Source organism: Nonomuraea sp. NPDC049504 (assembly GCF_040676845.1).
GTDB classification, from domain to species: Bacteria; Actinomycetota; Actinomycetes; order Streptosporangiales; family Streptosporangiaceae; genus Nonomuraea; species Nonomuraea salmonea.
The window spans coordinates 1-55,761 of sequence record NZ_JBFAPT010000033.1 but is presented as its reverse complement, the minus strand read 5'-3'; the positions used below and the strand labels follow the sequence as shown (position 1 = coordinate 55,761).

At 72.3% G+C, this 55,761-nt stretch carries 55 protein-coding genes (1 of these 55 only partly in view); 20 read left to right on the top strand and 35 right to left on the bottom strand.

Features of this window, described 5'->3' with window-relative positions:
* Positions 1-511, top strand: the 3' end of a protein-coding gene (locus AB0K28_RS43265; protein ID WP_364382112.1) for a tetratricopeptide repeat protein. The gene continues 2,162 nt to the left of window position 1, outside the view; only the last 511 of its 2,673 coding nucleotides appear in the window; the start codon falls outside the window, past its left edge; the stop codon is at positions 509-511.
* A gap of 36 nt (positions 512-547) precedes the next feature.
* Here AB0K28_RS43265 and AB0K28_RS43260 read toward each other — a convergent pair whose 3' ends face one another.
* Positions 548-1,213: a hypothetical protein gene (locus AB0K28_RS43260; RefSeq protein WP_364382109.1), complete on the bottom strand. Its 666-nt coding sequence runs from the start codon at positions 1,211-1,213 to the stop codon at positions 548-550.
* 184 nt (positions 1,214-1,397) lie between these two features.
* Here AB0K28_RS43260 and AB0K28_RS43255 point away from each other — a divergent pair, with 184 nt between their 5' ends.
* Positions 1,398-1,712 (top strand): hypothetical protein, encoded by a 315-nt coding sequence (locus tag AB0K28_RS43255; protein ID WP_364382106.1) that lies wholly within the window; start codon positions 1,398-1,400, stop codon positions 1,710-1,712.
* A 30-nt stretch (positions 1,713-1,742) separates the two neighbouring features.
* Here AB0K28_RS43255 and AB0K28_RS43250 read toward each other — a convergent pair whose 3' ends face one another.
* From AB0K28_RS43250 to AB0K28_RS43235, 4 genes are all read right to left on the bottom strand, one after another.
* Positions 1,743-2,291 carry a hypothetical protein gene (locus tag AB0K28_RS43250; protein ID WP_364382103.1) on the bottom strand — a complete coding sequence of 183 codons (549 nt, stop codon included), beginning with the start codon at positions 2,289-2,291 and terminating at the stop codon, positions 1,743-1,745.
* Entirely contained in the window at positions 2,288-3,367 is a 1,080-nt protein-coding gene (locus tag AB0K28_RS43245; RefSeq protein ID WP_364382100.1) for a molybdopterin dinucleotide binding domain-containing protein, read from the bottom strand. The genes AB0K28_RS43250 and AB0K28_RS43245 overlap by 4 nt, the downstream gene beginning before the upstream one ends.
* 70 nt (positions 3,368-3,437) lie before the next feature.
* The gene (locus tag AB0K28_RS43240; protein ID WP_345385126.1) at positions 3,438-3,758 is read right to left on the bottom strand and encodes a hypothetical protein; all 321 of its coding nucleotides are present in this window, start codon (positions 3,756-3,758) and stop codon (positions 3,438-3,440) included.
* An 18-nt stretch (positions 3,759-3,776) separates the two neighbouring features.
* The gene (locus AB0K28_RS43235) at positions 3,777-4,373 is read right to left on the bottom strand and encodes an NAD(P)H-binding protein (RefSeq protein ID WP_345385127.1); all 597 of its coding nucleotides are present in this window, start codon (positions 4,371-4,373) and stop codon (positions 3,777-3,779) included.
* Between the two features lie 102 nt (positions 4,374-4,475).
* On the opposite strand from AB0K28_RS43235, the gene AB0K28_RS43230 reads away from it, so the two are divergent.
* The 3 genes from AB0K28_RS43230 to AB0K28_RS43220 all read left to right on the top strand — a co-directional run bounded on the left by AB0K28_RS43230 (position 4,476) and on the right by AB0K28_RS43220 (position 7,590).
* A complete protein-coding gene (locus AB0K28_RS43230; protein ID WP_364382096.1) occupies positions 4,476-4,856 on the top strand; it encodes an SgcJ/EcaC family oxidoreductase in 381 nt (126 codons plus the stop codon).
* An 85-nt stretch (positions 4,857-4,941) separates the two neighbouring features.
* The gene (locus AB0K28_RS43225; RefSeq protein WP_345385129.1) at positions 4,942-5,949 is read left to right on the top strand and encodes an aldo/keto reductase; all 1,008 of its coding nucleotides are present in this window, start codon (positions 4,942-4,944) and stop codon (positions 5,947-5,949) included.
* Positions 5,950-6,249: 300 nt separating this feature from the next.
* Entirely contained in the window at positions 6,250-7,590 is a 1,341-nt protein-coding gene (locus AB0K28_RS43220; protein WP_364382092.1) for a cytochrome P450, read from the top strand.
* Between the two features lie 104 nt (positions 7,591-7,694).
* Here the strand turns inward: AB0K28_RS43220 and AB0K28_RS43215 are convergent, their stop codons facing one another.
* The 3 genes from AB0K28_RS43215 to AB0K28_RS43205 all read right to left on the bottom strand — a co-directional run bounded on the left by AB0K28_RS43215 (position 7,695) and on the right by AB0K28_RS43205 (position 10,115).
* Positions 7,695-8,003, bottom strand: coding sequence for a hypothetical protein (locus AB0K28_RS43215; protein WP_364382089.1), 309 nt, complete (start codon positions 8,001-8,003; stop codon positions 7,695-7,697).
* Between the two features lie 51 nt (positions 8,004-8,054).
* On the bottom strand, positions 8,055-9,173 hold the full coding sequence (locus tag AB0K28_RS43210; protein ID WP_345385132.1) for a hypothetical protein: 1,119 nt from the start codon (positions 9,171-9,173) through the stop codon (positions 8,055-8,057).
* A gap of 162 nt (positions 9,174-9,335) precedes the next feature.
* Entirely contained in the window at positions 9,336-10,115 is a 780-nt protein-coding gene (locus tag AB0K28_RS43205; protein ID WP_345385133.1) for a DeoR/GlpR family DNA-binding transcription regulator, read from the bottom strand.
* A 135-nt stretch (positions 10,116-10,250) separates the two neighbouring features.
* On the opposite strand from AB0K28_RS43205, the gene AB0K28_RS43200 reads away from it, so the two are divergent.
* From AB0K28_RS43200 to AB0K28_RS43180, 5 genes are all read left to right on the top strand, one after another.
* Positions 10,251-11,228 carry a sugar ABC transporter permease gene (locus AB0K28_RS43200; protein WP_364382084.1) on the top strand — a complete coding sequence of 326 codons (978 nt, stop codon included), beginning with the start codon at positions 10,251-10,253 and terminating at the stop codon, positions 11,226-11,228.
* Entirely contained in the window at positions 11,228-12,103 is an 876-nt protein-coding gene (locus AB0K28_RS43195) for a carbohydrate ABC transporter permease (RefSeq protein ID WP_364382081.1), read from the top strand. The genes AB0K28_RS43200 and AB0K28_RS43195 overlap by 1 nt, the downstream gene beginning before the upstream one ends.
* Positions 12,104-12,131: 28 nt before the next feature.
* A complete protein-coding gene (locus AB0K28_RS43190) occupies positions 12,132-13,469 on the top strand; it encodes an ABC transporter substrate-binding protein (protein WP_345385135.1) in 1,338 nt (445 codons plus the stop codon).
* A gap of 83 nt (positions 13,470-13,552) precedes the next feature.
* Complete coding sequence (locus AB0K28_RS43185) at positions 13,553-14,278, top strand: glycerophosphodiester phosphodiesterase family protein (RefSeq protein WP_345385136.1); 726 nt, start codon at positions 13,553-13,555, stop codon at positions 14,276-14,278.
* Between the two features lie 2 nt (positions 14,279-14,280).
* Positions 14,281-14,949, top strand: coding sequence for an HAD family phosphatase (locus tag AB0K28_RS43180; protein ID WP_364382186.1), 669 nt, complete (start codon positions 14,281-14,283; stop codon positions 14,947-14,949).
* A 249-nt stretch (positions 14,950-15,198) separates the two neighbouring features.
* Here the strand turns inward: AB0K28_RS43180 and AB0K28_RS43175 are convergent, their stop codons facing one another.
* Positions 15,199-15,900, bottom strand: a complete 702-nt coding sequence (locus AB0K28_RS43175) for an alpha/beta hydrolase (RefSeq protein ID WP_364382077.1) — start codon at positions 15,898-15,900, stop codon at positions 15,199-15,201.
* 140 nt (positions 15,901-16,040) lie between these two features.
* On the opposite strand from AB0K28_RS43175, the gene AB0K28_RS43170 reads away from it, so the two are divergent.
* Positions 16,041-16,841: a helix-turn-helix transcriptional regulator gene (locus AB0K28_RS43170; protein WP_364382074.1), complete on the top strand. Its 801-nt coding sequence runs from the start codon at positions 16,041-16,043 to the stop codon at positions 16,839-16,841.
* A 53-nt stretch (positions 16,842-16,894) separates the two neighbouring features.
* Here the strand turns inward: AB0K28_RS43170 and AB0K28_RS43165 are convergent, their stop codons facing one another.
* Positions 16,895-17,623 (bottom strand): GNAT family N-acetyltransferase, encoded by a 729-nt coding sequence (locus AB0K28_RS43165; RefSeq protein WP_364382071.1) that lies wholly within the window; start codon positions 17,621-17,623, stop codon positions 16,895-16,897.
* On the opposite strand from AB0K28_RS43165, the gene AB0K28_RS43160 reads away from it, so the two are divergent.
* On the top strand, positions 17,622-17,930 hold the full coding sequence (locus AB0K28_RS43160; protein WP_364382068.1) for a hypothetical protein: 309 nt from the start codon (positions 17,622-17,624) through the stop codon (positions 17,928-17,930). The genes AB0K28_RS43165 and AB0K28_RS43160 overlap by 2 nt on opposite strands.
* A gap of 50 nt (positions 17,931-17,980) precedes the next feature.
* Here the strand turns inward: AB0K28_RS43160 and AB0K28_RS43155 are convergent, their stop codons facing one another.
* The 3 genes from AB0K28_RS43155 to AB0K28_RS43145 form a co-directional block, all read right to left on the bottom strand.
* Complete coding sequence (locus tag AB0K28_RS43155; RefSeq protein WP_364382065.1) at positions 17,981-19,315, bottom strand: lanthionine synthetase LanC family protein; 1,335 nt, start codon at positions 19,313-19,315, stop codon at positions 17,981-17,983.
* Positions 19,316-19,480: 165 nt separating this feature from the next.
* A complete protein-coding gene (locus AB0K28_RS43150; RefSeq protein WP_364382062.1) occupies positions 19,481-19,849 on the bottom strand; it encodes a hypothetical protein in 369 nt (122 codons plus the stop codon).
* A 936-nt stretch (positions 19,850-20,785) separates the two neighbouring features.
* Positions 20,786-21,712 (bottom strand): NADP-dependent oxidoreductase, encoded by a 927-nt coding sequence (locus AB0K28_RS43145; RefSeq protein ID WP_364382059.1) that lies wholly within the window; start codon positions 21,710-21,712, stop codon positions 20,786-20,788.
* 80 nt (positions 21,713-21,792) lie between these two features.
* Between AB0K28_RS43145 and AB0K28_RS43140 the strand changes: the two genes are divergently transcribed.
* Both AB0K28_RS43140 and AB0K28_RS43135 read left to right on the top strand, forming a co-directional pair.
* The gene (locus AB0K28_RS43140) at positions 21,793-22,161 is read left to right on the top strand and encodes a helix-turn-helix domain-containing protein (protein WP_345385147.1); all 369 of its coding nucleotides are present in this window, start codon (positions 21,793-21,795) and stop codon (positions 22,159-22,161) included.
* Positions 22,162-22,261: 100 nt separating this feature from the next.
* Positions 22,262-25,372 (top strand): BTAD domain-containing putative transcriptional regulator, encoded by a 3,111-nt coding sequence (locus tag AB0K28_RS43135; RefSeq protein ID WP_364382056.1) that lies wholly within the window; start codon positions 22,262-22,264, stop codon positions 25,370-25,372.
* An 87-nt stretch (positions 25,373-25,459) separates the two neighbouring features.
* On the opposite strand, the gene AB0K28_RS43130 is transcribed toward AB0K28_RS43135, so the two are convergent.
* The 4 genes from AB0K28_RS43130 to AB0K28_RS43115 all read right to left on the bottom strand — a co-directional run bounded on the left by AB0K28_RS43130 (position 25,460) and on the right by AB0K28_RS43115 (position 28,325).
* Complete coding sequence (locus AB0K28_RS43130) at positions 25,460-26,179, bottom strand: universal stress protein (RefSeq protein WP_364382053.1); 720 nt, start codon at positions 26,177-26,179, stop codon at positions 25,460-25,462.
* A gap of 17 nt (positions 26,180-26,196) precedes the next feature.
* On the bottom strand, positions 26,197-26,853 hold the full coding sequence (locus AB0K28_RS43125; protein WP_364382050.1) for a CBS domain-containing protein: 657 nt from the start codon (positions 26,851-26,853) through the stop codon (positions 26,197-26,199).
* A gap of 15 nt (positions 26,854-26,868) precedes the next feature.
* The gene (locus tag AB0K28_RS43120) at positions 26,869-27,339 is read right to left on the bottom strand and encodes a CBS domain-containing protein (protein ID WP_364382047.1); all 471 of its coding nucleotides are present in this window, start codon (positions 27,337-27,339) and stop codon (positions 26,869-26,871) included.
* Between the two features lie 89 nt (positions 27,340-27,428).
* Positions 27,429-28,325, bottom strand: coding sequence for a universal stress protein (locus tag AB0K28_RS43115; RefSeq protein WP_364382044.1), 897 nt, complete (start codon positions 28,323-28,325; stop codon positions 27,429-27,431).
* 141 nt (positions 28,326-28,466) lie between these two features.
* On the opposite strand from AB0K28_RS43115, the gene AB0K28_RS43110 reads away from it, so the two are divergent.
* Entirely contained in the window at positions 28,467-29,363 is an 897-nt protein-coding gene (locus AB0K28_RS43110) for a universal stress protein (protein ID WP_364382041.1), read from the top strand.
* Positions 29,364-29,436: 73 nt separating this feature from the next.
* Positions 29,437-30,267, top strand: coding sequence for a universal stress protein (locus AB0K28_RS43105; protein ID WP_364382038.1), 831 nt, complete (start codon positions 29,437-29,439; stop codon positions 30,265-30,267).
* On the opposite strand, the gene AB0K28_RS43100 is transcribed toward AB0K28_RS43105, so the two are convergent.
* Together AB0K28_RS43100 and AB0K28_RS43095 are read right to left on the bottom strand one after the other, a co-directional pair.
* Positions 30,264-31,127, bottom strand: coding sequence for a universal stress protein (locus AB0K28_RS43100; RefSeq protein WP_364382035.1), 864 nt, complete (start codon positions 31,125-31,127; stop codon positions 30,264-30,266). The two genes, AB0K28_RS43105 and AB0K28_RS43100, sit on opposite strands and share 4 nt — an antisense overlap.
* A 96-nt stretch (positions 31,128-31,223) precedes the next feature.
* Complete coding sequence (locus AB0K28_RS43095) at positions 31,224-31,757, bottom strand: WHG domain-containing protein (protein ID WP_345385156.1); 534 nt, start codon at positions 31,755-31,757, stop codon at positions 31,224-31,226.
* A gap of 95 nt (positions 31,758-31,852) precedes the next feature.
* Between AB0K28_RS43095 and AB0K28_RS43090 the strand changes: the two genes are divergently transcribed.
* Positions 31,853-32,560 (top strand): MBL fold metallo-hydrolase, encoded by a 708-nt coding sequence (locus tag AB0K28_RS43090; protein WP_364382031.1) that lies wholly within the window; start codon positions 31,853-31,855, stop codon positions 32,558-32,560.
* Positions 32,561-32,622: 62 nt separating this feature from the next.
* On the opposite strand, the gene AB0K28_RS43085 is transcribed toward AB0K28_RS43090, so the two are convergent.
* From AB0K28_RS43085 to AB0K28_RS43065, 5 genes are all read right to left on the bottom strand, one after another.
* A complete protein-coding gene (locus AB0K28_RS43085; RefSeq protein WP_364382028.1) occupies positions 32,623-36,495 on the bottom strand; it encodes a beta-ketoacyl synthase N-terminal-like domain-containing protein in 3,873 nt (1,290 codons plus the stop codon).
* A gap of 23 nt (positions 36,496-36,518) precedes the next feature.
* Positions 36,519-37,562: a ketoacyl-ACP synthase III family protein gene (locus AB0K28_RS43080; RefSeq protein WP_364382025.1), complete on the bottom strand. Its 1,044-nt coding sequence runs from the start codon at positions 37,560-37,562 to the stop codon at positions 36,519-36,521.
* A 12-nt stretch (positions 37,563-37,574) separates the two neighbouring features.
* Positions 37,575-37,826: a phosphopantetheine-binding protein gene (locus AB0K28_RS43075; RefSeq protein WP_364382022.1), complete on the bottom strand. Its 252-nt coding sequence runs from the start codon at positions 37,824-37,826 to the stop codon at positions 37,575-37,577.
* Positions 37,823-38,875 (bottom strand): ketoacyl-ACP synthase III family protein, encoded by a 1,053-nt coding sequence (locus AB0K28_RS43070; RefSeq protein ID WP_364382019.1) that lies wholly within the window; start codon positions 38,873-38,875, stop codon positions 37,823-37,825. The genes AB0K28_RS43075 and AB0K28_RS43070 overlap by 4 nt, the downstream gene beginning before the upstream one ends.
* A gap of 336 nt (positions 38,876-39,211) precedes the next feature.
* Positions 39,212-40,534, bottom strand: coding sequence for a cellulose binding domain-containing protein (locus AB0K28_RS43065; protein WP_364382016.1), 1,323 nt, complete (start codon positions 40,532-40,534; stop codon positions 39,212-39,214).
* Positions 40,535-40,886: 352 nt separating this feature from the next.
* On the opposite strand from AB0K28_RS43065, the gene AB0K28_RS43060 reads away from it, so the two are divergent.
* The gene (locus AB0K28_RS43060; protein ID WP_355426658.1) at positions 40,887-41,108 is read left to right on the top strand and encodes a hypothetical protein; all 222 of its coding nucleotides are present in this window, start codon (positions 40,887-40,889) and stop codon (positions 41,106-41,108) included.
* A gap of 58 nt (positions 41,109-41,166) precedes the next feature.
* Here AB0K28_RS43060 and AB0K28_RS43055 read toward each other — a convergent pair whose 3' ends face one another.
* From AB0K28_RS43055 to AB0K28_RS43010, 10 genes are all read right to left on the bottom strand, one after another.
* On the bottom strand, positions 41,167-42,114 hold the full coding sequence (locus AB0K28_RS43055) for a U32 family peptidase (protein ID WP_345385162.1): 948 nt from the start codon (positions 42,112-42,114) through the stop codon (positions 41,167-41,169).
* Entirely contained in the window at positions 42,111-42,311 is a 201-nt protein-coding gene (locus AB0K28_RS43050; RefSeq protein WP_364382012.1) for a hypothetical protein, read from the bottom strand. Before AB0K28_RS43050 ends, AB0K28_RS43055 begins: the two co-directional genes overlap by 4 nt.
* A complete protein-coding gene (locus AB0K28_RS43045) occupies positions 42,308-43,084 on the bottom strand; it encodes an FCD domain-containing protein (protein WP_364382009.1) in 777 nt (258 codons plus the stop codon). Before AB0K28_RS43045 ends, AB0K28_RS43050 begins: the two co-directional genes overlap by 4 nt.
* A 278-nt stretch (positions 43,085-43,362) precedes the next feature.
* Positions 43,363-43,998, bottom strand: a complete 636-nt coding sequence (locus tag AB0K28_RS43040; protein WP_345385164.1) for a hypothetical protein — start codon at positions 43,996-43,998, stop codon at positions 43,363-43,365.
* Between the two features lie 102 nt (positions 43,999-44,100).
* On the bottom strand, positions 44,101-45,087 hold the full coding sequence (locus AB0K28_RS43035) for a hypothetical protein (protein ID WP_364382006.1): 987 nt from the start codon (positions 45,085-45,087) through the stop codon (positions 44,101-44,103).
* Positions 45,062-45,637 (bottom strand): sigma-70 family RNA polymerase sigma factor, encoded by a 576-nt coding sequence (locus tag AB0K28_RS43030; protein WP_364382003.1) that lies wholly within the window; start codon positions 45,635-45,637, stop codon positions 45,062-45,064. The genes AB0K28_RS43035 and AB0K28_RS43030 overlap by 26 nt, the downstream gene beginning before the upstream one ends.
* Positions 45,634-45,861, bottom strand: coding sequence for a hypothetical protein (locus AB0K28_RS43025; protein WP_364382000.1), 228 nt, complete (start codon positions 45,859-45,861; stop codon positions 45,634-45,636). The genes AB0K28_RS43030 and AB0K28_RS43025 overlap by 4 nt, the downstream gene beginning before the upstream one ends.
* A 174-nt stretch (positions 45,862-46,035) precedes the next feature.
* Positions 46,036-47,013: a hypothetical protein gene (locus AB0K28_RS43020; RefSeq protein ID WP_364381997.1), complete on the bottom strand. Its 978-nt coding sequence runs from the start codon at positions 47,011-47,013 to the stop codon at positions 46,036-46,038.
* Between the two features lie 152 nt (positions 47,014-47,165).
* Positions 47,166-49,763, bottom strand: coding sequence for a rifamycin-inactivating phosphotransferase (gene rph, locus AB0K28_RS43015; RefSeq protein ID WP_364381994.1), 2,598 nt, complete (start codon positions 49,761-49,763; stop codon positions 47,166-47,168).
* 127 nt (positions 49,764-49,890) lie between these two features.
* Complete coding sequence (locus AB0K28_RS43010; RefSeq protein WP_364381991.1) at positions 49,891-52,911, bottom strand: BTAD domain-containing putative transcriptional regulator; 3,021 nt, start codon at positions 52,909-52,911, stop codon at positions 49,891-49,893.
* Between the two features lie 390 nt (positions 52,912-53,301).
* Between AB0K28_RS43010 and AB0K28_RS43005 the strand changes: the two genes are divergently transcribed.
* On the top strand, positions 53,302-54,051 hold the full coding sequence (locus tag AB0K28_RS43005) for an antibiotic biosynthesis monooxygenase (protein ID WP_364381988.1): 750 nt from the start codon (positions 53,302-53,304) through the stop codon (positions 54,049-54,051).
* Positions 54,052-54,070: 19 nt separating this feature from the next.
* Positions 54,071-55,240, top strand: coding sequence for a low temperature requirement protein A (locus AB0K28_RS43000; RefSeq protein WP_364381985.1), 1,170 nt, complete (start codon positions 54,071-54,073; stop codon positions 55,238-55,240).
* 73 nt (positions 55,241-55,313) lie between these two features.
* Here AB0K28_RS43000 and AB0K28_RS42995 read toward each other — a convergent pair.
* Positions 55,314-55,761: hypothetical protein (locus AB0K28_RS42995; RefSeq protein WP_364381982.1), on the bottom strand; the 448-nt coding region annotated here is incomplete at its 5' end.

Here is a 55,761-nt window from a genome sequence, read left to right as displayed (position 1 = left end):
GGCGGTGCGGGACGCGCTTAAGTTCGGCGATCCGGCGACCTTGCTCCTGGCTCGGACGAGCCTCTGCTACGCGTACTTGTTTGGGGACGACGCGGACGATGCCGCAGCTACCCGGCAGATCGATAGCGCGGCACGGTACCGGCGACCAGGTGGTCCGCTCATCGTCCCGGCGCTGCAAGCGCTGGTCGCGCCGGGCGGCGACGACGCCCGCACTCGGTTCGAGCAAATCTTCAAGGAGACGGACAAGCGCATCGAGCGTGATGAGGACGACATCACGGCCTGGAACTATCGTGGGTTCGCTATGTGCGGTCTGGGTCACCGTTTCGGCGTGGAGGAGGCCCGCGAGACGTTCGGTACGGCACGCGAGAAGACGCTCCGGCCTGCGCCGAACCGGGTCGGCCTCATCGTCCCCATGCTCGAACTGCTTGACCGCCGGAGCACGGCACCGGGTCGCCTGCAATCGGTCATCCGGGACCTCCGCACGGCCGGTGCCCGTCCTGCCGACGCGTGAGCCCCGGACCGCTCCTCGCGGGCGGTGGCGGTTTTCTCAGCCGGACGCTCCTCGAGAGCCACGGGCGGTGTCCCCTGTCCGCTCTGCATCCGCACGCAACCAGCCCTCCGCCTGCGCGCGAACGATCGCCTCGATGCGCGTCGAGACGCCCATCTCCTGGTAAAGCGTCTGCAACATCCGGAACATCGCGCGCTCGGAGTATCCGGACCGCTTGGCGAGTTGGGCGACCGTCGATCCCGCGGCCAGTTGTCGAAGCCACGACAGTCGCCGCGCACTGAGGAACTCCGGAACCGCGTCGGCCGAGCGCGGTCCTGAGCTGAGCGCACTCGCCACCGCCGCGGGCATCACCGCCTGCCCATCGGCCGTCGCCTCGACAGTACGGCGCAGGGCTCCCGGCGTCACCTCGCGCTCGAGCACCGATCGCGCGCCGGTACGCACCGCTCTGGCCCCGATCTCTCCTGGATCGTCCTCGCCGATGACCGCGATCACGGCGTGCGTACCTCCCTCGTCGCATAGCCGTTCGAGGAGGTCCCAGTCAGGCTCTCGGACGAGCGTCAGCAGGACCAATTGCCGCCTCCCGCGTCGCACCCATGCCAGCACGTCTGCGGGAGTCTCGACGTCGTGGCCCGCGGCGGACAACACAGTGGCGACCCCCTGCCGGAACATGGGCAGGGGGTCGACAACCGCGACCTGGACGGCCATCGCAGACAGGAGTCCCTTCTGGATCGCTAGAGCCTAAACACCACGATCGCCGAGCGCCCACCCGGAGGTGCCGCTCTGGCGGACCCCCGCCGCTTATAGGACAGGTTCGTGCCCATAACCGTTCATAGACCTGCGGCGCGGGCGCTTCCTAGCGTCGAGGAAGATTCCTGCGAAGGAGGTCGTCATGGGCAGTCCCGCCGGACCAGCGCATTACGTCCTGGTGACCAGCACCGAGCCAAAGCAACTGTGGGACGGGGAGCGTGACCTGGTCGGCAAGCTTCCACCGGAGCTTCAGAGAGCGATTACTGGAGCCGTCAGGGATTTCATCGAGTTGCGCCAAATGTCGTCGTCAGACATTTCGGCGGAGTACGTGCTCAAGAAACTTCGTAACGGGCAATTCTGGGCCCGGATCCTTACGGCTGGCGAACACCTCCTCCTTGATCTGATCGAAACGATCATCAGACAGGAAACACGACGGGATCCCCCCAGGCAGGCTTAGCGACGCTCCTCCGTGCTCGTGGGCGTCCGCTCAGCGGATGGCGCGCATGATGATGGTGGAGCCAGGTTCCTCCTCCTCCTCCTCCGGGGAGGGGCGGGCGAGGGCGTCGAAGAGAACGCCGTCCAGCTGGGCCACCAGCGTGCGGGCCGCGCGCCCCGCGTCAGGGACGCCGCCCGCGCCCAGGCCCTCCTCGGCCATCCGGGCGAACCGCTCACTGGCGGCGTCCAGCTCGGCGCGCAGGAGGGCGCCGTCTCCTGCGTCGGGGGGAGCTGCATGCGGGCGCGGGTGCGGGTCCTGGCCGGGCCGAGCCAGTGCTTGATCGGGCCGGTCAGGGTGGCGGCGGCCTGGTCCCTGGTGCTCCAGGCGCCGGGTGGGAGCCGGGTGACCGCGGGCTCGTCCAGCTCCAGCAGGCGTTCCAGGACGCCTTCGAGCAGCGACCGCCGTGTACGGAAGCAGCTGGTCGTGCTGCCGTCGGCAGCCCGCGCGCGCATCGGCGGCCCGGTGTGTGAGGCCGCGCAGGCCCTGCTCGGCGATCACCTCGATGGCGGCGTCGGCCGCGCGCTGACGTCGCGTGTTCATCGGTGGCGTTCCACGGTGACGGGCACCCCGTTGAGCACGGCCGTGCCGCTGATCTGGTCGAGGTGGGCGGGATCGGTGACGGCGTTGGCGCTCGCCTCGACGGTCAGCTCGCCCGCGGCCGAGCGCACGGTCACGAGGTCGCCGTCGCCCAGGTCGCGGGCCGCCATGTCGCCGGGATACATGAGCAGGTGGTGGCGGGGACGGCCCTTCACCAGGCGGCGGGAGTTGTGCATCCAGGAGTTGTTGGCGCGCAGGTGCCGGCGTCCGCTCAGGAGCAGGGTGCCGGGGTCGGGCGGGCGCAGCAGCTCCGTGGCGGCGTCGGCGGCGGCGGCCAGCGGGACGGGAGGCGCGGTGCGGACGCGGCGGCGCGGGGTCTGGAGCCGCCGGGGCAGGCCGGGCCGCAGCTCGCCGAGGTCCGCTCCCTGCGGCAGGCGACGCAGCCGGTCGAGCGTCAGCCGATAGGGGCCGGTACGCAGGCCGAGGTCCACTATGCGGTCCGGCCGCAGCCGGAGCATGAGGGCCGCGCGCAAGGCGCCGCGCCTGACGCCGTACCGGCGTGCGAGCTCCCGGAAGATCTCCCAGTTGTGGCGGGTGCCGGGCGGCTTGGGCAGAACGCCGGGCACGTAGCGGGCGGCGGCGGGCGCGGCGGCGAACTCGCGGGCCACCCGCCGCACCGTGTCGGGCACGACGCCGGTGGCGGCCTCGACGCGTTCGGGGGTGAAGGGTTCGAGGGCGCGGCGGACCTCGCCGAGGCCGTCCACGTACGCGGCGGGACTGGCCAGGCCCTCGTCGAGGATGACGCGTACCAGCCCCAGGATCAGCGCGGCGTCGGTGCCCGGCCGGATGTAGTGGTGCTCGCCGCCGAGCCTGGCGATCTCCGTCCTGCGTGGGTCGAACAGCACCATCTTCCCGCCGCGCGCGAGCAGTGCCTTGATGCGGCGCGGCAGGCCGGGCGCCGTCATGAGGCTGCCGTTGGAGACGGCCGGGTTCGCGCCGAAGACCAGGAAGTACGCGGTGCGGTCGATGTCGGGGACGGGGACCAGCCACTGGTTGCCGTACAGGAGCCGGGCGACCACCTGGTGCGGCAGCTGGTCGACCGAGCTGGCGGAGGGTGTAGCACCCTCCCGCTACAGCTGTAGCAACGGGTCAGCGCGGGCGGCTCAAAGCGGCTTCCGCGAGGTCCGTCCACCGCTCGGACGCGGAAGGCGGCACGACCACCCAGTCCTTCACCACCTTGCCCTGCCCCATCGGGTCGAACAGGGACGCACCGTCCAGCTCCAGCGCGTCTTCGTACTCGGGAGTGTCCCTGACCAGGCGGAACACCATCGCGCCGTCGCGCTGGAGGCTCGCGAACACCTTGCCCGCCTGGTCCTTGAGCGCGGGCCTGCCCATCATCGTGGAGATCCGTACGCCGAGGTCGGCCAGCTCGGCGCCGACCTGCTGGAAGTGTTCATCCGGGCTCATCATGATCGATACCTTAAGGCGTCATTTGGGGCCGCAGATGCCCATGGCCCGGCCGGCCAGCGCGGGATCCTCGGCCGCGTCGAGGAGCGCCATCGCGTAGTCGGCGCGGGCGAGCTGCGCCGCCCCGCCCGTGGCGTTGTCCGCGAAGTCGATGTGCACCCGTCCTGCGGGCGGCTTGTCGTTCAGCATGGTCGCGCGGGCGATGGTGTAGTCGAGCCCGCTGACCTGCAGCATGCCCTCCGCCCGCGCGAGGTCCACGTAGGCCGCGCGGAAGAACAGCCAGGCCAGGGTGACCGCGAGCCTGGGGCGGGTGGCCGGCACCGACCTGCTGCTGGTCATCACCACCCGTCGCACGCCGGCCTCGCGCATGGCGGTGATGAGCGTGCGCGCGATGCCGCTGCCGCCGACCGCGGAGATGACGGCGTCCTGCCCCTGGACGGCCGCGCGCATGGTCGCGAGGTCGTGCGCGTCGCCCGCGATCACGCCGGCGAGGCCGCCGCGGTCGGTGAGCAGCTCGGGGCGGCGGGCGAAGGCGGTGATCTCGTGGCCGCGCGCGGCGCCCTGGGCCAGGACGTGCTTTCCGGTACGGCCGGTCGCGCCGATGACGAGGATCTTCATGGTATGGCACCTCTCCTTATAGCGATTTGCACTATAGCCATACGATCAGGTTATAGTGCAAATCGCAATAATGAAGGGGGCACCAGAGAAGGAGCCGCGACCATGTCCGAGAACGCCGAGATCACCGCCCTGCTCACCCGCCTGGCCGACGCCTGGAACGCGGGCGACGCCACCGCCTACGCCGCCCTCTTCACCGAGGACGCCGACTACATCACCTTCGACGGCACCCACACCGAGGGCAGGGCGGCCATCGAGGCCGCGCACCGGTGGCTGTTCGACGGGCCGCTCAAGGGCTCCACCATGCCCGCCCCCGCCGAGCCCCGGTTCAAGCGGCTGGCCGACGGGGCCGTACTCGTGGTCTCCAAGGGCGGCACCGCCGTCGGCGGGCAGCTGCGCAGCTCGACCGTCTCCTTCACCGCCGTCCGCACCCCAGAAGGGTGGCGGTTCGCCTCCTTCCAGAACACCCGGGTGAGCACGCCTTGACCTGGAGCGCACTTCAGCTCCTAGCCTCGATCTCACCGTGAGGCGCCGCGGGCATCCGACCGTCACCGACGACAGGAGAAGTCGCGTGAAGACCGTAGAGCTGGGACGTACCGGCGAGCAGGTCAGCAGGCTCGCCCTGGGCTGCATGATCATGGGAACCGTCACGCCGGAGGACGAGTCCGTCACGATGCTCGACCGGTACGTGGCGGCCGGCGGCAATTTCCTGGACACCGCCGACTGCTACTGCTGGTGGGAGAACCGGGGCAGTCTCGGCGGCGAGAGCGAGGAACTGATCGGCCGCTGGCTGCGCCGGTCGGGCAAGCGTGACGACGTGTTCCTCGCCACGAAGGGCAGCGCCGTCGTCCGCGACCTGGACGCCGTCTGGACCGACGAAGGGCCCGACTGGGACGCGGCCTACCGCACCTTCGTCGGCGCCGGGGCCAAGACGCTGCGCGACGCGATCGACGGCAGCCTGCGCCGGCTCGGCACCGACCACGTCGACCTGTACTACGTGCACGTCGACGACCGGGCCACGCCGCTTGAGGAGACGCTGGAGGCGCTGGCCGGCATCGTCCAGGCCGGCAAGGCCCGCCACATCGGCTGGTCCAACGTACGGACCTGGCGGCTGGAGCGGATCAGGCAGCTCTGCGCGCAGCACGGCTGGCCGGCGCCGGTCGCGCTCCAGCAGCAGCACTCCTACCTGCGCCGCCGGGCCGGGCTGCGGCACGCCTCGATCGTGGACGACGAGCAGCTCGACTACCTGGAGACGCACGACGACCTCACGCTGGTCGCCTACTCCCCCATCCTCAAGGGCATCTACGACGACCCGGCCAAGCGGCGCGGCCACTGGGCGATGGACCCGTACGAGGGCCCGGACGCCGAGGCCAGGCTGGCCGCGGTCGCCGAGGTGGCCGCGGAGGCGGGGGTGACGCCGAACGCGCTGGTCCTCGCGTGGCTGATGCACCAGAGCGCGCCGAGCATCGTCCCGCTGATCGGGCCGCGCACCCTTCAGCAGTACGAGGCTGCGCTACCGGCCCTGGACGTCAAGCTCACCGACGACCAGCTCGCCCGCCTCGCCACCGCCGGCGCCTGACCTCAACGCACCTCGACCCCTTCGGCCCGCTCGGGGCCGGAGGGGTCGCCGCTGTCCTGCCAGGCCGTCGGGACGGCTGAAGGCGGCCTCGACCCGCTGCGGCAGGGCCGCCGGGTCCTCCGACCGGCGCATGGCAGCCGTGACAGGCCGGCAGCAGACCCTGGCCAGGACCGCCCGCGCCGATGTGGAGCGCGTGCGCCGTCCGCTCTGATGAACCGCTTCGGCGCGCATTTTCGAATGTCGTCAGCTTTGTGGAGCGCTTTTGCCGGGAGGGTTCGTTCGATACAACCGTGACGCTACATGTGTCATCGCGATCACGTTCTTATTCTGAGCCGGACGTGTAGGGGTTTTTGCCGCAGGCGGGAAAATCCGCCTCGGCGGCCGTCCGAGAACAGGGGAATTCCGGCGATGACCGCAGCGAACGCGCACGTGCCCGCCTGCCCGATCACCCATCCGCTGGACCTCGGTCCCGACGGGGTCAATCGTCCCGGCCTATATCCTCACGCCCTTTATCACGAGCTGCGTGAGGCCGAAAACGGCGTGCATCAGGTCGTCCGCTCGAACGGTTCCCCGGCATTCCTGGTGACCCGTTATGACGATGTGCTGACCGTGCTCAGAGATCAGGCGACTTTCTCCCGGAAAGAGGCGCTCGAAGAGGACGACATCGACCTCGACGGCACCATTCTCGGTCTCGACGACGCCGAGCACGCCGCCGTGCGCGGCGTCGTCGCCGACCATTTCACGCCGCGGGCGGTGCGCCGGCTCGGTCCGCGGATCGAGGCCGCCGCCTCGGCGCAGCTGGCACACCTGCTGGAGGCGGGCGAGCCGGCGGACCTCATGGAGTCGTACGCGCTGCCCTACGCGCTGAACGTCATCAGCGACCTGTTCGGCCTGCCGGCGCAGGACAGGTCGCGGTTCAGGGCCTGGGGTGAGGCGTTCCTGGCCACCAGCGCCCTCAGCCGGTCAGAGGCCGCCGACGCCCAGCTCGCAATGATCGGCTACCTCGCGACCCTGATCGAGCGACGGCGCTCCAGGCCCGGGGACGACCTGCTGTCGACGATCGCCGCGCGGGGAGCGGCTCTGCCTCCCGACCAATTGCTCAAATTACCGCTCGCGCTGCTCGTGGGCGGCTGGGAGACGACGGCCAGCAGCATCGGCACGTTCACGCAGGTTCTGCTCTCCCACCCGTACGACGATCACGAGACCGCCTACGCCTATCTGGCCGAGCATCCCGAAAGCGTGGAGCCCGCGCTGGTGGAGTTGCAACGCATGTTCACCACGGCCGCGGCGGACGCATTGCCGCGCCGCGCGACCCGCGACACCGTTCTGCCGAGCGGAGCCCGTTTACGAGCGGGCGACCTCGTCATCCCGTCCCACGTCACGGCGAACTACGATCCCCGCGTCTTCCCTGACCCGCACCGCATGACCTTCACCCGCGCCCCGAACCGCCACCTGTCCTTCGGCCACGGCGCCCACCACTGCATCGGACGCCATTTGAGCCACACCGAGATATCGGCGGCCATGAGCGTGCTGCTCCGCGAGTTGCCCACCCTCAGGCTCGCCGTACCGGCGGAGGATCTCCAGCGCAAGACCGGCCAGATCATCGCGGGCCCGGTGAGCGTACCGGTCGCCTGGACCTGAGTGCGGAGGTCAGCCGCCGGGCCAGTGGGCCGGGGCCGGGCGAGGGCCCGGCCCCGGATGTCACTGAGGCGTCACTGAGCCGTCACTGAGCCGTCACTGAGCCGTCACTGAGCGCGGAACGTGCCGCTGATCTCCACCGTGACGGGGAAGCCGTCCACGTCCGACGGCAGGCGGGAGGCGAGCCGGTCGAGTGCCGCCTGATCCCGGACCATCACCTGGACGACGTCCGCGCCGCCCGGCCCCTGGACGTGCGTGACCGCCTCGACGCCGCGCACCCCCAGCCACTTCTCGGCGACCCGTTCGACCGCTGCGGCGATGGGCGTGGCGTCGGGCAGGTCCGCGGTGAACACGGTGTGCTCCGGCAGCCCGCCCTCCACCTGCCCAGGGGGCTCGAAGTTCTGGTCATCGGCCATGAGCGGCTCCTCAGGAAGACGCCTCCCCTACCCCGGCATCGTACGGCCGCGTCAGGTGTGGAGGTTGATGTCGAGTGCGTCCAGAACCAGCCGGATCGGGTTGGCCAGCGTCTGGGACGTGCTCCCGGCGAACAGCAGGCCCACGGGCGGGAGCGCGCCGCTCCACGCCCACACGATCGAGCCGGAGTCGCCGCCCGCGCTGAACTCGGGCGCGCCGATGGGCCTGATCGCGATCTGGTTGGTGAAGAACGCGGGACCGCTGTCGTAGTTCACGAACCCGGACCAGGCCAGGCCGTTGATCACCCCCTGCCGGAGCTGCGTGGTGCGCCCGGTCTTGCCGACGACCATGTTGAACGCCGGCGCGACGGGCGCGGAGGAGATGCGGAAGAACGCCTGGCCGCCGCCCCAGACGTAGGTCAGCTCACGGCGTACGCGCTCGGGCCAGCACCAGGCGACCGCGCAGTCCACCAGGTTGGGCGCGCCGCCGAAGGCGATCGGGCGGAAGCGTTCGAGCACCGCGATCTGGTCGGCCGGCGAGGTGCCGCCGTCGAACGAGCCCGGCTGGACGATGGGGTCGTTCAGCGACGCCTTGTTCTCGTCGGCGAGCACGTGGTTGTTGCTGAGCAGCATCAGCCGCTGGTTGCGCGGCGCGCTGCGGCCGACGGCCAGGCAGCCGAGCGTGCCGGCCGTGACCGCGGTGTGGCCGGTGGAGACGCCGCCGGGCGCCGGGCGGATGCGGAAGCGGTGCGGCTGCGCGTCGAAGACGCCGTGGCGCACCATCATGGGGACGTCGCGCGCGGAGGAGACGCCGAGCCCGTCCACCACCATCTCGCGTGCCGTGCTCGTCTCGGTGGGCTCGGCGGTGTAGACGGTGAGCGCCGGTTCCCCCGGCGCGAACGCCGAGCCGGGCTCGCCGAGCCCGATGGCGACGGCCTGGACGGCGCCGCTGGGCCGCAGGAAGCTGTCGACGTCCTGGGCCCCGGGACGGCCTTCCCGGTGGATGCGCATCAGCGCGTCTTCGAGCTCGCCGTGCGCGTCGCGGATGGGACTGGTCACGTCCCGCAGCGCGGCGTCGGTGACCGCGCCGGCGGCGCGGGCCATGACGTCGTCGGCGACGGACGGGAAGGGCTCGGGCAGTCCTGAGGGCGCGAGAAACTCTTCGTTCGGCATCGTTGCCTCGATTCGGCCGGTTTCCGCTGACGGGGACGGCCCGGCCACCCCTACCGGGCCGCTGAGGGCCTCAGTGTCCTCCCGTACGACCGGCCCGACGTCAGGGCCCGGCCCAGGGTTATCCCTAGTCCGCGGCCCTCAGGTGTCCGGGGCGGGTCCTGGTCAGACGCGCAGGATCTTGGGGCCGGCCTCCCCGTAGCGCTGCGCCGCCGCCCTGGGCAGTTGCTTGCCGGTGACGACCCAGGTCACCTGGTCGAGCTCGCCGAACTTGGCGAAGCTGGCCACGCCGAACCTGGTGTGCTCGCACACCAGCACGCACTGGCGGGCCGCCTGCAGCGCCGCCGTCTTGGCCGCGGCCACCGTCGGATCGGGAGTGGTCAGCCCGCGTTCGATCGACACGCCGTTGGTGCCCATGACCGCGAGGTCCACGTTCAGCTCGGCGAGCATCGCCGTGGCCCACTTGTCGACGGTGCCCATGGTCGCCGGGCGCAGCCGCCCGCCGACGATGATGACGTCGTGGTCGGAGTGCCGGCCGAGCTCGGCGGCGACGGTCACCGACCGGGTCACCACCGTCATCCTGTTGAGCCGGCGCATCGGCCCGATCAGGTCCTCCGGCAGGGCGCCCTCGTCGATGAACACGGTCCCGACGTCGGCCATCATCGCGGTCGCCGCCTCCGCGATCGCCACCCGCTCCTGGGTCTTGGCCTTGTGCCGGTGCTCCAACGGCGTCTCGTACCGGCCGATGTCGGTGGGGTAGAAGACGCCGTACGAGCGGACGATCAGCCGCTGCGCCTCCAGCGCCCGCAGGTCCCTGCGCAGGGTCGCGGGCGAGATCGCGAACATGTCGGCGATCTCGGAGACGACGGCACGGCCCTCGCTGCGGACGTAACCGAGGATGCGCTGCTGACGGTCGAAGGCACGACCTTGAAACACGCTCGACATCTGCTGACACCCTTGCACATGTGATGGAAACGTTCGCGCAATGGTCACAGATTAGGCACCAAATGACCAGAATCGAGCACTTAACCGCCAGTAAAGTCGGCACACGTTCGTTCCCGACGCGATGGGTGGTAGCCCGTGAGCAGTGGAGTCAGCGATCTCGAATCGGGATCGGCACTCTCCGTCAGCGCCCGCCGGCCTGACGACACCGGGCAGAAGGCGTCCGGCCAACAGGCTGCGGCACGCCGTCGCCGGCGTGGCTACCTGCTGTTCGCCGCCTTCGCGATGCCCAACCTGGTGCTGATCGCCGTCTTCGCGTACTGGCCGATCATCCAGAACATCTACCTCAGCTTCACCACCTGGGACTTCATCTCGCCGGCGGCCGAGTGGGCCGGGTTCCTCAACTACCAAGCCCTGTTCAGCAGCTGGTCATTCCCCGACGTACTGCTCCGCACGCTGGTGTGGGTGGTCGTCGTCGTGGTCGTGACCCTGGTGCTCGGCCTGGCGCTGGCGATGCTGTTCGCGCAACGCATACGCGGCACCACCTCGGTGCAGACGCTCGCCTTCGCCCCCCACGTGCTGTCAGGGGCGGCGATCGCGACCATCTGGCTGTTCATCTTCGACCCCAACCACGGCCTGAGCCGGATGGTGTTCGAGGCGTTCGGCGCCACCTCGCCGGCCTGGACCAACGACGACTCATGGGCGCTGTGGGCGCTGATCATCGTCTCCATCTGGAAGGGCCTCGGCTTCGTCGCGATCGTCTACCTGGTGGGCATCCAGCAGATCCCCTCGGAGGTGCTGGAGGCGGCCAGGATCGACGGCGCCGGCCGGTGGACGCAGTTCCGGCGCATGATCTTCCCGCTGCTCTCCCCCACCACGTTCTTCCTGGTCATCACCCAGACGATCTCGGCCTTCCAGGCGTTCGACGTGATCGCCATGATGACCAGCGGCGGGCCCGCCCGCTCCACGACCACGCTGAGCTGGTTCATCTACGACGAGGCGTTCAACCGCACCAACGTCGGTGTCTCCAGCGCGGCCTCCATGATCATGTTCGTGGTGCTGATGGCGATCACCGTCCTGCAGTTCCGATTCGTCGAGCGGAGGGTTCACTACTGATGACGGTCATGCCGACCGCGGCGGCCACCGAGCCCACCCGCCCCAAGTCGCCGGCCTCCCGGCGCACGCCCTGGTGGGGCGTGCTCGGCCTGGTGGTCACCGCGCTGATCTTCCTCCTCCCGATCTACCTGTTCGTCACCACGGCGTTCAAGACCAACGAGGACATCAACACCTGGCCGATGCGGCTGATCCCGCAGTCGCTGACGCTGGAGAACTTCGTCACCGCCTGGGAGCTGGCCCCGTTCGGGCAGTTCCTGGTCAACTCGGTCGTGGTGGCCGCGGTCGGGACGGTGCTGAAGGTGGTGCTGGCGGTCTTCACCGCCTACGCCTTCGCCTTCCTGCCCTTCCCCGGCAAGCGCTGGCTGTTCGTCTTCATGCTCGGCGCGCTGATGGTGCCAGGGCACGTGACGCTGCTGGTCAACTACATCACCGTGGGCCAGCTGAACCTGCTGAACACCTACGCCGGCCTCATCCTGCCGGGTGTGGCCTCGGCGTTCGGCACGTTCCTGCTCCACCAGTTCTTCCGGTCGCTGCCGTACGAGGTGCTGGAGGCGGCGCAGATCGACGGCTCCGGGCACCTGCGGACGATCTGGTCGTTCATCCTGCCGATGTCGCGGCCGGCGATCATCACGGTCGGGCTCATCGCCCTGATCGACGAGTGGAACAACTTCGTCTGGCCGCTGATCGTCACCAACTCGGTCAACATGCGGACGCTGCCGATCGGGCTGCTCTACCTCAAGGAGAACGACGGCATCAACGACTGGGGCGCCCTGATGGCCGGGACCCTGTTCGTCGTCCTTCCGGTGACCATCGTCTTCCTGCTGGCGCAGCGCTACATCGTCGCCGGCCTGGCCGGGAGCGCGCTGCGCCGATGAGCATCACGTACTTGAGAAAGGAAGCAGCGTGACGGGACCGAGTTTCAGCCGTCGCCGGCTCCTGTCCGCCGCCACCGCGGCCGCGGCCGGCCTGGCGCTGAGCGCCTGCGCCGGCCGCAAGGAGGGCGAGTACGCCCAGGTGAGCGGTCAGGTGCCGGACAAGTTCGCCCGCCGCGAGCGGGTGGTGCTGTGGAGCGCGTTCACCGCGCACAACGCCGAGGTCCTGCAGACGATCATCGACGGGTTCAACGCGTCACAGCAGGACATCTACTGCGAGATCCAGCTGTTCCCCGGCTACCCGGCGCTCGACTCGAAGCTGGCCGCCAGCTTCGCGGTGGCGCAGGTGCCCGACCTCGTCACGCTCAGCGACGTGAACTGGAACCGCTATTACCTCGCCGAGGCGCTGGAGCCGCTGAGCGGCTACTTCGACGCGGGCTTCCGCCCCGACGCCTACCACCCGACGTTCCTGGCCGAGGGCACGATCAGGAACGAGATCTTCTGGCTGCCCTGGGCCCGCTCGACGCCGCTGTTCTACTACAACAAGGAGATCTTCGCCGGCGCCGGTCTGCCCGACCGCGGCCCCAAGACCTTCACCGAACTGCGCGAGTGGGGACAGCAGCTCAAGGGCTACAAGCACAAGGGCGCGCCGATCAGGATGCGCGCCTACACCGGCAAGGACGACTGGTACTTCCAGGGCTCGTCCTGGGCCTTCGGCGGCGCGTACTCCGACGGCATGACGCCGATGCTGGAGTCGGAGCAGACGGTCGCCGCGCTGGAGTTCGACCGGGCCTTCATCCACGACGACAAGATGGCCTACCTGACCAGCGACGTGAACGCCGACTTCGCGGCCGGCGTGACCGCGACCATCTGCAACTCGACCGGCGCGCTCACCTCGCTGCTCAAGGCGGCCACGTTCGAGATCGGCGCGGCCTTCCTGCCCGAGCAGGACCAGCCCGGCGTGCCGACCGGCGGCAGCGGCCTGGCGATCATGCGCAACGCGGCCAAGGAGCGCAAGCAGGCCACCTGGGAGCTGGTCAAGTACCTGGCCGGCACGGGTGCGCCCGAGTGGAGCCTCAACACCGGCTATCTCCCGGTGACGACCAGCTCGCTCAACTCGCCGAAGATCAAGGAGCGCAACGCCAAGTCGCCGCAGTACCAGGTGGCCCAGGACCAGCTGAGCCGGGCCCGCCAGGCGGACGTCATGCGTCGCTACGTCAACGAGACGATCTCCGAGATGCTGATCGTCCTGCAGAAGGTCTACTCCGCCAACGCCGACCCCGCCGAGACGCTGCGCGAGGCGATGCGCAACCTGGACCCCGCCGTCCAGCGGGTGATGCCGAAGTATCACCGGCTGGTGGCGCCCTGATTTCGGACCTCTCGTGCCGCCGCTCCGACGGCCGCCCCCCACGGGACGTCACGGACAAAGAGAAGAAACGAGGAAGGAAGATCGTGGCATTTGCCATCGTCGGACACCGCGGCGCCATGGCCGAAGCACCCGAGAACACCATCGCGTCCTACCGGGTGGCCGAGGAGGTCGGGGTCGACGAGCTGGAGACCGATGTCCGCATCAGCGCGGACGGGCAGCTGTTCATGCTGCACGACGCGACGCTCGACCGGACCGCCGCCGGGCCCGAAGGCCAGGGCCTGGGGCCGGTCGCCGAGCTGACCTGGGCGCAGATCAGCGCGGTGGACGTGGGCGGGGGTGAGCGGGTGCCCACGCTGGAGCAGATGTATCAGGCGACGACCAGGTTCGTGCAGCTGGAGATCAAGGACCTGGCCGCCATCGACGGCCTGACCGACTTCTTCCCCCAGCATCCCGAGTACGCCGAGCGCACGATCCTCACCGGCTTCTCGGTCGAGGCGATGGCCACGGTGGCCGAGAAGCTGCCGGACATCCCGCGCGGCATCATCGTCTCCAAGTGGACCACCGCCGAGGCCCACCCCGGCGGCTACCGGCAGCTGCTCAAGGACACCGGCTCCAGCCGCATCCACAGCGGCGGCGAGGGGCTGACCGCCGACGTCGTCAGGCGGCTGCACGACGAGGGTTTCCCGGTGCACGGCTGGCCCACCCGCACCGAGGACGACCTGCGCCACTGGGTCGAGCTCGGCGTGGACGGCACCACCGGCGACGACCCCCGCACGGTGCAGCGCTGGCTGGCCGAGGCACTGCGTTGACCGTGAAGACGGCCGGGATGGAAGCGGTGCTGTTCGACATGGACGGCACCCTGTTCGACAGCGAGCCCCTCTGGGACGTCAGCCTCGCCGGCCTGGCCGCCCGGCTCGGCGGCGAGCTGCGGCCCGAGATCCGCCGCCAGGTGGTCGGCAAGAACCTGCGCGACACCGCGCATCTCCTCCACGACGACCTGGGCATCGCGGCGGACGCCGCGGAGTCGGCGGCATGGCTGCTGGAACGTACCAGGCAGCTGTTCGCCCTCGGCGTGCCGTGGCGGCCGGCCGCGCAGGCCATGGTCGAGTCCGTACGCCGGCGGGGCATCCCCACGGCGCTGGTGACGTCGAGCCACCGCGTCCTGGTGGACGAGGTGCTGGCCCAGCTCGACCCCGGCACGTTCCAGGTCGTGGTCTGCGGCGACGAGGTGAGCCGGCCGAAGCCGGACCCCGAAGCGTACCTGACGGCGGCGCGGCGGCTGGGCGTCGATCCGCGCGGCTGTGTAGCGCTGGAGGACTCGGTGCCCGGCGTCGCGTCCGCGCTGGCCGCGGGCTGCCTGGTGGTGGCCGTGCCCGAGGACGGCGCCGCGCTGGGCGACGGTCACGGGGCGGTGGTGGCAGAGCTGGAGAGCGTCACCGTCGACGGGCTGACCTCGCTGCTGGCCGCCAGGCTGGGCTGAGCACGTTACAGCGCCGCCCCGGCCGGGGCGGCGCTGTAACGCTGCCGTGTGCGCGGGCGATTCTCAGGTGGCCGATCGCGGTCATCGGGCGACGGGTCAAGCCATGAGAATCGTTACGGGCGCTCTGTCAAGCGGTGGGTGATCCTCGCCCTGTACACCACCCTCGCGCCGATCATCTTCAACGTGTTCCCCGCGGGCGGCCCGTGGTGCTCGCCAACGGCGGCGACGTGATCGCCGGCGCCACCTGCGTCACAGCTTGAGCAGCAGCTCGGTGAGTTCGGCCGGCATGGTGATCATGCAGTCGTGTCCCGTCGGCAGCTCCCACACCTGCGCGGAGGCCGGGACAGGCCGCCGCTCGATCCCCTCGGGCACGCCGGCCACGCAGTGGATGTGGGTCCGCGGGATGAGGCGCAGGGCCGGGTCGGTCAGCCGTACCGGCTGCACGAAGCAGCCCACCGGCTGGTCCGTCAGCATCTCCCGCAGCCACGCCGCGTCGGCCGGGTCGGTGACCCCGAACAGCCCCATGGGCGGCATCTCGGGCATGGGCGGCACCAACCAGCCGGGCTCCGTCTCGGCCGCGCGCTCGATGAGCGCCCGCGTCATGGGCTGCACGTCCAGCGCGCTCTCGCCGTCCTCGGGGACCATGGCGTCGAGGTAGACGAGCCGGCCGACGCGCTCGGGCACGCGGTCGGCGGCGGAGGTGATGACCAGCCCGGCGTAGCTGTGGCCCACCAGGATCACGTCGGTGAGGTCCTGCTCGGTGAGCAGGCTCACGATGTCATCGACGTGGGTGTCCAGGTTCACCTCCGGGCCGCGCAAATGGACCTTGTCACCGAGGCCGGTCAGCGACGGCGCGAACACCCGGTGCCCCGCCTCGGCCAGCAGCGGGACGACCCGCTCCCAGCACTGCCCGCCGTGCCAGGCTCCGTGGACCAGTACGTACGTCGACATGCTCGATGCTCCTCGCTCATCTGCGGTTTTCGTGCAGGACACGAGGCTGCCGGGCACGCGGTGACACAACCAGAGCCCCCGTCATCCTGGGGGCGGCAGGGCCAGGCACGGCCGCATCGGCACCGCGTACCGTGGGAGTCATGAACCTTCTGGGCGATTACGTACGCGCTCGCCGGGAGCTCGTCACCCCCGGCCAGGCCGGTATCCCCGCCACCGGCGTGCGGCGGGTGCGCGGGCTGCGCCGGGAGGAGGTCGCGATGCTCGCGGGCATCAGCACCGACTACTACCTGCGGCTCGAACAGGGCCGCGACCGCAACCCCTCGCCGCAGGTCCTCGAGTCGCTCGCCCGCGCGCTGCTGCTCGACGACGACGCCACGGCCTACCTGCTGCGCCTCGGGGCCAAGCAGCCCGGGCGGCGACGGCGGCGCGCCCGCAAGGAGACCGTGCCGCCAGGGGTCGCCAAGCTGATCGGCACGATGCCGTTCCCCGCGTACGTGGAGGGCCGCTACTTCGACGTGCTGGCCGCCAACGCCCTCGCCACCGCCGTGTCACCGCGGCTCGTGGCGGGCCGCAACCGGCTGCGGGACATGTTCCTCGATCCCGCCGAGCAGGCCCTGCTCCCCCGGTGGGAGGACGGCGCGGCGGGCATGGTCGCCGGGTTCCGCAAGTCGGTGGGCACCGACACCGACGACCCCCGCTTCATCGAGCTGGTCGGCGAGCTGTCGCTGGCCAGCCCGCTCTTCGCCCGGCTGTGGGCCCGCCACGACGTCAACACGTGCGCGGGCACGCCCAAGAACCTCGACCATCCGCAGGTCGGCGAGCTGTGGCTGAACCGCGAGCGGCTGAGCCTCGACGGCGCGCCGGGCCAGACGCTCGTCGTCATGCACCCCGACGCCGGCACCGGCAGCGCGGAGAAACTGTCCCTCCTCGCCTCCCTCTGAGCCGCCGCCCGGGAGACAGGCGGCCGGACGGCTCGCCTCCGCCGAGCCGGGTGTCAGGCGGACGGCGGTAGCTTCACCACGCGGAACTCGACCGGGCGGCGCAGCCGGAAGCCGAGGCGTTCGTACAGGCGGATCGCGCCGGTGTTGGTGTCGGCGGCGTGCAGGAACGGCTGCTCGCCGCGCTCCTTGACGCCCGCGACGATCGCGAGCACCAGCCGCCGCGCCAGCCCCTGACCCTGGTGGGCGGGGTCGGTGCAGACGGCGCTGATCTCCGTCCACCCGGGCGGGCGGAACCGCTCGCCGGCCATCGCCACGAGGGCGCCGCCGCGGCGGATGCCGAGGTAGACGCCGAGCTCGACGGTGCGGAGCAGGAACGGCCCCGGCTGGGTGCGGGCGACGAGGTCGAGCATCTCCGGCACGTCCGCGGGCCCCAGGCGTACCACGGCGTCGTCGTGTGCCCCGGCGACGTGCTCGCCGGTGAGCTGGACGCCGGGGATGAGCATGGACTCGGCCACGTCGGCGGGCGGCGCGGGGGCCGGGCCGGTCATCACCACGGTGCCGTCCGCGCCGGCCAGCGCCGCCGCGTCCGCCCAGTCGGCGGGGCCCGGGTCGGGCGGCAGCGACACGAACGGGGAGACGTCGAGCGGGTAGCGCAGCACCCTGCCGCGCTGTTCCGCGAGGTGAGCGTGCGTTCCGAGCAGCGCGGCGCGTACCGGGTCGTCCAAGGGGCCGGCCGGCGGGGAGGCGTGGAGCGCGACGCAGGGAGACGTGGGCGCGGTCATGCAGCGACCTTATCGGGCGCCATACCGGTGTTCGCCCGCAGCACACCGGCACCAGGCCCTGACGAGGGCCGCGCGCCCCTCGGAGATCTACCTCAAGCCCGCCTCCTCCTACGTGCGGCCGGGCGTCGCGGCGAACTTCGCCACCGTGCTCGAATCGGCGCGCCGGCGCGGCGAGACCGCCCTCGGTTACCGCCTGCACGACCACAGCCAGGAGGCCCCGGCCTACGGCGTGCGGCTCAACCCGCCCAAGGACGCCGAGCTGGTGCTGGAGGCGCACGACAGCGTCATCCTGCTGGCGGAGAGCTGAGATCCCGGTACGCCGCGCCGGGATGATCGCCGGGCAACCGCTCGCAGAGGTCAGCCGTTCTGGGTGGTGATGCGGGGGATCGGGAGGACGGGGAACGGGTTGTCGGGCAGAAGGAGCACCCGGCGCGCCTGGTCGGGCTGACCGGCCGCGTCCAGATGGAGGAGGGCCGCGCCGATGCCGGCCGCGCCGACCATGTACCCGGTGTCCGCGCTCACCTCGCCGGGCCTGACCCGGCGGTAGGCCTGGTACCAGCGGTAGCCGCGCCCGTCGTGGTCGTCGGCCCTGGCCACCAGGTCGGCGGCGAGCGTACGGGCGAACTCCAGGCAGGAGGCGCGCCCCGTGACCGACCAGAGCCCGACGAACAGCTCCACCAGCCCGGCCGTGCCGCAGCACTGGCAGGCCGAGTTCCAGTAGCCGGGGGTGCGGCGCGGCGGGGCCGAGCTGTCGACCACGCCGTGCGCCAGCCGCTCCACCCAGTCCAGGTCGTCGAGGTCGCCCGTCACCCGGTGCAGCTCGTAGAACATCCTGGCCACGCCGGCCGCGCCGGAGCAGAACCCGGCGTAGTACAGCTCACCCGAGCTGGGCACGTGGTGGGGGACCAGCGCCCGGCCGTCGGCCGTCACGCTCACCTCGCGGACGAAGCCGGCCCCGCTGCGGGCGGCGCGCAGGAAACGCTCGTCGCCGCTCACCCCGTACAGGCGGGCCATGAGGAAGGCGATGCCGGCGGAGCCGGCGAGGAAGCCGGGGGTGATCGCGTCGGAGGGCAGGCCGTCGAGTCCGCCGTGCCGGCTGCCGGGCACGGGCAGCCCGGCGATACGCAGGCCGGCGCCGACGGCCGCGGCCTCGTACGCGGGCTCGCCGAACCGGGCGGCGGCGCGCAGCAGCCCGAGCACGATGCCGCCGTCACCGTTCTGCGCGGGGTCGAACGTCCAGCCGAGGCCGTCCACGCGGGTGCGGCCGCGCTCGACGATGGACTCGGCGATCGCCGCGGCCTCGGCGTCGAGCCGGTCGTCACCGAGCGCCCAGCCGGCCTCCATCAGCGCGATCATCGTGCCGGTCAGCCCGTGGTGCAGGGTCAGGTCGTCGTCCTGCCGCCAGGTGGCGGCCAGCCACTGCGCGCCGCTCCGCGCGTCCTCCAGGTACGCGTCGTGCCCGGTGGCTGCGGCCAGCTCCAGGAAGAACAGCACGATCCCGGCCGCTCCCGAGTAGAGGGACCGGGGCCGCGGCGGCAGCGCCGGCCTGCCGTGCCGGTCGGGGTTGGCCCGCCAGTGCCTGCCGTGCTCGTCGTCCACGGCGGCGGACCTGATCCAGCGCGCGGTCGAGAGGGCGGCCGTCATCGGAGAGTGGGCACGAGCGCTCATGGGGCGCAGCTCGTCCAGGCTCATGACCGGACTCTGGCACATTCAGGGCACATATCGCAGGCTTTCCGATTATTTCCGTAGGTTTGATGGAGAACTATACCCAATCAAGCCAGTAGGAATATCGGCTCGGTCTCTTCGGCCCGATCACGGCGGCGCCTTCGGCTGAGCCGCATGCACATGAGGGCGTTCTCATCCGGGCCTCACCTTGGTCCAACCACCGGCGTTCATGGTGGAGCACAGTCGACAGATGAGGAGCGTGCGGTGGTGCGAGGACTGCGGTGGCGGCTGCCGGTGATCGCGATCGTTCTCGCCCTCGCCGACGCTCCACTCCCGGCCATCTGGCCGGACGCCGGTTCGCCGTCCGCGGCGGTCCTGCACGTCGCCGCGTACGACGACGATGACGATGACGATGACGACGGCAGCGACGATGGCGGCAGCGATGATGACGACGACGACGGGGAGAACGCCGCACCACGAGCCCGCATCGGCCGCGAGCGCCCTCGTGGCGGCACGAGAACCGGCACGGGCAGAACCCTGCGCGGCGCCCAGCAGCCACACACACGGACCGCAAACGACAAGCCACCCCAGAAGACCCACTCCCCCCAAACCCCCCAGGCCCACACCCCCAAACCCACAAAACCAGACCCCGCCACCACCAGACCCGAACCCGGCACTACAGGGGCATCACCCGGCCCCAAAGGACCAGAACCCAGCTTGGCAGGAGCGGAACCCGGCCTCGCAGGAGCAGAACCCGGCCTCGCAGGAGCAGAGCCCGGCGTCACGGAACGACATCCCAGCACCACAAGAGCAGAACCCGGCACCACAAGACCAGAGCCCGGCGTCGCAGAACGAGAGCCCGGCACCACAAGATCGGAGCCCGGAGCGACCGACTTGAGCCCCGGCGCGACGCACCTTGAGGCTGGCGCCACTGACGCAGCCAGCGCACCCCGCAACAGCACCGTTCCCCACGACTCGAAGAGCTCCGCCACCGACCACCCGTCGACGGCCCTGATCGCGCTGACGGCCATCGCGGGCACAGCCGGCATTCTGGGCGGAACCTACTGGCTGATGACCAGGCTGCCCACACACGCCGCTCCCCTGGGCCGCCCGACTCTGGCGGCTTTCCCGAACCCACCACCCGCCAGCACGCACCCGCCGCCCCCATCACAGGCCGCAGACCGGGCGGCAGACCAGGCCGCAGACCGGGCCGCAGACCGGGCCGCGTTCACAGCCGCGATGACCACGTTCACCCGCGCCCGTCACCCCGACCCAGGCTGGCGCTGGAAACGAACACGACACAGACAGTAAGCAGACACCCGGGAGCCAAACCGCCGCATCCGGACAAGCCCCAGAAGCCCCCCGATCCGCCGCACGCAGCTCCGCCCCACCCAATCCCGCCGCACGCAGGGTGGCCGCACGCGGACTTTCAGTGGGTGCGTGCGACAGGGGGCCAGGGGTGGGGATGGCGGGAGGTGATCATCCCCGTCAGCGCTGTCAGGGGGTTAGGACGAGTTTGCCCTGGAGGTGGCCGGTGTCCAGGAGGCGGTGGGCGTCGGTGACGCGGTCGAAGGGGAAGGTCTCCTGGACGTGGACCCGGAGGCGGCCCTGGGTGGCGAGGTCGGCCAGGCGGTGCAGGGCGATCGGGTCAGGTTCCACGGCGATGCCGCTGAAGCGCATCCCGGCCGCCTCGTAGGCCGCCGCGAGCCCGGCGTCCTCCTCGGCGACCGCCGTCACGAGGTGGCCGCCGGGGCGCAGCACGCCGAGCGACCGCTCGACGGCGTCGCCGCCGATCGTGTCGAGCACCACGTCCACGTCGCGGACCTGCTCGGCGAAGTCGGTCGTCGTGTAGTCGATCACCTCGTCCGCTCCCAGTCCCTCGGCGAAGGCCCGCTTGCTTCCGCCGGCGGTGGTGATCACGTACGCGCCGAGCGCCTTCGCGATCTGGATCGCGACGTGCCCGACGCCACCGCCGCCGCCGTGCACCAGGACGCGGTCGCCCGCTGTCACGCCGCCGACGTCCACGAGGCCCTGCCACGCCGTCAGGCCGACGACGGGCAGCGCCGCGGCCTCGACGTGCGAGAGCGCGGCCGGCTTGAGCGCCAGGTGCAGTGCGGGGGCGGCGACGAGCTCGGCGTACGCGTTCGCCGCACGGGGGAAGAGCGGCATGCCGAACACCTCGTCGCCGGGCCTGAACCGCCAGCTGAGCGACTCCTCGACGACGCCACTGACGTCCCAGCCGAGGACGAACGGTGGCGCGCCGAGCAGCGGGAACTCCCCTGCCCGCAGCCGCGCCTCCAGCGGGTTCAGCCCGACCGCCTCGACCCGGACCAGCACCTCGGTCGGCATGGCCCGAGGCGCGGGGGCCTCTTCGAGTGTGAGCACTTCAGGGCCGCCGAGCCGCCGCTGGGTGATGACGCGCATGATGACTCTCCTGCCTGTAGATGGAGGTGGCGGAATCAACGCTAGGTATCCGATAGGAACCGCCAGGTACCTTTGGCTCCATGAGCGGTTCCTGCGATTTCTTCCTCGCCGACTGCCCGGGGCGGCTGGCGGTCGAGCTGATCGCCGACAAGTGGACGGTGGTGGTGCTCGCCGGTCTCAGCGCGGGCCCGGTGCGTCACGGCGAGTTGGTGGAGCTGATCGGCGGGATCTCCCGCAAGGTGCTCACCCAGACGCTGCGGCGCCTCGAGTCGCACGGGCTCGTGCGGAGGCAGGCGTACGCGGAGGCGCCGCCCCGGGTCGAGTACGAGCTGACGCCGCTCGGTGCGACGCTGATCGAGCCGATCCACGTGCTGACGGAGTGGGCGCGCGAGCACGGCGACGCGGTCCTCGACGCCGTCTCCACCCAGCCGGTCGCCCGCCACGGCTGAGGGTCGGGCTCCCGGCCGGATCGCAATAATTTCTATATCCCGGAAGAAGCGACGAAGCGCTCCGTCAAGGTTTACAGTGCGTCCCGACCGAGGGGGCGCCATGGAGTTCGGAATACTTGGTCCGCTGGCGGTGTGGCGCGACGGCGCGCGGCTCGATGTGGGCACGCCCAAGTCACGGGTGCTGCTGGCGGTGCTGCTGTGCCATGCCAATCACCCGGTGTCGCAGGATCAGCTCGTCATGGCGCTGTGGGGCAGCACCCCGCCGAAGAGCGCCACGAAGAACGTGCAGACGTACATCCACCGGCTCAGGCGGCGGCTGGGCGCGCCGGACCTCGTCGTCCGCCAGCATGCCGGCTACCTGCTGCCGGTGGCCGCGGAGGAGCTGGACGCGACCCGGTTCGAGGAGCTGGCCGGCGCGGGGCAGGCGGCGGAGGCCGCGGGCGACCTGGCGGAGGCCAGCCGGCTGCTGCGGGAGGCGCTCGACCTGTGGCGCGGGCCCGCGTTCGCGGGGCTGGTGGACGTGCCGATGCTGGCGGCCGAGGCCACGCGGCTGGAGGAGGTCCGTCTGTCGGTGCTGCAGTCGCGGATCGCCGTGGACCTGCGGCTGGGCCGGCATGCTGGGCTGCTGGGCGAGCTGACCGCGCTCACCGCCGCGTACCCGCTGCAGGAGCGGTTACGAGCGCAGCTGATGCTGGCGCTGTACCGGTGTGGGCGGCGGGCCGACGCGCTCGCCGAGTACGCCCGCGCCCGCGCGACCCTGGTCGAGGAGACCGGCCTCGACCCGGCCGAGGAGCTGCAGGACCTGCATCACCGGATCCTCACCCAGGACCCCTCGCTCGACCTGGAGCCGCGCGGCACGACGCCGCCCGCCGAGCCGGCCGAGGAGCCCGCCGAAGCGCCCGCCCAGGTCACGGCAACGGCTACGCGGGCGGCTCCGACGCCGGCCGAGCTGCCGCCGGACATCGCTGACTTCACCGGCAGGGACGACGAGGTGCTGCACCTGACCGACGTCCTCACCAGGCCGCGGCCCGGCACCGTCGCCATCGCCAGCATCGCGGGCATCGGCGGCCTGGGGAAGACGACGCTGGCCGTGCACGTCGCGCACCGCATCGCCGAGCGCTTCCCCGACGGCCAGCTCTACGCCGACCTGCGCGGCGCCTCCTCCGACCCGGCCCGCCCCGAGGACGTGCTCAGCCGCTTCCTGTTCGCGCTCGGCGTCAGCACTCACGGCATCCCCGAGTCCCTGGAAGAGCGCGTGGCGCTCTTCCGTAGCTGCATGGCGGGCCGCAGGATGCTCATCCTGCTCGACAACGTCGCGGGCGAGAAGCAGGTGCGGCCGCTCCTGCCGGGGGCGCCTGGCACGGCGGTGCTGCTCACGGGACGGGTCCGGCTGGTCGGCCTGGAGGGCGCGAGCCTGCTGGAGCTGGACGTGCTGCCCGCGAGCCAGGCCATCGACCTGCTCAAGCGCATCGTCGGCGACGACCGCGTCAAGGACGACATGGACGCGGCTCTGGAGATCATGCGGCTGTGCGGGCGGGTCCCGCTGGCGGTCCGCATCTCGGCGGCCAGGCTGCTCAGCAGGAGGCACTGGAGCCTGTCGCACCTCGCCGGCGTGCTCGGCGAGGAGCGCCACCGGCTCGACGAGCTGGTGGCGGGCGACCTCGACGTGCGCGCGGGGTTCGAGCTGAGCTACCGGATGCTGCCCGCGGGCGCGCAGCGGGCCTTCCGCCTGGCCGGGCTGCTCGACGCGCCCGACTTCGCCTCGTGGGCGGTGGCGGCGCTGCTCGACGTCTCGGTACGCCAGGCGGAGCGCGAGCTGGAGACCCTGGTCGACACGCATCTGCTGGCGCAGACCGGGCCCGACGAGACCGGCCGGCTCAGGTACCGCTTCCACGACCTCATCAGGTTGTACGCCCGCGAACGCGCCCAGCGCGAGGACCCCGAGCCCGAGCGCCAGGCCGCGCTGCGGCGGGCCCTGGGCGCGTGGCTGGCGCTGGCGGAGGTCGCGGCGGAGCGCGTGCCGGGCTCCTGCTACGCGTCCATCCACAGCGAGGCGCCCCGCTGGCGGCTGCCCGCGCGGTTCTCGGGCCCGCTGGTGGCCGATCACATGGCCTGGTTCGGCGCGGAGCACGCCGCGCTGATGGCGGGGGTCGCGCAGGCGTGCGAGGCGCGGCTGACCGAGCTGGCGTGGGACCTCGCGGGCTCCACCGAGAAGTACCTCAACGCGCGCGGCCTGTACGACGGCTGGCAGCGGATGCACGAGCAGGCGCTCGCGCTCTGCCGCGAGACCGGCGACAGGCGCGGCGAGGGCGTGCTGATGCGCGGCCTGCTGGAGGTCACCACCTGGAACTCGCCGCCCGGCCAGGGGCCGGCGATGATCAGCATGCGGACCGGCGCCACGCGGCTCCTCGACCTGTGGACCGAGCTGGACAACCCGATCGGGATCTCCGACGCGCTGGCCAGCCTGGCCTGGAGCATGACCGCCGACGGCAACGGCAGCGCGCAGGCGCTCGCCCTGGCCGAGCGGGCCCTGCGGACGGCCGTCGAGGCGGACTACCTCGGCGGCCAGGCGCGGGCGCTGCACGTGATGGCGATCATCCACGGCGAGGACGACCCGCGGGCGGCGCACTCCGTGCTGGAGCGGGCGACGAAGGTGGCCGAGGCGCTCGGCAACCCGCACTACAGGACGACCATCATGCAGTTCCTGGGGGCGGCGAAGGCGTTCTGCGGCGACTTCGCCGGCGGGCAGGAGCTGCTGGAGAGGTCGCGGGAGATGGCGCGGCGGGCGAACTACCGCTACCAGGAGACGTTCTCGCTGCTGTATCTGGCCAAGCTGTACGCCGCCGTCGGCGACGAGCGGGCCAGGGCCACCGCGGAGCTGACGCTGGCCTACAGCGAGGAGGGCAACTACGGCCACTACGTCGCCGACTCGCTGGCCGTGCTCGGCCGGCTGGACCTGGCCGAGGGGAACGTGGCCGGCGCCATCTCCACCCTCGAACGCTCGGTCGCGATGTGGCGCACACGTGGCTGGGTGCCGTACCTGGCGCACGCGCTCAAGGATCTCGGCGACGCGCACGGCGCGGCGGGCGACCACGGCACGGCCAGAGCCGTCTGGGAGGAGGCCAGGAGCCTGTTCGAGGGGATCGCGCACGAGAAGGGCGTGCGGACGCTGGACGCCCGCCTCACCCGCACACCCGCCAAGACCGACTAGCCGGAGCCTCCGCAGCGCCCACTCCGGTCAGTGGCCGGCGCCCACCTGCCCGCCCGCGACGGGCTCGTGACTCGGCTAGTGGCTCGGCTAGTGACCGGCGTCCGTCCCCGCGCCCACCACGGCGACGGGGCAGGGGGCGTGCTGGAGGAGGTGGCGGGCGAGGCCGTCGCGGGCGGCGGTGGCGCGGCGGACGACCATGAGCGTGGCCGGTGCGTGGCCGGCGGGCTCGATCCGTACGCCGGGATGGCTGGCCGACCACTCCGTGAGGTCGCTCTGGGCGGCCAGCCCGACCTGGCGCAGGAGCGCCTCCTGGCCGGCGAACTCCAGGACGGCGGCGCCCGGCTCGGGGTCGGCCACGACGACGGGCCCTGGGCTGGGCGCGAGAGGCAGCGGCCCAGGGCCGCGGACGACGATGACGGGGCAGGCGGCGTACAGGGCGGTGCGGTCGGCGACCGAGCCGACGACCGCCCTCGGCAGCGCGCCGAGCCCCCGCGAGCCGACCACGACGAGCTCGGCGTCGCGGGAGAGCTCGATCAGGCGTTCGGCGGCCGGCCCTTCGTACAGGTCGGTCTCGGCATTGACGCCGGCGCTGGTGTGCCGGGCGCAGTCGGCGCCGTGCCACACCACGTGCTCGGCCGCCTTGCGCAGGTGGGACTTGGCCTCCTCGTCCGCCTTGCCGTACGGCCACTGCCAGGCGTGCGCGACCAGCAGCGGCAGGTTGCGCAGCTCGGCCTCGTCGAGCGCCCAGTCGAGGGCCTGCATGGAGAAGTCGGAGCCGTCGTAGCCGAGCACGATGTGTCCGCCCATCACCTGCCTCCCCCCGGTCACAGCAGCGGCGGGACGCCGATGAGGTCGTCGTCGTCGTAGGTCACGTCGCAGGCCACGTCCACCACGCCCTCGACCGCGCGGACGGCCTCGGTCAGCGCGACGGCCTGCGACCTGCGGCGCACCCGCCCGCCGATCCGCGCCACGCCCGCGTCCACCTGGACGGTGAACGAGCCGTCATCCGGGAGCACGGCGCGTACGTCCCGCTCCAGGTCGGCGGCCGGCCGGGTGAAGACCCGCAGCACGTCGCGCTGGTGCAGGGTGCCGACGACCCGGCCGGTCTCCTCGTCGACCACCGGTAGCTGCTTGATGCGCTTGGCGTGCATGATCCGGGCCGCACCGCGTACGGGGGTCTCGGGGGTGACGGTGATCGCCGGCGAGGTCATCAGCTCGCCCGCGGTGACCCCGGCGGCCTTGTCGTGCTCGTGCCGCTGTGTGCGCGACTCGAACATCGACACGCGGTGCCGTACCGGATCGACCTCCTTGAGCAGCAGGTCGTCCTCCGAGACCACGCCGATCGGCCGCCGCTCCGCGTCGATCACGGTCACCGCGCCGACCGCGTACCGTCTCATCGCGGCCACGATCTCCGCGAACGTCGCGTCCGGCAGGACGGCGATGGCCACCCGGCCCATGACGTCCTTGACGGGGATCGGCATGACGTCACCTCTCCTTCAGCGCTTCCCGCCGGGAAGGACGGGTTCAAGGTGGAACATTCCGGTCACGACCTCACCCGGACCGGCCTCCGGCCTGGCGCGCCCTGCGACGGCCGACAGCACGTCCCTGGCCGTGACCAACCCGACCAGCCCGTCGCTCGACAGCACGGGCACGGCGTCGCAGCAGGCGTCGAGCATCAGGGCGGCGATCCTGGGCAGCGGCGTGTCAGGGCGTACCCGGGGCAGCGGGCCGCGCTGCAGCAACGACCGCACGGGACGGGTGGACTGCTCCTCAGGGCTGCCCGACCAGGAGGCGGCCAGGTGTTCACGGCTCAGGATGCCGAGCACGTGCCGGTTCTCCACGACGGGCAGGTGGTGCACGTCGGCCCTGCGCATCAGCTCCCATGCCATCAGCGGCGACTCGTCCGGCGTGACGACCACCAGGACCCTGCTCATCACCTGCGACGCGGTCAGCGACTCGATGTTCATGACCCCTCCTTCCTGCTCTCACCCTCCCCTGTCGCAGGCCCCGGCGCCCGGGTAGGAAGTCCCGCGGGCGACCGCCTTTGGTCCCGTGCTCACGCCGGTGGGCGCACCACCGCCACGGTGCCGCGCGCGTGCTGCAGCACGCCTCTGCTGACCGAGCCGAGCAGCAGCGCGCCGATCGCGCCCCGGCCGTGGGAGCCGACGACCACCAGGTCGCACGGGGTGGCGGTGAGGGCGTCCACGGGGTGCGCGCACTGGATGTCCATGACGGTGGGCACCTCGGGGTGCTCCGCCTGCCACCGCTCGGTGCGGGCGCGGACCAGCTCCTGCTTGGCGGCGCGGACCTCGTCCGCGTCGTAGGAGATCTCGGGCGCGAACGCGTGGACCGGCACCTCCCACGCGTGGACCAGGTGGAGCGTGGCGCCGCGCAGGGCGGCCTGCTCGAAGGCGTAGGCGATGGCCGGTTCGCAGCTCTCGGAGCCGTCGACGCCGACGGCGATCTCACCCGTACCATCGCCTGTACGATCACCGGGGCCGTCACGCACCACGACCACCGGGCACGGCGCCTGCCCCGCCACCTTCATCGTCACCGACCCGAGCAGCGCCCTGGTGAAGCCGCCTAGCCCGCGGTCGCCGACGACCAGCTCGTCCGCGTCCCGCGCCTGGTCCATGAGCACGGCGGCGGGCGTCCCGTCGACGACCCGCGTGGTGACGGGCACCTCGGGCCGCCGGGCGCGCGCGGTGGCCTCGGCCGCCTCCAGCACCTTCGCCGCCGCGCGTCTCAGCGCCTCGTCCAGCTCGGGGACGTCCGCTCCCGCGATGACGTAGGGCCCGGGGACGGCCACCCCGGTGATGGCGTAGGGCCCGCGGTCGAGCGCGTGCACGATGCGCAGCTCGGCGCGCTTACGCAGGGCGTCGTCGGCGGCCCACTCGACCGCCGCGGCGGCGGGAGCGGAGCCGTCGGTGCCCACGATCACGAGACCGCTCATTCCGGTCCCCTCACCGGGGGCGTTCCCGGCAAACGCGGCTCGGGGCAAGCATGGCGCGGCCGAGCCTTTACCGTCCCGTGAGGCTCGCGGCTCCGCCTCTGGGCAGCCGGACCGCGACGGGTACTCACCGGGAGGCAGGCGATGAGCGATGGCCGGGCCGTGCTGGTCGGCTACGACGACTCCCCCGCCAGCAGGCATGCCCTGACCTGGGCGGTCGAGGAGGCGCGGCTGCGCAACCGGCCCCTGCTCGTCTGCCATGCGCTGCACTGGCCGTACGCGCTCCGGCCCGTCTCCGACGAGGTCATGGCGCAGATCGAGCAGGTCGCCCGCGGCGTCGTGGAGGACGGCGCCCGCCGCGCCCGCGAGCTCGCCCCCGAGCTGGACGTCAGGCCGCTGGTGAAGCCGGGCACCCCCGCCGCCGTGCTGCTGGAGAGCGCGCACGAGGCGGAGATCACGGTGCTGGGGTCGCGCGGGCAGGGCGGGTTCGAGGGCCTGCCGGTGGGGTCGGCCGCCGTCCAGGTGCCGGCGCACTGCTCTCGGCCGGTCGTCGTCATCCCGTCCCAGTTCGAGGCGCAGTCGGGCCAGGACGCGCGGATCGTGGTCGGCCTGGACGGCTCGCCCGCCGCCCTCGCGGCCGTCGAGTTCGCGCTGGACGAGGCCGCGCTGCGGCTCGGCAGCGTGACGGTGCTGTGCTGCTGGAGCGACTGCGGTTCGGCATCGTGGCCCGAGCCGCTGCCGTTCGTGGACTCCCGGGCGCTGCGGGCCGGCGCCGAGGCGCGCTTCCACCAGGTCACCGCGCATCTGGCGCGCAGGCGGCCCGACGTGCCGGTGGCCGCGCGGTTCGTCACGGAACGCCCCCAGCGTGCGCTGCTCGACGCGACCAAGGACGCGGCGCTGCTCGTGCTCGGCAACCGGGGCAACGACTCCCCGCCCTGCCTGCTGCTCGGGCAGGTCACCCAGAGCGCGCTGCTGCACGCCTGGTGCCCGGTCGCGGTCACCCCGGCGACCGTCATGCGACCGCGCATCCCGCCCGACTGACGTACCGAACCCGACTGACGTACTGAGCCCGACTGACGTACTGAGCCCGACTGACGTACTGAGGAGTGAGCACGTGAGCGGACCCATCGTGGTGGGCGTGGACGGCTCCACGCCTGCGCACACGGCCGTGGAGTGGGCGGCCGCCGACGCCCGGCGCAGGCGCCTGCCGCTGCGGCTCGTGCACGTGTGCGAGCAGAAGCGGGGCGCCGAGGGGCTCAAGTACTGTGCGGGCACGTTGGAGTCCGCCGCCGACCGGGCCCGCGCGGCGGGCGCCCTGGAGGTGCAGACCGAGCTGCTCGAGGGGAACGTGGTCGAGGCGCTGCTCGGGCAGGCGGTGACCGGTGACTGCGTGGTGCTGGGCAGCCGGGGCGTGGGCGGGTTCGCGGGGCTGGCGCTCGGCTCGGTGAGCCTCGCCGTCGCGGGGCACGCCGAGGGGCCGGTGGTCGTCGTACGGGCGGGCGCCGCCGCGCCCGAGCACGGCAGGATCGTGGTGGGCGACGACGGCTCCGCGACCGCCGGCGAGGCCATGCGGTACGCCGTCGCGCAGGCGAGGGCCAGGGACGCCGGGATCCTCGCCGTGTACGCCTGGTCGCAGCCCATCCTGGCCACCTACGGCCCGCAGTTCGCCGACCTGTTCACCGACTCCTTCGAGGAGGATCGCGCCGCCGCGCAGGAGCGGCTCGCGTCCTGGGCCCGGGAGTACCCTGACGTGCGCTTCGACGGCTCGCAGGTGCATGCGCACCCGGTCGCCGCCCTCGCCGACGCCTCCGCCTCCGCCGAGCTGGTCGTGGTCGGCTCGCGGGGCCGCGGCGGCTTCACCTCCGCCGTCCTGGGCTCGGTCAGCCACGGCCTGCTCCACCACGCGGTGTGCCCTGTCGCGGTGGTACGCCCCCGCCAGGGTTAAGGCTGGGCTGCGGCGCTCGGGCCGGGGACCACGGCCACCGGGCAGTGGGCTCGGTGCAGGACGCTGTGGCCGACGGAGCCGAGCCGGTTCGCGGGCAGCCCGCTGAGCCCCACCGAGCCGACCACCACGAGGTCGGCGGTGCGGGAGGCCGCCGACAGGGCCGCGATGGGGTGTTCGAAGCTCATCGACACCGACAGCTCGACGCCGGGGTGCGCCTCGCGCCATTCGGCGAGGCGGCGGGCGATGTCGTCGCCGTCGTCCACCATGATCGGGCCGAAGCCGACGGGGTGCGGGGCGGCGGGCGGGCTGCGCAGGCCGTGCAGCGCGTGCAGGCGTCCCTGGCGGGCGACGACCTGCTTGGCGGCGTACTCCAGGGCGCGCTCGGCCGCCGGCGACCCGTCGTACCCGACGACGACCTCGCCGGTGGGCGCGCGGGGCAGCCGCCTGACCACGACCACCGGGCACGCGGCGTGCGCGGCCAGGCCGAGCCCGACCGAGCCCAGTACCAGCCCGGCGAACCCGCCCAGCCCTCTGCTGCCCGCCACGACGGTGTCGGCCGCCTCGGACTCGGTCACCAGCCGTTCCGTCACCGCCCCCGTCACCAGCGCGGTCGAGATCGGCGTGTCCGGGGCCGTGTCGCGGGCGTGGGCGGCCGCGCCGGCCAGCATGCTCTCGCAGCGGGCGGTCAGGGTGTCGGTCTCGACGGAGGCGTCCATCGGGTGCTCGGCGCACCAGGGTTCGCGTACGTGCACGATCCGCAGGTGCAGCCCCCGGCGGGCGGCGTCGGCGGCCGCCCAGCCGAGCGCCGACCACGCCGACCGCGAGTCGTCGAACCCGGCCACGATGGATGCGGGCATCATGCGCCTCCTCCCCGAGGCGGTGCGTGCGCGGCGTTCCTCTGGTGGCCCCCGCCGCGCACGGGCCTTGTACCTGGCCATTTCCCCCGTATCGGGCGTCTACCCCTGACCGGCTCCGTTGCCGAGCGCGCGGCAGATGGTGGCCAGGCCGTACTCGAAGCCCTGCTCCACGTCGCCGCCGAGCCGGAAGTGGCCGCTGAGCTCCATGTTGATGAAGCCGGTGGCCCAGGCCGTGACCGTACGTGCGGCCTCCAGGGCGTGCTGCTCGCCGACGAGCCGCCCCGAGGCGCGCAGCACCGGTTCGCTCGTCCGGGCGAGCGCCTCGGTCGAGGCGTCGAACATGAGCCTGAAACCCTCGGGCCTGGCGTGGGCGAAGCGCCGGTAACTGCGTATCAGCTCCTCCAGCGAGCCGTCGGTCGCCTCCGCCTGGGCTCTCAGGTCGTCGACGGTGGCCTCCGCGACGGCGGTCAGCAGCGCCGCGCGGTTGGCGACGTGCTTGTACAGGGACGGCGCGCGGACGCCGACCCGCTCGGCGACGTTCTGCATCGTCAGTCCTTGCCGGCCGACTTCCTCCAGCAACTCGCGTCCCGCGGCGACGATCTTGCTCAGCGAGGTCTTCTCGGGAGCCGGCACCCGTTTTCCCTTCCTACTAAAAGTTATTGACGTTAGCCATGATGGCTAACTACATTAGCCATTGAATCAGTTCCACACAGCCCCCGGAAGAGACCATGCGACTCGCACCTCATCTGCACCGCCTCGGCAACGACATCGTGGCGTGCTACCTCATCGACACCCCCGAGGGCATCACGCTGATCGACGCGGGCCTGCCGGGGCACTGGCAGGACCTGCAGGACGAGCTGCGTTCCCTCGGCAAGACCGAGGACGACATCCGCGGGCTCATCCTCACGCACGGCGACTCCGACCACCTCGGGTTCGCCGAGCGCCTGCGCAGCACCCATGGCGTGCCGGTGTTCGTGCACGCGGGTGACGCCGTGCGCGCCCGTACGGGAGAGAAGCCCAAGGTCGCGGCGGGTCCCATGCGGATCGGCCCCACGGTCGGGTTCTTCGCCTACTCCCTGCGCAAGAACGGCCTGCGCACCCGCTACGTCAAGGAGGTCACCGAGATCGCCGACGGGGACGTCCTCGACCTGCCCGGCAGCCCGGTCATCGTGGGCATGCCGGGGCACTCGCCGGGGAGCGTGGCGGTGCACGTCCCGATCGCCGACGCGGTCTGCGTCGGCGACGCCCTGACCACACGCCACGTCCTGACCGGCCGCACCGGCCCCCAACCGGCCCCCTTCACCGACGACCCGGCCGAGGCCCTCGCCTCGCTTGACCGCATCGCCGGCTTGCAGGCGTCCTGGGTCCTGCCCGGACACGGCGCCCCTTGGCACGCCTCCCCCGCCGAGATCGCCGACGCCACCAGAAAGGCCTGATGACCTGGGCGGGCGGCCCGAGGCTCGGGCCGCCCGCCGCTCAGCCGCCGCTCAGCCGCCGCTCAGCCGGCGATCAGGGTCGGGCCGTCCTGGGCCTCCGGCTCCGGGCGGGGAGCGGTGAGGAGTTCGGCCAGGTGAGTGGCGATCGCGGTGATGGTGGGCTGCTGCCACAGCAGGGTCGCCGGGAGGCGGCAGCCGAAGCGCCGTTCCAGGCGGCGGCGGACCATGACGGTCATCACCGAGTCCAGCCCCTGCTCGACGAGCGGACGCCGGAGCGCCAGATCGTCGGGGTCCAGCCGCATCACGGCCGCGATCTCCGCACGGACCTCGGGCTGCACGCGCTCGCGCAGCTCCTCGGGTGACAGGCCGGTGAACGACTCGGCGGGGCCGCGCGGGTCGTCCTCCGCCGGGGCGGGGGCGTCGATCACCGGGTAGCGCAGGCCCGTGAGGTGGCCCAGCACGCGGCCGTCCACGTCTGCGATCAGCGCCCGTACGGTGTCCTCCGCCTCGGGGTCCATCGCCGCGTCGATGATCACCGTGGCCGGCGGCGTGCCGGTCAGGACCACCTCGTCGATCCGCACCACCATCCGCAGCACCGGCTCTCCGGGGAACACGCAGGGCGCGACGGACATCGCCGCGTCCAGCGCCGCCGACCAGCTCCCCCGCTCCCCATGGACGGTGGCGCGGAGGGCGCCCTCGGCGCCGAGGAGGGTCCCGATCGTCCAGTCGAAGCCCGTGGACGGGACTCCGACGGAGGCGAGGCGCTGGTGGACGTAGCCAGGGTCGAGGGGGCGCAGGTCGCCGGCGTCCGGGAGGACGTCTGGCTTGACCTGGCGGGCGGCCGACACGTCGGCGGCGGCGTGCACGAGCCAGGCCGGTTCAGGCTCGCCGGGGGCCGCCGGGGTGCGGGCGGCGAGGCGGACGGCCGGGGGTTCGTGGACGACCTGGATCTCCCGGCGTTCCGCGGTCATCAGGGGGTGCAGCATCTCGACGCCGGTCAGCGTGACGTCCTCGTCCGGCCCCTGGGCGGCCGCTCGCAGGAAGGTGTTGACCAGGACGGCGGCCGGCACGATCTCGACGCCGTTCAGCGCGTGGCTGCCCGGGTAGGGGCGGTCGGCGTCCTGGAGGCTGGTGCGCCACACGCGGACGTCGCTGCCGGCGACGCTGGTCACGGCGCCCAGCAGGGTGTGGGAGTCCGCGTCGTGGCCCGGGTGGTCGTTCGAGGCCGAGGAGTCGCGCCAGTGGCGGCGGTGCTGCCAGGCGTACGGGGGCAGCGTGGTCAGGCCGCCGGACGGCTGGAGGCGCCGCCAGTCCACCTCGACGCCGTGGCAGTGGGCGGTGCCGACCGCGATCTCGAAGGTGGGCAGTTCGGGCTGGTTGCGGCGCAGGGTGGTGCCGACGAAGACGTCCTCGTACCCGTGCTCCGACAGCGTCTCGGTGACCGAGTGCGCGACCACGGGGTGCGGTGAGATCTCCAGGAACACGCGGTGGCCGTCCTCGGCGGCGGTCGCCGTCGCCGCGGCCAGCCGTACGGGGTCGCGCAGGTTGGCCGCCCAGTACGCGCTGTCCAGCACCGGCGTGGACCGGGGGTCGGGCAGCGTGGTCGTGTACATGGGGATGCGCGGCGCGCCGAACGCGAGCCCGGCGGTGGCGGCGGCCAGCTCGACGGCCAGCGGCTCCATCTGCGGGCTGTGGAAGGCGACGTCGGAGGCGACCCGCCGGACGATGATGCCCTCGGCGGGCCACTCGTCCAGCACGGCCTCGACGGCGGCCGGGTCGCCGGACAGCACCGTGGACCCGGGCGCCGACGCGATGGCCGCCACCAGGTCGGTCCGCCCGGCCAGCCGCTCCGACGCCTCCTCGAACGACAGCCCGACCATGGCCATGGCGCCCTTGCCCGCGGCCTGGCGCAGCAGCCGGGAGCGGCGGCAGATGAGACGGGCGCCGTCGGCGACGCTCATGGCACCGGCGGTCACCGCGGCGGCGATCTCGCCGACGGAGTGCCCGATGACGGCCACGGGTTCGACGCCGTAGGCGTTCCAGAGCCGGGCGAGGCCGAGCTGCATGACGAAGATCATGGTCTGGACGCGGTCGATGGCGTCGAGGTCGCCGCCGGTCAGGACCTGGCGGGGGGAGAACCCGATCTCCTCGGCGAAGATCGGCTCGACCTCGTCGACCAGCGCGGCGAACTCCGGCACGGCCAGCAGCTCACGCCCCATCCCGCGCCACTGGCACCCCTGCCCGGCGAACACCCACACGGGCCCGGGCCCGAGGTCCGGCAGCACGTCCCCGGTGATGACGGTCTCGGCGGGCACGTCGTCGGCGAGCCTGCGCAGAGCGGCGACGAGGTCGTCCCGCCCGGCGGCGGTCACGACCGCACGGCGCGCCAGGTGGGTACGGCGCAGCGCCAGCGTGTGCCCGACCGACGCCGGCCCAGCTCCGGCCTCGGAGGACGCCGGCCCGGACCCGCCCCAAGGAGAGCCCGGCTCGGACGACGCCGGACCGGGTCCGGTTTCGAGGTGGTCGGCGAGGCGGGCCGCGTACCCGCGCAGGGCCTGGGTGGAGGCGGCGGACAGGGGGAAGAGGCGCTCGCCCGCATCCCCTTCCTCGGGTCGCTCTTCGACGGGAGGCGCCTGTTCGAGGAGGATGTGGGCCACCGTGCCGCCGTAGCCGAAGCTGGACACGCCCGCCCTGCGGGGGTGGTCGCGGGCCGGCCAGGCGGTGGGCTCGGTCACCACGCGCAGGCCCGAGCTCTCCCATGGGATGGCCGGGTTCAGGGTGGTCAGGACGGTCGGCGGGATCTCGGCGCGGTGCAGGGCGAGCACGGCCTTGATGACGCCGGCGATGCCGGCCGCGCCTTCGAGGTGGCCGATGTTCGACTTGACCGAGCCGATGAGGCACGGGTCGCCGGCGGGACGGGCGGCGCCGTAGACGGCCGACAGCGCCGCGGCCTCCAGCGGGTCGCCGAGCCGGGTGCCGGTGCCGTGCGCCTCGACGTAGTCGACGGTGGACGGCTCGACCCCGGCCTGCCGGCAGGCGCGGGCCATCACGTGCTCCTGGGCCTCGCCGCACGGCGCCATGATGCCGTTGGTGTGGCCGTCCTGGTTGACGGCGCTGCCGATGACGAGCGCGAGGACGCGGTCGCCGTCGCGCCGCGCGTCCGACAGCCGCTTGAGCACGACGACGCCGCAGCCCTCGCCGCGCCCGTAGCCGTCGGCGGCGGCGTCGAACGACTTGGAGCGCCCGTCGGGCGCGAGGGCGCCCGCGGTGCCGAGGGTGAGGGTCTGGCCGGGCGTGGCGAGCAGGTTGACGCCGCCGGCCAGGGCGACGTCGCTCTCGCCGAGCCGCAGGCTCTGCGCGGCGAGGTGCAAGGCGACCAGCGACGCCGAGCAGGCGGTGTCGATCGCCATGCTGGGGCCGCGCAGATCGAGGGAGTAGGAGACGCGGTTGGCGACGGCGCAAGTGGCGGCGCCGATCCCGGTCCACGCCTCGATCTGGGGCAGGTCTTCGAGCAGCCGGCCGCCGTAGTCGGCGGTGCAGACGCCGACGAACACGCCGGCGTCGGTGCCGGCCAGCGTGTGCGGCGGCACGCCCGCGTGCTCCAGGGCCTCCCACGCGGTCTCCATGAGCAGGCGCTGCTGCGGGTCCATCAGCTCGGCCTCGCGCGGCGACAGGCCGAAGAACTCGGCGTCGAAGCCGTCGATGTCGCGCAGGAAGCTGCCATGACGTACGGCGTCGCGCAGCGCGGCGGCGTCCTCGGGACTGCGCCGCTCGTACGGGCGCCACCGGCCGCCGGGCAGCGGCGCGGTGGTGTTGCGGCCGGCGCGCAGCAGGTCCCAGAACTCGTCCGGTGCGTGCACGTCGCCGGGCAGGCGGCAGCCGATGCCGATCACCGCCACGGGTTCTGGACGGTCTGCGCGGGGGCTGTCGGCCATGCGCGTCGGTTTCCCTTCGGTGTTCAGAGCCATTGAGGGGTGTCGATGATCTCGATGACGGCGCCGGAGACGGTCACGCCGGGCCCGGTGCCCAGCATGAGCAGGTGGTCGCCTGGGCCGAGCCGGCCGGTGATGAGCAGGTGGTCGAGGGACAGGACCTGGTCGGCGGCGCCGCAGTGGCCGATGGTGCGGCCGTAGTCCCAGGTGGAGCGGGACATGGGCAGGTCGAGCAGGGCCATGCAGCGCTGCTCGACGATCTCCCGCGAGTAGTTCATGAACGCGACCTGGGTGAGGTCGGCGGCCTGGATGCCGCTCTCGGCGAGCAGTTGTTCGACGACCTCTTCGAGGGCCCGCTGGATGGAGAACAGCGCGGCGGTGGCCTCACCGGTGGGCATGACCTGGCGGCGGAACTGGTCGCTGCGGGCGGCGAAGCTCATCTTCCTGCCGACGGTGACGCCGGGCGGGAAGAGGGGTTCGCTGCCCCTGTGCAGCTCCTCGGCCTCGGTCACGGTCGTCGTGCAGACGGACGCCAGGCGGGCGAAGCCGGGCTCCTTGGTCAGGACGAGCGCGGCGGCGGCGTCGCCGCCGATGTAGCCGGGGCCCATGCGCCAGCGGTCCATGAGCGGGGTGCCGTAGTTGTCGGCGGCCACCAGCAGGGCGGCGGGCCTGGCGGGGTCGGCGTGCAGGTGGCCGGCCGCGAGCTGGAGGGCGATGAACATGCCGTTGCAGCCCTGCCGGATCTCGGTGGCCAGGGCGTCGCCGCCGACGAGGTGGCGTTGCAGGTAGGAGTGCGGTGGCCAGCCGTCGGGGCCCTGGTGCCAGGTGGAGGCGTACAGGAGGAGGCCGAGGTCGCCGGGCGCGCGGCCGCTGCGCTTGAGCGCGCTGCGCGCCGCGTGCAGGGCCATCTCGGGCGCCGGCGTGTCGCCGGCCACGGCCGCGCCGCCGAGCTGGTGCAGGTCGGCCTCCTCGGCCGGGTACCAGCCCTTGGCGACGGCCTTCTCGACGCTGACGACGGTGCGCGGGAGGTAGGTTCCCACGCCGCCGATGTAGGTGTCCGCGTACCGCATGCCTGCTCCCCGCTACACGGATTCGAGTTCGGTGACCATCGCGGCGATGGTGGCGACGTCGCGGAAGTTCTCGGGGTCGAGCTTGGCGGCGGGGACGGGGACGCCGAGGTCCTTGCGGAGGTAGTTGAGCAGCCGCGCGGTGCGCAGGGAGTCGAGCAGGCCGGAGGCGAGCAGCGGGGTGGTCGCGTCGATGGTGAGGTCGTCGCCGTCCTGGACGAGGTTGTCCTGGATGAAGGCGATCAGCTTTTCGGTGAGCTCGGTCATGCGCGGGTTTCCTTCGTGACGGGGCGGGGGGAAAGGACGCGGAAGGCCGCCGCGGCGACGGAGGTGCCGGAGCCGAACCCGACCATGAGCAGGTGGTCGCCGGCCTTGAGCCCGCCGGTCGCGAGCAGGTGCTCGAAGGCGATGAACTGGTCGACGGCGCCGCAGTGGCCGACGCGCCGCCCGTAGTCCCAGGTCGTCTGGTCCTCCTCGATGCCCAGCCAGGACATCTGCCCGTCGAGGTCCTCGCGCCTGCCGTGCGGGAAGGCCACCCGCGTGATGTCGCCGAGCTCGATGCCGGCCTCGTCGAGGGTCTGCTCTACCTGCTGCATCATCGTCTTCTGGATGGTCAGGTGGATGCCGGTGCCCTGTTTCTCGAGCAGCTTCTGGCGGAACTCCTCGTGCCGGTCGGAGAAGCTGAGCCCGCGCCCGACGGTGGCGTCCGGGGGGAACAGCGGGTAGGCGCCGTCGTTGACCGCGTCGGCCTCGGGGATCACGGCGACGTTGACCGACAGGAGCTCGGCCATGCCGTACTCCTTGCCGAGGATCATCGCGGCGGCGGCGTCGCCGATGAGCGCGCCCGGGGTCATCCGCCAGCGGTCCACCAGCGGGGTGCCGTGGTTGTCGGCGGAGACGACCATCGCCGTCTCGCGCGCGTCGTCGGCGCGCAGGTAGCCGGCGGCCAGCTCCAGCGAGCTGATCATTCCGACGCAGCCGCTCCTGATCTCGAAGGCGGGCACGTGGCCGCCGAGCAGGTGCTGCTGCAGGTAGTGCTGGGGCTGCCAGCCGTTCGGGCCCTGGTGCCAGACCGACGGGTAGAGCAGCAGGTCGAGGTCGCGGGGCGCGGACTCGTCCCAGCGGTCGTAGGCGTCGAGGACGGCGAGCCGCGCCATCTCGGGCGCCGGCATGTCTCCTGCCACGGCCGCGCCGAGCTGCCGGTAGCGCTCCGCCTCCTCCGCCGGGTACCAGCCCTCGCGGACCGCGTGCTCGACGCTCACGCTCTCCGGTACGTGGACGCCGAGGCTTCTGACGAACATATTCGAGGTACGCACACGTCCCCTTTACTCATCGACGATCCCGGACGACGGCCCTCGGGCACGGGAAGGCGGCCGCTGCTGAATGGCGCGGGGTCCGGGGATATCAAGGGCCCGCCCGGTGGGTGAGAAACCGTGAAATGGGCCGGCGGGCCGTTTTCACGGCAAGGATAGGGGCGGCCCGCCGGGCGAGGCAATGGCGGTGTCCAGTATTTGGTCGGCGACATATCGTGACCGGCGCCGGACGGAACGTATTGCATTACCGGCGTTTTTCCACGGCGTTTCGCCGAATGCAATTCGGAATGCGTGCGGCGCCGGGCCCGCGCCTTTCCGCGCGGGCCCGGCGCGGCGGTCTCAGCCGAGCACCCTGGTGCAGGTGACGCCGTTCATCTTGAACTGGGCGGGCGGGTTGTTCGAGCCGGTGGCGGTGGCCGAGAAGCCGAAGCTCTGGCTGGAGCCGGGGCCGATGTAGGTGTTGTGTCCCGCGTCGCGGGCGGTCACCTGGGCGCCGGCCTGGGTGACGGTGGCGTTCCATGCGCTGCTGATCGCCTGGTTGCCCGGCCAGGTCCAGGTGATGGTCCAGCCGGTGACCGGGGTGGTGCCGGTGTTCCTGACGGTCACGCTGCCGTTGAAGGCGCCGTCCCACGCGCCGGTCGCGTACGTGACCTCGCAGGAGGTGCCCAGTTGCAGGCCGCCGCGCAGGAACGTGGTGAAGTTGCTCCATGTGGCGTTGAGCGTGCCGACGCGGCTGGTCTCGCTGCAGTTGGCGGTGGTGCGGACGGTCTCGGCGCCGTACTGGGCGGGGTCCATGATCTGGTCCATCATGTGGTCGGCGGCCGGCACCGAGACGAACGTGGCGCGCCCGCACTGCGCCTTGATGCGGTTGAAGAGCAGCTCGCTCTGCCCGTGCGGCACCAGGAAGTCGGCCTGGCCGTGCAGGAACAGCAGCGGCGGGTCGTTGGCGTCGACGTACGTCATGGGGTTGGCCTGCGCGACAGTCCCCGGGCACGTCTGGATCGCGCAGCCGACCAGCAGCGACTCGGGAGAGGCCGGCGAGTTGTGGTCGAGGCCGCCGCCCGGCAGGTTCTGGGCGTTCATCTGCAGGAAGTCGGTGGGGCTGTAGAAGGCGAGCCCGGTCTGCACGGCGCTGGAGACGCCGGTGACGCCGATGTTGCCTTCGAGCGCGGCGACGCCGCCGGAGAAGACCGCCATCTCGGTCAGCCAGCCGCCCGACGAGTCGCCCGCGATCGCGAAGCGGTTGGGGTCGAGCTGATACGTGGCCGCGTTGGCGCGCAGCCACCTGATGGCCGCCTTGATGTCGTGCACCTGGGCGGGGAAGATCGCCTGGGTGCTGCTGCGGACGCTGACACCGGCCACGGCGAAGCCGAGCGGGTTGAAGATGGCGGCGATCGCCTCGGCGCCCGCCTTGCCGTCGTCGCTGCTCCAGGCCGAGCCGGTGTGCCAGATGAGCAGCGGTCTCGGCGCGGTGCCGGTGTCGGGGAGGTAGAGGTCGAGCAGGTGCCCTCGGCTGCCGGCGGGCTGCGCGGGTGCGTACGCGATATCGGTGACGACCTGCGCTGCGTGCGCCGGCCGGGGTAAGGCTGCTGAGAGACCGACGGCTGCCAGCAGGGCCATCGCCATGCAGACGATCGTGGCCGTGCGGGGTCGAGCGTGCATGGTGCGGCTCCGGATGATCGGCTCACTCGATATGGGCGGCGCCGACCATATGACACCGGAGCGAGAATGGTCAAAGTTTTCCCGCCCGCCCTCCAATGCAACGATAAACCTGCATAAATCGTACTTAAGCACCAAGATCAGCACGGGAGTGTACAGGAGGTCGGATACCCGCCCCCGAGGCGTTCGACGGCCGTTTTCCTACATCCCGAAACAGTGACGCTGACATTACCAGCGGTGATCATGCTGGAAAAGGGCTGGAAAAGGCTGCTGTTGAATCACGCCTGACAATTCTCACGGCGCTGGGTAAGTGATATTGTCCGGCGTCATGATCCCCCCAGTCCCAGGAGGACGAATGCGTAAGGCCCGCGCAGTTGTCAGCACCACCATCATGGCGCTCGCACTGTCGCTGACGATCGGCGCCACTCCGGCACAGGCCACCACCCAGCTCGTCGGCGTCTTCAAGAACCAGTCAGACTGCGAGCGGGTCGGCCGCCAGGGCGTCGCCCAGGGCTGGTGGCACGCCTACAAGTGCGAGTGGGAGAGCCGCTACCGCTACTACTTCCTCTACACCTGACGCACGCGACCGCCCCGGCCCGTGGGGACGGACCGGGGCGGCAGGGGCGGCAGGCCGTTCAGGGCATGGGGATGCGCAGCCGCGCGCCCTCGTCTCCCGGCGCGGTGCCGTGCGCGCCGGGCCGGTGGCGGGCCAGCAGGTCGAGGCCGAGGCGGGCGCGGCGCACCCGTTCGCGGGAGAGCGCCACGGTGGTGGGCAGCAGGTGGGTGCCCGCCGGGTAGACGTCGGGTGCGTTGCGCAGGCCGAACTTGACGTGCACCGGCGCGGCGACCTCGACGAGGGTGGGCAGCTCGTAGTGGCGGACGAAGCCGCCGACGTTGTCGGGCGCCTCCACGTACACGTCGAGCGGGATGTCCACGGCGGCGCGGATCGCGGCGATCTGCGCGAGCGTCAGGTCGGTGGGCAGGTTGAGGCTGTCGGCGCCGAGGTCCTCCAGCACGCGCGCCGACTCGGGGTTGGCGGCGGGCAGCATGACCGAGACCTTGGCCTGCATGTCGGGCGGCAGGTGCCCGGCGGCCCTGAGCCTGCCGAAGATCGAGAGCACGCCGAGGTCGGCGATGAGCACGCTGCGGAAGCCGTGCTCGGCGGCCCGCAGGATCTCGTCGAGCACCGCCGCGACCTGGTCCTGGCCGCGCGCGGCCGGCGCGAGGATGGAGCCGGCGGGGCTGCGGGCCATCGCGGAGGCGTCCCAGCCCGCGCAGGGCCGGGCGAAGAGACTGACCTCGACACCCGCTGAGGCGGCCAGCGCGGCCATCTCCCCCAGCTCGGCATCGGTGAGCAGGCCAACGCCGGTGCCCTGGGAGACGCGGGTGACCGGCACGTCGAGTGTGCGCGCGGCCTCCAGCACGGCCGCCAGACACTCGGGGCCCTCGACGCTCGGGATCTCCACGCGGTACTGCGCGCCGTCCGGGAACCGGCGTGACGAGGCGGGCAGGTCGTGCCGGTCGCCGTCCGGCAGCCCGAGCGCGGTCAGCAGCTCGGCGGGGCGCGGCAGGTTCGCGGTCATGACCGCACCGCCCCGATGTCGGCGCCGTCGCGGCGTTCCCAGCCGTCGCCTACGAGGTTGAAGTGCGCGTCCGTACGGGGATGCGCGGGGCGCGCCTCGCCGACGCGGCGTAGCCCGTCGTCGGTGGTGAGCTCGACGAACGTCGGCTCCCGCCACGGGGTGCCGACGACGATGGTCTCGACTTCGGTGATCTTCACTGTGTCTCCAAGGGATGAGCAGGCGGCTGCCCGGAGCGGGGTCGGCCCTGGCCGTCGGCGATGGGCAGGGCGAGGAAGGCGCGCAGGTCCATGCGGGTCTGGACGAGGTGCTCGCGCATGGCCGCGGCGGCGGCGCGGGCGTCGCGCTCGCGTACGGCGGCCAGGATGCGGGCGTGCTCGTCCATGATGTCGCCCATCGAGCGCCCCCTGGCGAGGTGGCCGCGCAGGCTGCGCAGCCGGCTCTCGTGCATGGGCTCGTCCATCGCCTCGATGAGGAAACTGATCATCTGGTTGCCGCTCGCGGCGGCGAGCACGGCGTGGAAGCGCACGTCGGCCTGGTTGAACGACTCCGCGTCGATGGCCTGCCGCATGGTGTCGTAGGCCAGCTCGAGCGAGGACAGCGCGGTGCGGGTGGCCTGCTGGGCGGCGAGCGTGGCGGCGTGCACCTCCAGCGCCAGGCGTACCTCGACGAGTTCGAGCAGGTTGCGCGGGTCGCGGCGCAGGGAGGCGGCGAAGAAGCCGCTCAGCGGGGCCGCGTTGGGGTGGGCGACGGCGGGACGCCGGCCGCGGCGCACTTCGAGCAGGCCGCGGGCCTCCAGCGTGCGTACGCCCTCGCGGACGGTGAGCCGGCTGACGCCCATCGCGGTGGCCAGCTCGCCCTCCGACGGGAGGAACTGACCCGGCCGCAGGTCGCCGTCGAAGATCAGCTCCTCCAGGTGCCGCACCACGCCCGCGGTGCGCGACTCGCCGTTCAGCTCAGTGTCATCGGCCATCGTTCCCCTGCCGAGTCCGGCATGTCGGGCCCCGGTCCGTCCGGTTCCCTGCCACTGCTCGACCTTCTCACGACTAGGACTGACATACATATCTGATAAATCCACACCAAGCAGTCGGCACCACGAGCCGACAGAGCACCGGTTTCACCGGGATATCGCACGTCACAGCCGTGCCGGGAACGGCGAGATGCGCCAAAGCTCTCGCACGGTTATCTGATGAGTGCCAAGGCAGCCGGAACCAAGGGCCCGTCCGCGATGCGCGGCTGGACGCGCGCCGCCTAGGACGCGTCCCGCCGGCTGAGCGACAGGCCGTGCTCGTCGGCGAACGCCCGCCGGCACAGGCCGTTGCAGAAGCCGTACCGGACGCCCTCGTGCACCAGGGTGAGCGCCGGGTCGTCGAGCGTCACGGCCATACCGCAGACCGGATCGATCGCCTCCGTCTTCTCGGCACCCTTGTCCCGGTACGGGCGGGAGACCAGTTCCATGAGGTCCATGCTGCTCATCTCCCTGCCGAAGATGCCGATGCCGCCCTCCGTGACGCCCTCCAGCAGGACGACCGCGTGCGGCTCGCGCTCCAGGCGTCCCGGGTCGCGGCCGGCGGCACGTTCGGTCTCGGCCAGCACTCCGGTGACGATGCGCGGGATGGGCTCGCACATGTCCTTGCGCCACGACGCGGGGACGGTGACGCGGACGAGGTAGCGCGGCGGGTCGGCGGGAGCCTGCCGGTCGCCGAGCACCCAGGTGGCGGGCTCGTGCACCAGGACCTGCGTGATCGTGCGCTGGGCGTCGATCACCTCCTTGGCGTGGCTGCCGTCGTCCTCGACCATGAGCGTGTCGATGAGGCGGCGGCCCAGCTCCTGCTGCTCCTGCTCGCTCAGGGCTCCTTTGGGTACGTACACGTCGATCAGCAACATCTCGCGTCCTTCTTCTCGGCCAGTCCCTTCCACCATGCCCCCTAGGGGTATCGAGGGTCATCCTTCTCAAGGATGAGCCGCCCGTACCGCGCGGGGAGTAGCTCAGTGGCCGGCGAGGTCCCGCACGGTGGCGGCCCCGGAACGGATCACCCAGACCCCGTCGCCCCCGCCGATCACGTCGGAGCGGGCCCGGAGATGCTCGACGTCCACGCCGTCCGGCCACCACGTCCCCGCCTCCGACCACCGCACCCCCTCCAGCTCGACGTCCGACAGCCGCACCGCGCGCAGGTCGGAGGTCGTGAAGTCGTCGAGGAACTGGCACACCGTGTCCTGGCTCAGCGCGACCTCGCGGCCCAGCCGGTCCCTGATGGCGGCGAGCACCCAGGCGAGCGTGTGTGCGACGAGCGTACGCGTGCCCTCGTGCAGGCCGCCGAGATCGCGGGTGAGGCAGCGGACGAGCTGGCCCGCGAGGTCGCCGTCGAGGTCGCGTTCGAGCGCGTGGGCGAGGTCGAGCACCAGGCCGAGCTCCCTGGCGTGGTCGAGGGCGTGGGCGAGGTGGGCGGCGGTGATCCCGGCGCCGGCGCACCGGGCGATCGCCTGGGCCAGGTCGTCGGCGCGCTCGCGGTCCGCGTGCAGGTGGCGGACGAGCTGGTGCGCGAGCACGCAGGCCCGCCTGCGATCGGCCTGCGGGCGGTCGACGTGGCAGGTCAGTTTGCGGGCCAGGTGGAGGTCGAGGCCCAGGGCGTGGTGGTGGTCGAGCGCGCGGGTGAGGAGACGGTGCGCGGTGCGGACCCGCGGGTGCTGCCGCAGGGCCAGCCGCTCCTTAGCGTCGATGGACGGGAAGGCGTGCTCGCGGCCGGGCCTCGGCACCTCCTCCCTGCCCCCGCCACCCGCGAGCAGGATCGCGCCGAGTCCCGCCTCGACGTCGAGCACCTCGGCCAGGCCGTCGAGCTGGGCGGCGTGACGGGAGTGCAGCAGCACCTCACGCAGCCCGGCCTCGATGTCCAGCAGGCCGTGCAGCTCGTCGATCAGCGCGTTGGGCCACAGGTCGAGCCGTCCTGCGTCATCCTGGCCCGGGGCGAGCATCACGATCCTCCTCCGCGCGTGCGAGGTGGGCGATGGTGGCGCGGCGGGCCTTCTTGAGGCTGGCGCTCACCGCGTTGGGCGAGATGCCGAGCTCCTCGGCGATCTCGGCGGGCGTGTAGCCGCTGAGCGTCCAGGCCATGACCTGGCGCTGGCGGGGCGGCAGGGTGCGCAGCGCCTGCTCGATGTCCTGCCTGGCCTCCCACGCCGCGGCCTCCTCGGGGCGGGGCAGGAGCGCCGTCGGCTCGGGCACCGGGTCCAGCGCCTCCTCGCGCGTCTCCGTGCAGTGCCGGACCAGGGCCCGCGAGGCGACGGTCCGCACCCACGCGGGCGGGTTGTCGATCTCCGGCCAGTGCTGGTACGCCTTCGTCATCGTGTCCTGGGCGATGTCACCGGCCACGCAGATCCTGGCGCCCTGGTTGATGAGGAAAGCGACCAGGCTGTGAATGGCGCTGCGATAGAACGAGGAGAATTCGAGATCGGTGGCGTGGAGGGTCTCCGCCCTGGTTTCCTGGCGCGACGGGCTCAGCCCCTCCTGGGCGTCGGGGTCGCTCATGGGGCCGCATCTGCTCTCGTGGAAAATGTCAGATTTATCGTGACGTGGTGCGATTTTCCATGCTTTTCTACGAGTTGTAGCCGCCCCTCGCCCGCGGCGACCTCGGCGAGCCGTACGAGGTGACGCCCCTGGACCCGGGCATGCCGCAGCTGCCACCGCAGCCGCAGCCATAACGCCAGCAGCGCACCCGCCTGAGCGGTGACGACCGAGATGATGGTGACCACGGCGGTGAGCGTATCCATATGCGGGCCCTTCTGGGACGGTTATCCGGTCTATGTATAAGAGCTCGGAAGCACCGTCGGAATGAACTCGCCGACGGAAATTGTTGGCCGCCAGACCACCCGGGAAATAGCCAGATATCCCCGCAAATTACCCGGCGTCGCCCGCGCAACCGCAGGTCATTTGACGGCGGCCAGATTGACGATCACATACTTGTCGCCCCGCCTGAACACGACGAGATCGTCACCCGGAGCCGTGCGGTACCGGGTGCCGGTGTCCACCCCTTCGACGACGACCGCGGTCTTGGTCGTGACGTCGTGGACCAGCGCGTGACCAGGCGGATAGGCCACGGCGAACCGATCGCGCAGCAACGGCTGCGGGGGCATCACCGTCGCGTCCACCGCACCCTGCGCACGGCCGTCGCGCCCCAGCACCCGCGCCGAGAACGAGCCGTCCGCCCGCACGATGCAGCGGGTGACGCCGCACGCCACGGCGGAACCCGGACCGGGCGCTCGGCGAGTCTGCCCCGTCTCGACGTTCTTGACCGACTGGTACGGCGTCTGCCTCGGATCAAAAGGACCGGGCGAGCCCGCCCAGGGCCAGCTCAGAAGGTGCCGCCCCCGAGTGCCCTCGACCCGTTTCACCGCTCCCCCGGCGGCGACGAACACCCCGCCATCCCCCGCCGACCAGGCGAGCCCCTTCGGCGTGACGGCGAGCCCGGTGACCAGCCCGGCCCGTGAGGGCGGCGGCAGCACGGCCGACGCCACCCGCCGCACCGTGCCCCCACCCACCGGCACGGCCCAGAAATCGGCGGTCCTCTTCTTGCCGCCACGCGCCGTCCGCGCCGTCCACCAGGCGATCCGGCCGTTGCCCACGGTGAAGCCGGCCGGGAAGAGCGTGGTGCCCTTGGGCAGCGGGACGTCGGCGAGCTTCACCGTCTTGCCGCTGCGAAGGTGGCGGACGTACAGACTCTTCCCGGCGCTCAGGAGCAGCCTGGTGGCATCCAGCATGAGCCGCGGCCGCACCTGCCCACCACCGGGCAGGCGCCGCGGCACCTCATGCACGACCTTCTCCAGAGGCTCGGCGGCCCCAGCGTGCGCGGCGGCCCCCGGGCACAGGCCCATGGCCACGGCGACCGCCACACCCGAAGCCGTCACAAGGCGAACCCCGCGAGCTGAACCATCAGCCATCTCGTGTCCTCGATGTAGGGGCGCAGGGGACGGTCGATGCTACGGCGAACGTTTGGAGTGGATCAAGCACGGCCGTGGGCGGGCCGGCGCCCGATGCCCCCCGAGCCGAGGTGGAAGCGTCAGTCGAGGAGTTCGACGTAGCCGTCGCTGCCGTGAACACGGATGCGTTGGCCGTCGCGGATCAGGTGGGTGGCGCGGTCGACCGCCACGACGGCGGGCAGGCCGTACTCGCGGGCGATGACCGCCCCGTGCGTCATGAGGCCGCCGACCTCCGTGACCAGTCCGGCGACGGCCACGAACAGCGGGGTCCAGCTGGGGTCGGTGTAGGCGGTGACCAGGATGTCGCCCTTTTCGAGCCTCGCCTGGGCCATGTCGGTGACGACGCGGGCCCGGCCTTCGACGATGCCGGCTGAGACGGGCATGCCGGGCAGTGCGCCGGGCGGGAGGTCGGCGCGGCGGTACTGGCCGGTCAGCGCCTCGCCGTCGGAGGTGATGACGCGGGGCGGGGTGAGCGTCTGGTGGGTGCGGAACGCCTCGCGCCGCTCGCGGATGAGCGCGGCGTCCGCCTTGCCGGTGCGGACGGCGTCCCGCAATTCGTCGAAGCGCAGGAAGTACAGGTCGGACGGCTCGCGCAGCACGCCGGCCGCGACGAGCCTGCCGGCCTCGCCGAGCAGCGCCTGCTTGTAGACGAAGTAGCGGCTGATCATGCCGAACTTGGGGTATTCGCGGTAGCCGGTGAAGGTGCGGACGCGGTCGATCATCCGCTTGGTCTGCTCGGCCTTGTGCTCGCCGTCCGGCAGGGCGCGCAGGCGGGTCAGGACGTCCCGTTCCTTGCGCCGCGCCTCCTCCAGGCCGCGCTCGAAGTGCTGCTTTCCCGCTCCGGGCGGGAAGCCGGCGACGTTGCCGAGGAGGGCGGGCAGCAGCTCGGCGGGGTTCTCGCTCCAGCGGGTCCTGGTGATGTCGATCTCGCCGGCGCAGCGCATGCCGTACGTGTCGAGGTAGGCGACGATGGCGTCGCGGGCCTCGGGGCCGCCGGGCAGGCCGGCCAGCTCGTCGAGGAAGGCGGCGCCCTCGGGACGCTCGTCGGCGACGCGGCCGAGGAACGCGACGACCTCGGCGTGCGGGCGTAGGACGTCGGCGACGTCGAGCAGGGCGAGCCCCATCTCGGCGGTGACGTTGTGCGGGACGGACTGGGAGAGCACGTTGGCCGCGTTCTTCTCGCCGAGCCACTCTTCGAGGTGCTCGTTGAGCCAGACGGCGGCGTTCATGCCGGCCATGATGACCTGGGTGCCGCGCGGGTCGAACAGCAGCCGCCGCAGCTCGCCGAAGTCGTCATGGATGAAGTCGAGCAGCTCGGGCCCGGTCAGCCCGGCGATCGCGCGCCGCAGGGCGGCCACCGAGTCGGCGTTGGTCCTGATCAGCTCGGTGACGATCTCCGGGTCGGTCTCGATCTCGCCGGGCGGGGCGAGGGTGGGCGGCAGGTCGGTCTCAGCGTCCTCCCGTAGCGGTACGAAGCCACGGTCGAGCACGGTCTGGACGGCGTCCAAGAACAGCGGGTCCGCCGTGCGCATGGCCTCCAGGAACGCGGCCCGTCCGCCAGGAGTGGCCACGATGGGGGCCGCGTCGGCGAACAGCCGCCCGCCCGCCTCCTGCATCGGCCGCGGCGTGGTGAGCTGCCACACCGACAGGCCGAGCGGGCGCATGGCGTCGGTCATCATCTGCTGGTGGCCGACGGAGAGGTAGAGGTGCGGGCCCTGGTCGCCGGCGTCGGGGATGGGGAAGAGGGTGGTGATGGCCCGGCTCTGCACGATGTGGAAGCCGTCGCCGGTCAGGCACCACTCGATGTCCTGCGGATGGCCGAAGTGAGCCTCGATGCGCCGGCCGAGGCGTACGAGCTCGACGGCCTGCTCGTCGGTGAGCGCAGGCGCGGTCTGGCGCTCGGGCTCGACCGGTACGTCCCGCGTGCCGCCGTCCCGCGCCGCCAGCACGGCGTGGGCCTTGGTGGCGACCTGCGCGGTCAGCACGCGGTCGTCGCGGACGGTGTAGACGTCGGCGGGGGCCTGGCCGGAGACGAGGGCGTCGGCGAGCCCCCACACGGCCTCCACCGTGGCGACCTTCCTGTTGGAGGTGACGGGGTCGGCGGTGAACAGCACGCCGGCCGCCTCGGGGGCGACCATGCGCTGCACGACCACGGCCATCTGCACCTTGCGGTGGTCGAAGCCGTTGCGGGCGCGGTAGGTCACCGCGCGCTCGGTGAACAGGGAGGCCCAGCAGCGCCGTACGTGCCGCAGGACCTCCTGGGGGCCCGTGACGTTGAGGTAGGAGTCCTGCTGGCCGGCGAAGGACGCGGTCGGCAGGTCCTCGGCGGTGGCGCTGGAGCGTACCGCGCAGGGGGTGTGCTCGCCGAGCCGGGCGAGCGCGGCGGCGATCTCGGCGGCGAGGTCCCCGGGGATGGTGACGTCCTCGACGGCCCGGCGCACGGCGGCGCTCAGCTCGGCGATGGCCGCGCGGTCGGCGGGGTCGGCGGCGGCCAGCAGGTCGAGGTGCGGTTCGATGGCGGCGGCCACGACCCGCCGGTAGGCGTCGGTGGTGACGCAGAAGCCGTCCGGCACGCGTACGCCGTCGACGCGGGAGAGCTCGGCCAGGTGGGCTCCCTTCCCGCCGGTGTGCGCGGCGTCGGTCGCGTCGGCCTGGTCGAAAGCCAGCACAAAAGGCACGTCCGTTGCTCCAGAGTGTCGTCGGGGCGAATGGCAACGGGCAGTATGAACCATTTCCCGGTTTCTCATGAGGCGCGCTCATCTGCTATAAAGTGAAACTGGCCGGAGGTTTCCCGCCACTCCCCCATCACTGCTGTTGAGCGCCGTACGACTCCAGCAGCGCGGCCACCTCGTCGGCCTCCGGCGCACCCGTCGCACGTAAAATCTCCAGCGCCTCCCGCCACGCGTCCACGGCGGCGGCCAGGTCCCCGGTGTCGCGGTGCACGTCGCCCAGCGCGCGCAGCGCCAGCCCCTGCCGGCGCGGCGCGGGGATCGCCTGGCAGATGCCGATGACCTCGCGCAGCGTGGCGGCGGCCTCGTTCGTACGGCCCTGCCTGCGCCACAGCTGCGCCGTGGTGAACAGCACGCGGGCCTGACCCACGTGGTCGTCGGTGTCGCGGTAGATCGCGAGGCTGCGCAGCAGCAGCCGCTCGGCGCCCGCGACGTCGTCCCGTGCCAGCCTGGCCTCGGCCAGGCCCAGCGCCGCGTACGCGATGCCGCTCGGGAAGCCGAGCGCGTCCAGCCCGTCGAGCGCCTGGCGGAAACTGCCCTCGGCGGCGGCCAGATCGCCGCGGGCCAGCTCGATCTCCCCCAGCACGATCCTGGTGAACTCCCGCGAGCGCACGTCCCCGGTGTCGTCGGCGAGCCCGATCGCCCGCCGGATGAACGGCTCGGCCAGCTCCAGCCGGTTCTGGTTGAAGTGGATGCGGCCGATGCCGCGCACGACGGTGATCTCCGTGCTGCGGTCGCCGGCCCGCGCGAGACCGTCGGCCGCCGCCTCGTAGTGAGCCAGCGCGTCGGCGTTGCGGCCCTGGAGGCGGGCCAGCTCGGCCAGGGTGACCAGGGCCAGCGCGTGCCCGTACCGGTCGTCGGCCTTCTCGAACAGGGCCAGGGCCTCCTCCAGTGCGGCCGCGCAGCCGGTCAGGTCGTCCTGGGCGAAGTGCAGGCGGGCCAGGCCGTGCAGCATGGCGGCCTGGCCGCGGACGTCGCCCGACAGGCGGGCGGCGTGCAGGGCGGTCTCGTGGGTGGCGAGCCACTCGTCGCGCAGGCCGCGGGTCTCGAACAGGCTCATGGCGCTGGTGGCCCAGTCCCAGCACAGCTCGCCGAAGCCGAGGGCGGCGCACTGGCGGACGCCGGCGACGACGTTGGCCCGCTCGGCCTCGATCCAGGCGAGGGGGTCGCGTACGAGGCGGCCGGGGGTGTCCGGCCGCCAGACGATGCCGCCGCCGTGCACGACCCGGTAGTCGCCGCCGCACAGCCGGACGTGCGCGTGCCTGGTCAGGGCCAGCCAGCCGCTGAACACGCGGCGCAGCGCCGCCGCCCGCTCGTGCTCGTCCTCCTCCGCCTCGGCGCGTTCGCGCGCGTACGCCCTGGTCAGGTCGTGGAAGCGGAACCGGACGGCCCCGTCGGCGCCCTGGCCGGCCACTTCGAGCAGCCGCACGTCGGCGAGCTGCTCGATCAGCTGCTCGGCGGCGTCCTCGGAGACGTCGAGCAGCGCGGCCCCGGCCCAGACGGGGAAGTCGGGCGCCTCCAGCAGGCCGAGCCGGCAGAACATGCGCTGCGCCTGCGGCGGCAGGCCCTGGTAGCCGACGCCGATGCTGGCCCTGACCTCGTCGGAGCCGTGGGCGAGCTGGCTGAGCCGGCCGCGGACGTCGCTCATGCGCGAGACCAGGTGACCGAGGTCCCAGTAGGGGCGGGCGGCGAGCTTGGCGCCCGCGATGCGCACGGCCAGCGGCAGCCCGCCGCACAGGCGTACGAGGTCGCGGGCCTCGTCGGGCGCCTCCGCTGTCCTGTCGGCGCCGATGATGTTGCCGAGCAGCTCGACCGCGTCCTCGACGGGCAGCACGCCGAGATCGACGCGCTGCGCGGCGGGCAGCGTGGCCAGCCGGTGCCTGCTGGTGATCAGGACGGCGCAGCCGCGTGTGCCCGGCATCAGCGGGCGCAGCTGGGCCTCGCCGGCCGCGTTGTCGAGCACCACGAGGTGGCGCGAGTCGGCGATCCGCTCGCGGTAGAGCTCGGCGCGCTGGTCGAGGTCGGCGGGCAGCGCCGAGCTGTCCATGCCGAGCGCGCGCAGGAACCTGGCCAGCGCCTCGGCGGGGTCGAGCGGGTGCCGCTCGCAGCCGCGCAGGTCGATGTAGAGCTGGCCGTCGGGGAACTCGCTTCGCAGCCGGTGCGCGACGTGCACGGCCAGCGTGGTCTTGCCCACGCCGCCCGGCCCCGAGATGGCGCTGACCGGCAGCGCGGAGGAGTCGTCGCGCGCCGACAGCAGGGCGGCCGTCACCGCGGCCGCCTCGGCGTGCCGGCCGACGAAGTCGGCGTGTCCTGGCGGGAGCTGGCAGACCGGCCTGCGCTGCTCGGGACCGGCCGCCGGCAGGGCGTCGTCCAGGATGACGGCGTGCAGCCGCCGCAGCTCCTCGCCGGGCTCGATGCCCAGCTCGCCGACCAGCCGCTCGCGCGCCTGCCGGTACGCCTCCAGCGCCCGGTGCCGCTGCCCGGCCCGCGCGTAGCCGAGCATGAGCAGCCGCCAGGCGCGCTCGCTCAGCGGCTGCTCGGCGAGGAACGGCCGCAGCTCGCCGATCACCTCGGTGTGCAGGCCGATGCCGAGCATCGCCTCGGCCCGGTCGAGCCGCGTCTCGTCGAGCCGCTCGTCCAGCTCCGCCACCCGCGACAGCGCCCAGTCGTGCAGCTGCACGCCCTCGGCCGGCCGGCCCCGCCACACCTCCAGCGCCCGCTCGAACCGGCGCACGGCCGCGGCGAGGTCGCCCTGCTCCACCTCGGCCCGCGCCCGCCGCGTCTCCTGCTCGAAGACGAGCAGGTCGAGCTCCTCGGGAGCGACCTCCAGCAGGTATCCGGGACCCACCGTGGACAGGCTGATGTCGGTGCCGAACGTCTTGCGGATGCGTGCGACGTGCGTCTGCAGGTTGGGCACCGCGGAGGCGGGCGGCGTCTCCCACAGCGCGTCGATCAGCCGCCTGCGCGAGACCGGCACGTTGGCGTTGAGGAGCAGCGCGGTCAGCAGCGCGCACTCCTTGCCCTTGAGCGCGACCTCCCGCCCGTCCGCCCGGCACGCGTGGACGGGACCGAGGATGCCGAACGTCGCTCCCGCCATGACCTCCCCTGGATCGAGCTCCGGGTCACCAGTAAGCGGGCAAACGGTCACGCCCGTCAAGGTGCCGGTCATGATCACCCGCAGGTGTCACGATAGGGCAGATCGGGCAGGTAACGCGGCCATCGCTCCCGATCCAGGTCGCCGCCGGTCACCGGGCACGCCGTCTCGTCCAGGTGACGGCGCGGCTCGTACGTCGGCCGGAGGTCCCACAGGACGACATCACCATGCGCGCCGACGCCCGCGCGGACAACGTCCGGCGAGGCCGACGATCACCGTGCGGTCGCACGGTCGCTATGATTCCGCCGCGGACAGGTGTGGGCGGACAAAAACCTCTTTGTCGCCTACGATGCCCGAAGAGCTTGATTACTTGATTACACTCTGGAGGACCTGGTGATCGTCGAGTACATCCGTTACCGCGTCCCCCCAGAAGCGGCCGGGGAGTTCGAGGCCGCCTACCGCCGTGCCGTCGTCCCGCTCGGCGAGGCGCCCCAGTGCCTCGGCCACGAGCTGTCGCGCTGCGTGGACGAGCCCGCCTGCTACGTCCTGCGCATCGAGTGGACCTCGGCCGAGGACCACCTGAACGGCTTCAGGAACAGCGATCACTTCGCCGCGTTCTTCGCGGAGATCAAGCCGTACGTCTCCGCGATCGAGGAGATGCGGCACTACGAGCAGCTCATCACCAAGACCGAGCCGACGCTCTACGAGTGGGCGGGCGGGGCGGCGGCGTTCGAGCGGCTCACCGAGGTCTTCTACGGCCACGTGCTCGCCGACGACCTGATCGGGCCCCTGTTCGCGGGCATGAGCCCCGACCATCCCCGGCACGTGGCGATCTGGCTGTCGGAGGTCTTCGGCGGTCCCGGCCGCTACACCCGCGAGCTGGGCGGCTACCCCCGCATGCTGGCCCACCACCTCAACCGGCACCTGAGCGAGGAGCAGCGCCGGCGGTGGGTGTCGCTGCTCATGGACGCCGCCGAGGAGACCGGGCTGCCCGGCGACCCGGAGTTCCGTGCCGCCTTCGCCGGCTACATCGAGTGGGGCACCCGCATCGCGGTCCAGAACTCGCAGCCCGGCGCGACCCCGCCGGCCGAGGCGCCGGTGCCCCGCTGGGGATGGGGCGTCGCCCCGCCGTACCAGCCCTGACAGACATCGAAAGGCCCCCATGCGACTGCCCAGCTGGTTCGCCGAGCGGCCCGCCGCCGCTCCCGAGCCCGACTTACGCGTCTCCACCCTGGAGCTCTTCTTCGACCTGGTCTTCGTCTTCACCATCACCCAGCTCACCGCGCTGCTGGTGGCCGGCATGGAGGCACCGCCGCCCGGGCATCCCGCCGTGGGCATCGGGGAGAGCGCGCTGCAGGTGCTGCTCGTCTTCGGCGTGATGTGGTGGATGTACGCGGGGTACGTCTGGCTGCTCAACTCCGTGCCACCGGTACGGCCGGCCCGCCGGATCCTGGTCCTGCTCGGCATGGCCGGCTTCCTCGTCATGGCGCTGGCCATCCCGAGCACGTTCATGGGCGGCGGGGTCGCCTTCGCCGTCGGCTACCTGCTGCTGATCCTGGTGCACAGCGCCCTGTACGCGCAGGCCACCCGGGCGATCGTGCGGGTGGTGCCGTTCAACCTGGCCGCGACCGCGCTCATCGGCGTCGCCGGGTTCCTCGAGACGCCCTACTCCTACCTGCCGTGGATCGCCGCGCTCGTCCTGCTGTGGGGCAGCCCGTACTTCATCGGCCAGCAGGGCTTCGCGCTGCGCGCCGCCCACGTGGTCGAACGGCACGGGCTGCTGGTCATCGTGGTGCTCGGCGAGTCGATGCTGGCGCTCGGCATCGGCGCCAAGGACCTGCCGGTCGACCTCGGTCTCGGCGTCGCGGGGGTGCTCGCCCTGTGCCTGGCGGCGTGCCTGTGGTGGGCGTACTTCGCCGGGGAGGACGAGCGGGCCGCCGAGCACACGCTGGCCGCGACCGAGCCGGTACGGCGGACCAGGATGATCCTCGGCGCCTACTTCTACGGGCACATCCCGATGCTGCTCGGCGTGGTGGCGGTGTCGGGCGGCATCAAGAAGGTCATCGGGCACCCCGTCGATCCGCTCAAGCCGTCGGCGGCGATCGTCCTGGCCGTGGGCGTCACCCTCTACCTGGCGGGCGACTTCTGGTTCCGGCGGATGCTCCGGCTGCCCTGGGCGCGCGTCAAGGGCGTGGTCGCGGTCGCCGCGCCGGCCGCCGCTCTGGCCGGCCTGTGGGCGGGGCTGGCGGAGCTGGCGATCCTGGTCGTGCTGCTCGTGGCGATGTTGCTCGCCCTGCACCACCGCGCCCCGGCCGCCGCCGGGGCCGCATAGGCGCCGGACGCCGCGAACGCGGGGAGCCCCCGTCCCGGACGTCCGGGACGGGGGCTCCGCGCTCGTGTCCTTTCTAGGAGGGGGTCGCCGGCGGCCTGAAGATCTGCCACAGGCGGAACACCACCGTCAGTTTCTTGTGGCGGGGAGTGTCCGACTGGTACGCCTTCGACGCAGGGCCCCAGCCGGTGCCCTGGTCGGCGATGCCGTCGGCCTCCCTGGGCGTCGCCCTGGTGTGCGAACCGGTGGGCCGCACCCGGCCGAGCTGCTCGTCGATCGAGCGCTTCTGCGCCTCGCTCAGCCCGCGCGGCTGGGACGAGCTCGTCGGCGACCGCTGGGCCTTGGGCGGCGACTGCCGCTGGACGGCCTTGCGGCTGGTGGGCCGGGTGGCGGGACGGTGCCGGACCGTGGCCTTGGGCTTACTGGCGCGCCGGGTGACCGCCCTGCGTGCGGCGGCCGCACGCCGCCGCGCTCTCGACGGACGAGCGCAGGAGCTTCTCGACCGCGGCCAGTCCGTTGGCCAC

Coding starts and splice junctions, on each gene's coding strand:
- AB0K28_RS43260 (WP_364382109.1), bottom strand. CDS start 1,213: ATGGCCGTCCAGGTCGCGGTTGTCGACCCCCTGCCCATGTTCCGGCAG.
- AB0K28_RS43255 (WP_364382106.1), top strand. CDS start 1,398: ATGGGCAGTCCCGCCGGACCAGCGCATTACGTCCTGGTGACCAGCACC.
- AB0K28_RS43250 (WP_364382103.1), bottom strand. CDS start 2,291: ATGAACACGCGACGTCAGCGCGCGGCCGACGCCGCCATCGAGGTGATC.
- AB0K28_RS43240 (WP_345385126.1), bottom strand. CDS start 3,758: ATGATGAGCCCGGATGAACACTTCCAGCAGGTCGGCGCCGAGCTGGCC.
- AB0K28_RS43235 (WP_345385127.1), bottom strand. CDS start 4,373: ATGAAGATCCTCGTCATCGGCGCGACCGGCCGTACCGGAAAGCACGTC.
- AB0K28_RS43230 (WP_364382096.1), top strand. CDS start 4,476: ATGTCCGAGAACGCCGAGATCACCGCCCTGCTCACCCGCCTGGCCGAC.
- AB0K28_RS43220 (WP_364382092.1), top strand. CDS start 6,250: ATGTGTCATCGCGATCACGTTCTTATTCTGAGCCGGACGTGTAGGGGT.
- AB0K28_RS43215 (WP_364382089.1), bottom strand. CDS start 8,003: ATGGCCGATGACCAGAACTTCGAGCCCCCTGGGCAGGTGGAGGGCGGG.
- AB0K28_RS43210 (WP_345385132.1), bottom strand. CDS start 9,173: ATGCCGAACGAAGAGTTTCTCGCGCCCTCAGGACTGCCCGAGCCCTTC.
- AB0K28_RS43205 (WP_345385133.1), bottom strand. CDS start 10,115: ATGTCGAGCGTGTTTCAAGGTCGTGCCTTCGACCGTCAGCAGCGCATC.
- AB0K28_RS43195 (WP_364382081.1), top strand. CDS start 11,228: ATGACGGTCATGCCGACCGCGGCGGCCACCGAGCCCACCCGCCCCAAG.
- AB0K28_RS43175 (WP_364382077.1), bottom strand. CDS start 15,900: ATGTCGACGTACGTACTGGTCCACGGAGCCTGGCACGGCGGGCAGTGC.
- AB0K28_RS43170 (WP_364382074.1), top strand. CDS start 16,041: ATGAACCTTCTGGGCGATTACGTACGCGCTCGCCGGGAGCTCGTCACC.
- AB0K28_RS43160 (WP_364382068.1), top strand. CDS start 17,622: ATGCAGCGACCTTATCGGGCGCCATACCGGTGTTCGCCCGCAGCACAC.
- AB0K28_RS43165 (WP_364382071.1), bottom strand. CDS start 17,623: ATGACCGCGCCCACGTCTCCCTGCGTCGCGCTCCACGCCTCCCCGCCG.
- AB0K28_RS43155 (WP_364382065.1), bottom strand. CDS start 19,315: ATGAGCCTGGACGAGCTGCGCCCCATGAGCGCTCGTGCCCACTCTCCG.
- AB0K28_RS43145 (WP_364382059.1), bottom strand. CDS start 21,712: ATGCGCGTCATCACCCAGCGGCGGCTCGGCGGCCCTGAAGTGCTCACA.
- AB0K28_RS43140 (WP_345385147.1), top strand. CDS start 21,793: ATGAGCGGTTCCTGCGATTTCTTCCTCGCCGACTGCCCGGGGCGGCTG.
- AB0K28_RS43135 (WP_364382056.1), top strand. CDS start 22,262: ATGGAGTTCGGAATACTTGGTCCGCTGGCGGTGTGGCGCGACGGCGCG.
- AB0K28_RS43130 (WP_364382053.1), bottom strand. CDS start 26,179: ATGGGCGGACACATCGTGCTCGGCTACGACGGCTCCGACTTCTCCATG.
- AB0K28_RS43125 (WP_364382050.1), bottom strand. CDS start 26,853: ATGCCGATCCCCGTCAAGGACGTCATGGGCCGGGTGGCCATCGCCGTC.
- AB0K28_RS43120 (WP_364382047.1), bottom strand. CDS start 27,339: ATGAACATCGAGTCGCTGACCGCGTCGCAGGTGATGAGCAGGGTCCTG.
- AB0K28_RS43115 (WP_364382044.1), bottom strand. CDS start 28,325: ATGAGCGGTCTCGTGATCGTGGGCACCGACGGCTCCGCTCCCGCCGCC.
- AB0K28_RS43110 (WP_364382041.1), top strand. CDS start 28,467: ATGAGCGATGGCCGGGCCGTGCTGGTCGGCTACGACGACTCCCCCGCC.
- AB0K28_RS43100 (WP_364382035.1), bottom strand. CDS start 31,127: ATGATGCCCGCATCCATCGTGGCCGGGTTCGACGACTCGCGGTCGGCG.
- AB0K28_RS43090 (WP_364382031.1), top strand. CDS start 31,853: ATGCGACTCGCACCTCATCTGCACCGCCTCGGCAACGACATCGTGGCG.
- AB0K28_RS43085 (WP_364382028.1), bottom strand. CDS start 36,495: ATGGCCGACAGCCCCCGCGCAGACCGTCCAGAACCCGTGGCGGTGATC.
- AB0K28_RS43080 (WP_364382025.1), bottom strand. CDS start 37,562: ATGCGGTACGCGGACACCTACATCGGCGGCGTGGGAACCTACCTCCCG.
- AB0K28_RS43075 (WP_364382022.1), bottom strand. CDS start 37,826: ATGACCGAGCTCACCGAAAAGCTGATCGCCTTCATCCAGGACAACCTC.
- AB0K28_RS43065 (WP_364382016.1), bottom strand. CDS start 40,534: ATGCACGCTCGACCCCGCACGGCCACGATCGTCTGCATGGCGATGGCC.
- AB0K28_RS43060 (WP_355426658.1), top strand. CDS start 40,887: ATGCGTAAGGCCCGCGCAGTTGTCAGCACCACCATCATGGCGCTCGCA.
- AB0K28_RS43055 (WP_345385162.1), bottom strand. CDS start 42,114: ATGACCGCGAACCTGCCGCGCCCCGCCGAGCTGCTGACCGCGCTCGGG.
- AB0K28_RS43045 (WP_364382009.1), bottom strand. CDS start 43,084: ATGGCCGATGACACTGAGCTGAACGGCGAGTCGCGCACCGCGGGCGTG.
- AB0K28_RS43040 (WP_345385164.1), bottom strand. CDS start 43,998: ATGTTGCTGATCGACGTGTACGTACCCAAAGGAGCCCTGAGCGAGCAG.
- AB0K28_RS43030 (WP_364382003.1), bottom strand. CDS start 45,637: ATGAGCGACCCCGACGCCCAGGAGGGGCTGAGCCCGTCGCGCCAGGAA.
- AB0K28_RS43010 (WP_364381991.1), bottom strand. CDS start 52,911: ATGGCGGGAGCGACGTTCGGCATCCTCGGTCCCGTCCACGCGTGCCGG.
- AB0K28_RS43000 (WP_364381985.1), top strand. CDS start 54,071: ATGCGACTGCCCAGCTGGTTCGCCGAGCGGCCCGCCGCCGCTCCCGAG.